54 protein-coding genes (2 of these 54 running past the window's edge) are annotated in these 54,902 nt (G+C 73.5%); 21 read left to right on the forward strand and 33 right to left on the reverse strand.

From position 1 onward, the window contains the following. Positions 1–395, reverse strand: the 5' portion of a protein-coding gene (locus ACFVAJ_RS06570; RefSeq protein WP_376942294.1) for an enoyl-CoA hydratase/isomerase family protein. It extends 712 nt beyond the left edge of the window; 395 of the gene's 1,107 nt are visible here — the first part of the coding sequence; it begins with the start codon at positions 393–395; the stop codon falls past the left edge of the window. A 48-nt stretch (positions 396–443) separates the two neighbouring features. Here ACFVAJ_RS06570 and ACFVAJ_RS06575 point away from each other — a divergent pair, with 48 nt between their 5' ends. Further along, entirely contained in the window at positions 444–1,082 is a 639-nt protein-coding gene (locus ACFVAJ_RS06575; protein ID WP_376942296.1) for a LysE family translocator, read from the forward strand. Between the two features lie 78 nt (positions 1,083–1,160). Here the strand turns inward: ACFVAJ_RS06575 and ACFVAJ_RS06580 are convergent, their stop codons facing one another. From ACFVAJ_RS06580 to ACFVAJ_RS06600, 5 genes are all read right to left on the reverse strand, one after another. After that, a complete protein-coding gene (locus ACFVAJ_RS06580) occupies positions 1,161–2,720 on the reverse strand; it encodes a sodium:solute symporter (protein WP_376942297.1) in 1,560 nt (519 codons plus the stop codon). A 71-nt stretch (positions 2,721–2,791) separates the two neighbouring features. Next, entirely contained in the window at positions 2,792–4,426 is a 1,635-nt protein-coding gene (locus tag ACFVAJ_RS06585) for a thiamine pyrophosphate-binding protein (RefSeq protein ID WP_376942299.1), read from the reverse strand. Next, entirely contained in the window at positions 4,419–5,417 is a 999-nt protein-coding gene (speB, locus tag ACFVAJ_RS06590) for an agmatinase (RefSeq protein ID WP_376942301.1), read from the reverse strand. Before speB ends, ACFVAJ_RS06585 begins: the two co-directional genes overlap by 8 nt. A gap of 211 nt (positions 5,418–5,628) precedes the next feature. Continuing rightward, on the reverse strand, positions 5,629–6,207 hold the full coding sequence (locus ACFVAJ_RS06595; protein WP_376942303.1) for a helix-turn-helix domain-containing protein: 579 nt from the start codon (positions 6,205–6,207) through the stop codon (positions 5,629–5,631). A gap of 42 nt (positions 6,208–6,249) precedes the next feature. Further along, positions 6,250–6,795: a YbhB/YbcL family Raf kinase inhibitor-like protein gene (locus ACFVAJ_RS06600; RefSeq protein ID WP_376942305.1), complete on the reverse strand. Its 546-nt coding sequence runs from the start codon at positions 6,793–6,795 to the stop codon at positions 6,250–6,252. An 81-nt stretch (positions 6,796–6,876) separates the two neighbouring features. Here ACFVAJ_RS06600 and ACFVAJ_RS06605 point away from each other — a divergent pair, with 81 nt between their 5' ends. Beyond that, complete coding sequence (locus ACFVAJ_RS06605; RefSeq protein WP_376942307.1) at positions 6,877–7,779, forward strand: rhodanese-related sulfurtransferase; 903 nt, start codon at positions 6,877–6,879, stop codon at positions 7,777–7,779. 6 nt (positions 7,780–7,785) lie between these two features. On the opposite strand, the gene ACFVAJ_RS06610 is transcribed toward ACFVAJ_RS06605, so the two are convergent. After that, the gene (locus tag ACFVAJ_RS06610) at positions 7,786–8,352 is read right to left on the reverse strand and encodes a TetR/AcrR family transcriptional regulator (RefSeq protein ID WP_376942309.1); all 567 of its coding nucleotides are present in this window, start codon (positions 8,350–8,352) and stop codon (positions 7,786–7,788) included. Positions 8,353–8,459: 107 nt separating this feature from the next. Here ACFVAJ_RS06610 and ACFVAJ_RS06615 point away from each other — a divergent pair, with 107 nt between their 5' ends. Then, entirely contained in the window at positions 8,460–9,716 is a 1,257-nt protein-coding gene (locus tag ACFVAJ_RS06615; RefSeq protein WP_376942311.1) for an FAD-dependent monooxygenase, read from the forward strand. Between the two features lie 18 nt (positions 9,717–9,734). Here ACFVAJ_RS06615 and ACFVAJ_RS06620 read toward each other — a convergent pair whose 3' ends face one another. Both ACFVAJ_RS06620 and ACFVAJ_RS06625 read right to left on the reverse strand, forming a co-directional pair. Continuing rightward, positions 9,735–10,247 (reverse strand): hypothetical protein, encoded by a 513-nt coding sequence (locus ACFVAJ_RS06620; RefSeq protein ID WP_376942313.1) that lies wholly within the window; start codon positions 10,245–10,247, stop codon positions 9,735–9,737. Then, positions 10,244–11,119 carry an LssY C-terminal domain-containing protein gene (locus ACFVAJ_RS06625; protein WP_376942314.1) on the reverse strand — a complete coding sequence of 292 codons (876 nt, stop codon included), beginning with the start codon at positions 11,117–11,119 and terminating at the stop codon, positions 10,244–10,246. The genes ACFVAJ_RS06620 and ACFVAJ_RS06625 overlap by 4 nt, the downstream gene beginning before the upstream one ends. A gap of 142 nt (positions 11,120–11,261) precedes the next feature. Between ACFVAJ_RS06625 and ACFVAJ_RS06630 the strand changes: the two genes are divergently transcribed. Genes ACFVAJ_RS06630 through ACFVAJ_RS06650 form a run of 5 tightly spaced genes read left to right on the forward strand, consistent with a single transcriptional unit; the run spans position 11,262 to position 15,896 of the window. Next, a complete protein-coding gene (locus tag ACFVAJ_RS06630; RefSeq protein ID WP_376942315.1) occupies positions 11,262–12,251 on the forward strand; it encodes a siderophore ABC transporter substrate-binding protein in 990 nt (329 codons plus the stop codon). 7 nt (positions 12,252–12,258) lie between these two features. Further along, positions 12,259–13,269, forward strand: a complete 1,011-nt coding sequence (locus ACFVAJ_RS06635) for an ABC transporter permease (protein WP_376942317.1) — start codon at positions 12,259–12,261, stop codon at positions 13,267–13,269. Further along, positions 13,262–14,278 (forward strand): iron chelate uptake ABC transporter family permease subunit, encoded by a 1,017-nt coding sequence (locus ACFVAJ_RS06640; protein WP_376942320.1) that lies wholly within the window; start codon positions 13,262–13,264, stop codon positions 14,276–14,278. The genes ACFVAJ_RS06635 and ACFVAJ_RS06640 overlap by 8 nt, the downstream gene beginning before the upstream one ends. An 11-nt stretch (positions 14,279–14,289) precedes the next feature. Further along, entirely contained in the window at positions 14,290–15,126 is an 837-nt protein-coding gene (locus ACFVAJ_RS06645; RefSeq protein WP_376942492.1) for an ABC transporter ATP-binding protein, read from the forward strand. Further along, entirely contained in the window at positions 15,123–15,896 is a 774-nt protein-coding gene (locus ACFVAJ_RS06650; protein WP_376942321.1) for a siderophore-interacting protein, read from the forward strand. Before ACFVAJ_RS06645 ends, ACFVAJ_RS06650 begins: the two co-directional genes overlap by 4 nt. 32 nt (positions 15,897–15,928) lie before the next feature. On the opposite strand, the gene ACFVAJ_RS06655 is transcribed toward ACFVAJ_RS06650, so the two are convergent. Together ACFVAJ_RS06655 and ACFVAJ_RS06660 are read right to left on the reverse strand one after the other, a co-directional pair. After that, positions 15,929–16,129 (reverse strand): hypothetical protein, encoded by a 201-nt coding sequence (locus tag ACFVAJ_RS06655; protein ID WP_376942322.1) that lies wholly within the window; start codon positions 16,127–16,129, stop codon positions 15,929–15,931. Positions 16,130–16,247: 118 nt separating this feature from the next. Further along, positions 16,248–16,685 carry an ASCH domain-containing protein gene (locus tag ACFVAJ_RS06660; protein WP_376942323.1) on the reverse strand — a complete coding sequence of 146 codons (438 nt, stop codon included), beginning with the start codon at positions 16,683–16,685 and terminating at the stop codon, positions 16,248–16,250. A 61-nt stretch (positions 16,686–16,746) separates the two neighbouring features. On the opposite strand from ACFVAJ_RS06660, the gene ACFVAJ_RS06665 reads away from it, so the two are divergent. From ACFVAJ_RS06665 to ACFVAJ_RS06680, 4 genes are all read left to right on the forward strand, one after another. Beyond that, positions 16,747–17,517, forward strand: coding sequence for an isocitrate lyase/phosphoenolpyruvate mutase family protein (locus ACFVAJ_RS06665; RefSeq protein ID WP_376942325.1), 771 nt, complete (start codon positions 16,747–16,749; stop codon positions 17,515–17,517). A gap of 168 nt (positions 17,518–17,685) precedes the next feature. Next, positions 17,686–18,714 carry an ATP-binding cassette domain-containing protein gene (locus ACFVAJ_RS06670; RefSeq protein ID WP_376942326.1) on the forward strand — a complete coding sequence of 343 codons (1,029 nt, stop codon included), beginning with the start codon at positions 17,686–17,688 and terminating at the stop codon, positions 18,712–18,714. Beyond that, complete coding sequence (locus ACFVAJ_RS06675; RefSeq protein ID WP_376942327.1) at positions 18,711–19,538, forward strand: ABC transporter permease; 828 nt, start codon at positions 18,711–18,713, stop codon at positions 19,536–19,538. Before ACFVAJ_RS06670 ends, ACFVAJ_RS06675 begins: the two co-directional genes overlap by 4 nt. Further along, the gene (locus tag ACFVAJ_RS06680; protein ID WP_376942328.1) at positions 19,539–20,708 is read left to right on the forward strand and encodes a winged helix DNA-binding domain-containing protein; all 1,170 of its coding nucleotides are present in this window, start codon (positions 19,539–19,541) and stop codon (positions 20,706–20,708) included. It begins immediately after the preceding gene. Between the two features lie 6 nt (positions 20,709–20,714). Here the strand turns inward: ACFVAJ_RS06680 and ACFVAJ_RS06685 are convergent, their stop codons facing one another. The 11 genes from ACFVAJ_RS06685 to hemB all read right to left on the reverse strand — a co-directional run bounded on the left by ACFVAJ_RS06685 (position 20,715) and on the right by hemB (position 38,775). Beyond that, positions 20,715–21,302 (reverse strand): hypothetical protein, encoded by a 588-nt coding sequence (locus ACFVAJ_RS06685; RefSeq protein ID WP_376942330.1) that lies wholly within the window; start codon positions 21,300–21,302, stop codon positions 20,715–20,717. Beyond that, positions 21,299–22,141, reverse strand: a complete 843-nt coding sequence (locus tag ACFVAJ_RS06690) for a PP2C family protein-serine/threonine phosphatase (protein ID WP_376942333.1) — start codon at positions 22,139–22,141, stop codon at positions 21,299–21,301. The genes ACFVAJ_RS06685 and ACFVAJ_RS06690 overlap by 4 nt, the downstream gene beginning before the upstream one ends. Beyond that, positions 22,141–23,604: a DUF5684 domain-containing protein gene (locus ACFVAJ_RS06695; protein ID WP_376942336.1), complete on the reverse strand. Its 1,464-nt coding sequence runs from the start codon at positions 23,602–23,604 to the stop codon at positions 22,141–22,143. The genes ACFVAJ_RS06690 and ACFVAJ_RS06695 overlap by 1 nt, the downstream gene beginning before the upstream one ends. Then, positions 23,601–26,126: a transglutaminase domain-containing protein gene (locus tag ACFVAJ_RS06700; protein WP_376942338.1), complete on the reverse strand. Its 2,526-nt coding sequence runs from the start codon at positions 26,124–26,126 to the stop codon at positions 23,601–23,603. The genes ACFVAJ_RS06695 and ACFVAJ_RS06700 overlap by 4 nt, the downstream gene beginning before the upstream one ends. Beyond that, complete coding sequence (locus tag ACFVAJ_RS06705) at positions 26,123–27,511, reverse strand: DUF58 domain-containing protein (protein ID WP_376942340.1); 1,389 nt, start codon at positions 27,509–27,511, stop codon at positions 26,123–26,125. The genes ACFVAJ_RS06700 and ACFVAJ_RS06705 overlap by 4 nt, the downstream gene beginning before the upstream one ends. Next, a complete protein-coding gene (locus ACFVAJ_RS06710; RefSeq protein ID WP_376942343.1) occupies positions 27,508–28,473 on the reverse strand; it encodes an AAA family ATPase in 966 nt (321 codons plus the stop codon). Before ACFVAJ_RS06710 ends, ACFVAJ_RS06705 begins: the two co-directional genes overlap by 4 nt. Before the next feature lie 57 nt (positions 28,474–28,530). Beyond that, positions 28,531–34,518, reverse strand: coding sequence for an Ig-like domain-containing protein (locus ACFVAJ_RS06715; protein WP_376942345.1), 5,988 nt, complete (start codon positions 34,516–34,518; stop codon positions 28,531–28,533). Then, entirely contained in the window at positions 34,518–35,657 is a 1,140-nt protein-coding gene (locus tag ACFVAJ_RS06720) for a serine/threonine-protein kinase (protein WP_376942347.1), read from the reverse strand. Before ACFVAJ_RS06720 ends, ACFVAJ_RS06715 begins: the two co-directional genes overlap by 1 nt. Positions 35,658–35,847: 190 nt before the next feature. Continuing rightward, positions 35,848–36,228, reverse strand: a complete 381-nt coding sequence (locus ACFVAJ_RS06725; RefSeq protein ID WP_376942349.1) for a hypothetical protein — start codon at positions 36,226–36,228, stop codon at positions 35,848–35,850. Positions 36,229–36,460: 232 nt separating this feature from the next. Then, positions 36,461–37,780: a glutamate-1-semialdehyde 2,1-aminomutase gene (hemL, locus tag ACFVAJ_RS06730; RefSeq protein ID WP_376942351.1), complete on the reverse strand. Its 1,320-nt coding sequence runs from the start codon at positions 37,778–37,780 to the stop codon at positions 36,461–36,463. Beyond that, positions 37,777–38,775, reverse strand: a complete 999-nt coding sequence (hemB, locus tag ACFVAJ_RS06735) for a porphobilinogen synthase (protein WP_376942353.1) — start codon at positions 38,773–38,775, stop codon at positions 37,777–37,779. The genes hemL and hemB overlap by 4 nt, the downstream gene beginning before the upstream one ends. An 87-nt stretch (positions 38,776–38,862) precedes the next feature. On the opposite strand from hemB, the gene ACFVAJ_RS06740 reads away from it, so the two are divergent. Next, entirely contained in the window at positions 38,863–39,843 is a 981-nt protein-coding gene (locus ACFVAJ_RS06740) for a phosphotransferase family protein (RefSeq protein WP_376942355.1), read from the forward strand. A gap of 13 nt (positions 39,844–39,856) precedes the next feature. Here the strand turns inward: ACFVAJ_RS06740 and ACFVAJ_RS06745 are convergent, their stop codons facing one another. The 4 genes from ACFVAJ_RS06745 to hemQ are packed head-to-tail and all read right to left on the reverse strand — an operon-like array spanning position 39,857 to position 43,459. Then, positions 39,857–40,657: a uroporphyrinogen-III synthase gene (locus ACFVAJ_RS06745; RefSeq protein WP_376942494.1), complete on the reverse strand. Its 801-nt coding sequence runs from the start codon at positions 40,655–40,657 to the stop codon at positions 39,857–39,859. 14 nt (positions 40,658–40,671) lie between these two features. Next, entirely contained in the window at positions 40,672–41,622 is a 951-nt protein-coding gene (gene hemC / locus ACFVAJ_RS06750) for a hydroxymethylbilane synthase (RefSeq protein WP_376942357.1), read from the reverse strand. Further along, positions 41,619–42,707 (reverse strand): ferrochelatase, encoded by a 1,089-nt coding sequence (locus tag ACFVAJ_RS06755; protein WP_376942359.1) that lies wholly within the window; start codon positions 42,705–42,707, stop codon positions 41,619–41,621. Before ACFVAJ_RS06755 ends, hemC begins: the two co-directional genes overlap by 4 nt. Beyond that, a complete protein-coding gene (hemQ, locus tag ACFVAJ_RS06760; RefSeq protein ID WP_376942361.1) occupies positions 42,707–43,459 on the reverse strand; it encodes a hydrogen peroxide-dependent heme synthase in 753 nt (250 codons plus the stop codon). The genes ACFVAJ_RS06755 and hemQ overlap by 1 nt, the downstream gene beginning before the upstream one ends. Before the next feature lie 115 nt (positions 43,460–43,574). Here hemQ and ACFVAJ_RS06765 point away from each other — a divergent pair, with 115 nt between their 5' ends. Continuing rightward, entirely contained in the window at positions 43,575–44,018 is a 444-nt protein-coding gene (locus tag ACFVAJ_RS06765) for a pyrimidine dimer DNA glycosylase/endonuclease V (protein WP_376942363.1), read from the forward strand. Positions 44,019–44,039: 21 nt separating this feature from the next. Here ACFVAJ_RS06765 and ACFVAJ_RS06770 read toward each other — a convergent pair whose 3' ends face one another. After that, positions 44,040–44,600, reverse strand: a complete 561-nt coding sequence (locus ACFVAJ_RS06770; protein ID WP_376942365.1) for a MarR family winged helix-turn-helix transcriptional regulator — start codon at positions 44,598–44,600, stop codon at positions 44,040–44,042. 100 nt (positions 44,601–44,700) lie between these two features. Here ACFVAJ_RS06770 and idi point away from each other — a divergent pair, with 100 nt between their 5' ends. Genes idi through ACFVAJ_RS06805 form a run of 7 tightly spaced genes read left to right on the forward strand, consistent with a single transcriptional unit; the run spans position 44,701 to position 50,348 of the window. After that, the gene (idi, locus tag ACFVAJ_RS06775; protein ID WP_376942367.1) at positions 44,701–45,273 is read left to right on the forward strand and encodes an isopentenyl-diphosphate Delta-isomerase; all 573 of its coding nucleotides are present in this window, start codon (positions 44,701–44,703) and stop codon (positions 45,271–45,273) included. Continuing rightward, complete coding sequence (locus ACFVAJ_RS06780) at positions 45,270–46,331, forward strand: polyprenyl synthetase family protein (protein ID WP_376942369.1); 1,062 nt, start codon at positions 45,270–45,272, stop codon at positions 46,329–46,331. The genes idi and ACFVAJ_RS06780 overlap by 4 nt, the downstream gene beginning before the upstream one ends. Further along, a complete protein-coding gene (locus tag ACFVAJ_RS06785; RefSeq protein ID WP_376942371.1) occupies positions 46,328–47,239 on the forward strand; it encodes a phytoene/squalene synthase family protein in 912 nt (303 codons plus the stop codon). Before ACFVAJ_RS06780 ends, ACFVAJ_RS06785 begins: the two co-directional genes overlap by 4 nt. After that, a complete protein-coding gene (gene crtI / locus ACFVAJ_RS06790; RefSeq protein ID WP_376942373.1) occupies positions 47,236–48,801 on the forward strand; it encodes a phytoene desaturase family protein in 1,566 nt (521 codons plus the stop codon). The genes ACFVAJ_RS06785 and crtI overlap by 4 nt, the downstream gene beginning before the upstream one ends. Then, positions 48,798–49,166, forward strand: coding sequence for a lycopene cyclase domain-containing protein (locus ACFVAJ_RS06795; protein ID WP_376942375.1), 369 nt, complete (start codon positions 48,798–48,800; stop codon positions 49,164–49,166). Before crtI ends, ACFVAJ_RS06795 begins: the two co-directional genes overlap by 4 nt. Beyond that, positions 49,163–49,474, forward strand: coding sequence for a lycopene cyclase domain-containing protein (locus tag ACFVAJ_RS06800; RefSeq protein ID WP_376942377.1), 312 nt, complete (start codon positions 49,163–49,165; stop codon positions 49,472–49,474). The genes ACFVAJ_RS06795 and ACFVAJ_RS06800 overlap by 4 nt, the downstream gene beginning before the upstream one ends. Beyond that, positions 49,464–50,348, forward strand: coding sequence for a prenyltransferase (locus ACFVAJ_RS06805; RefSeq protein WP_376942379.1), 885 nt, complete (start codon positions 49,464–49,466; stop codon positions 50,346–50,348). Before ACFVAJ_RS06800 ends, ACFVAJ_RS06805 begins: the two co-directional genes overlap by 11 nt. A 6-nt stretch (positions 50,349–50,354) precedes the next feature. On the opposite strand, the gene ACFVAJ_RS06810 is transcribed toward ACFVAJ_RS06805, so the two are convergent. The 6 genes from ACFVAJ_RS06810 to hemE all read right to left on the reverse strand — a co-directional run. Beyond that, entirely contained in the window at positions 50,355–51,059 is a 705-nt protein-coding gene (locus ACFVAJ_RS06810; protein WP_376942381.1) for a GntR family transcriptional regulator, read from the reverse strand. Positions 51,060–51,085: 26 nt separating this feature from the next. Then, a complete protein-coding gene (locus ACFVAJ_RS06815) occupies positions 51,086–51,394 on the reverse strand; it encodes a hypothetical protein (protein ID WP_376942383.1) in 309 nt (102 codons plus the stop codon). After that, entirely contained in the window at positions 51,378–51,785 is a 408-nt protein-coding gene (locus tag ACFVAJ_RS06820) for a phage holin family protein (protein ID WP_157425514.1), read from the reverse strand. Before ACFVAJ_RS06820 ends, ACFVAJ_RS06815 begins: the two co-directional genes overlap by 17 nt. A gap of 39 nt (positions 51,786–51,824) precedes the next feature. Continuing rightward, entirely contained in the window at positions 51,825–52,280 is a 456-nt protein-coding gene (locus tag ACFVAJ_RS06825; RefSeq protein ID WP_376942385.1) for a hypothetical protein, read from the reverse strand. Positions 52,281–52,383: 103 nt separating this feature from the next. Continuing rightward, positions 52,384–53,892 carry a protoporphyrinogen oxidase gene (gene hemG / locus ACFVAJ_RS06830; RefSeq protein WP_376942387.1) on the reverse strand — a complete coding sequence of 503 codons (1,509 nt, stop codon included), beginning with the start codon at positions 53,890–53,892 and terminating at the stop codon, positions 52,384–52,386. Continuing rightward, positions 53,889–54,902 carry the 3' portion of a uroporphyrinogen decarboxylase gene (gene hemE, locus ACFVAJ_RS06835; RefSeq protein WP_376942389.1) on the reverse strand. 141 nt of this gene lie beyond the right edge of the window, so the window shows 1,014 of its 1,155 coding nt (coding positions 142–1,155); the start codon falls outside the window, past its right edge — the gene reads right to left on this strand; the stop codon is at positions 53,889–53,891. The genes hemG and hemE overlap by 4 nt, the downstream gene beginning before the upstream one ends.

Below are 54,902 nucleotides of genomic sequence, written 5' to 3' on the forward strand. Positions count from 1 at the left end.
CGCGAGCGCTCCGTCACGATGCGCACCGAGGCGTGCCCGGCGAGGCCGATGCCGCCGCCCATGGTGATGCCGTCCATGATCGCGACGACGGGCTTCGGGTAGCGGGCGATCGCCGCGTCGAGTCGGTACTCGGCGCGGAAGAAGTCCCGGGCCTCGGCATGGTCGTCGTTGGTCGCGTACCGGTGCAGCTCGCGCACGTCGCCGCCGGCGCAGAACCCCCGCTCGCCGGCCCCGTCGAGCACGACGAGCGCGACCTCGGAATCGTGCCGCCAGGCCTCGAAGACCTCCGCGAGGGCGCGGATCATCTCGTAGGAGAGCGCGTTGAGCGCCTGCGGTCGGTCGAGCGTGACGTGGCCGACGCCGTCGGCCACGCTCGCGGAGATGTGGTCGCTCACGCCTGCCACCGTATCGCCCGCACCGGCGTGCGGGGTTACGATTCCCGAATGGTCCCCGTCGAGAACCTCTGGGCGTTCGTGCTGGCCTCGGTCGTGCTCATCGTCATCCCCGGCCCGAGCGTGCTCTTCGTCATCGGCCGCTCGCTCGCGCTCGGCCGCCTCGGCGGCATCCTCAGCGTCGTCGGCAACGCCCTCGGCATGGTGCCCCTCGTCGTCGCCGTCGCGCTCGGCGTCGGCGCGATCGTCGCGCAGTCGGTCGTGCTGTTCACCATCATCAAGTTCGCGGGTGCGGCGTACCTCGTGTACCTCGGCGTCCAGGCGATCCGGCATCGCAAGGACGCCGCCCGCGCGGCGAACGGCGAGGTCGCCCCCCGCTCGCACTGGCGTCAGCTCGGCGAGGGCTTCGTCGTCGGGGTCACGAACCCGAAGACGATCGCGTTCTTCGTGGCCGTGCTGCCGCAGTTCGTGTCGTTCGAGGCCGGGGCCATCCCCCTGCAGCTCTTCGAGCTCGGCGTCGTCTTCATCGTGCTCGCCCTCGCCTGCGACTCGGTGTGGGCACTCGCCGCGAGCGCGGCCCGCGACTGGTTCGCCCGTTCGCCGAGGCGCATCGAGCATCTCTCGGCCACGGGCGGCGTCATGATGATCGGCCTGGGCGGGGTGCTCGCGCTCAGCGGCAACAAGCACTGAGGCGCGCCGCGTCGGTTTCTCCGCGAGGCGGTGGATACGTCGCCCCCCAAGCGACGCATCCACCGGTCCGGGAGGCCGCTACTCGGTCGCCGTCGGCGCAGCGGGAGCGGCAGGGGCGGCGGGTGCTGCGGCCACGGCCTGCTCCCCGGCCTCGGCGCCGGCGGGCGCGGCGGGCGTCTCGGTGGTCGTGCCCTCGTCGTCACGGCTCGCGAGCCGGTCGTTCCAGATCTTGAGCACCGACGCGGGCGTCCTCGGGGTGAGGAGGCTCACGACGACGTAGACCAGGAGGCTCGCGCCGAGGCCGAAGTAGATCGGCTCGTTGGCGAGCACGTCGCCCACCACGACCATCGTGCCGAGCGTCACGATCGTGCCGACGGCCATCGACCAGAGCGCGCCGGCGCCGGTCGCCCGCTTCCACACGAAGCCGCCGAGGATCGCCACGAGCAGGCCGCCGACGAGGATGTCGTAGGCGACGGTCAGCGCCGCGACGACGTCGTTGAGCAGCGCAGCGACGATGATGACCACGACACCGAGGACGACCACGTAGAGGCGGTTGGAGCGCACGTCGTGCTCGGGGTTCGACGCCGCGGCGGCCTCGTCCCTGCTGCGGCCGACGAGTCGCTTCAGCAACGGCATCACGTCGGCGCGGGCGACCGTCGCGGTCGCGATGAGCGCGCCCGACGCCGTCGACATCATCGCGGCGACCGCCGCAGCGAGCACGATGCCGCTGAGGCCGACCGGCAGGATCTGCTGGGTGATCGCGGCGTACACGTCGTCGCTCGCCTCGATGCCCGGCAGGAACGCCGCCGCCGACATGCCGATGACGGCTCCGGCGACGCCGTAGAGGAGGCAGTAGACCGCCGCGGCCGTGCCGCCCCACTTCGCGACCTTCGGCGAGCGCGCGGTGAACACGCGCTGCCAGATGTCCTGGCCGATGAGCATGCCGAACGTGTAGATGACGAAGAAGGTGATGATCGTGTCGACGCCGATCGCGCCGAGGTCGAAGGCCGCGGTGCCGAGGCGTTCGACGATGCCCTCGTAGCCGCCGGCGTTGAACCAGGCGAAGGGCAGCAGCAGGAAGAACACGCCGATCGTCTTGAGGACGAACTGGACCATGTCGGTGAGCGTGATCGACCACATGCCGCCGATCGAGGAGTACAGCATGACGATGCCGCCGCCGATGATCACGGAGATCGTGCGGTCGGTGCCGAACAGCACGTTGAAGATCGTCGCGTACGCGATCGTCGACGTCACCGAGAGCATGAGCGTGTACGCCATCATCACGATGCCCGAGGCGCTCGTGGCGTTCACGCCGTATCGGAGCTTCAGCATCTGGGCGACCGTGTACACCTTGAGCTTCTGGATGCGCGAGGCGAACAGGATGCTGAGGAGGAACAGGCCCACGGCGATCGACACGACGAGCCACATGCCCGAGATGCCGTACTTGTAGCCGAGGCCGACGCCGCCGACGGTCGAGGCGCCGCCGAGCACGACGGCCGCCATGGTGCCGGTGTACAGGCCGGGGCCGAGCCGGCGGCCGGCGACGAGGAAGTCGGCCGAGTTCTTGGTGCGGCTCTTGCCCCACCAGCCGAAGAGCAGCATCGCTCCCAGGTAGATGATGATGATCGCGATATCCATCGTTGGATCCTTTGCGTCGGAGGTTCAGTCGGGTGTCGGGTGGGTGGTTCGGATGCCGCGGGCGGGCCGCGTCATCCCAGGTGCGTCGGCGCGAACATGCGCAGCACGGCGGGCACGACCACGACGGCGGGGCCGGGCTCGGCGAAGGTGCGGGCGATGGTCTCGCCCACGTCTTCGAGGGTCGACTCGTAGGCGGGCACGCCGAATGAGCGCGCCAGGGCTGCGAAGTCGGGACGGGCGAGCTCGGTGGCGGTGGCCTGTCCGAACGCGTCCGTCATGTACTCGCGGAGGATGCCGTAGCCTCCGTCGTCGATGATGAGCCAGGTCACGTCGGCGTCGTGCTGGCGAGCGGTGGCGAGCTCGGCGATGGAGTACATCGCACCGCCGTCGCCCGAGACGGCGAGCGTGCGGCGACCCGATCCGATCGCGGCCGCCAGCGCGGCGGGGAACGCGAAGCCGAGGCCGCCCGAGCCCTGCGCCGAGTGGAACTCGCCCTGCTGCGGGTCCCACGCCGACCAGGCCCAGTACCCCGCGATCGTCATGTCCCAGAAGGTGTGCGCGTCGGCGGGCACCGCGGCGCGGAGGCCGGCCATCAGCCCGAGCTCGGGGGCGAGGTCCTGGGCGGCGAGCCGCGCCTCGACGTCGGCGCGGAGGCGGGCGGCGAGCTCGGCGCCGCGCGCGGGCGCGTCGTCCGGGCGTGCCGGCAGCCGGTCGGCGATCGCCGAGAGCGCGAGGGCGGCATCGGCGTGGACGCCGAGCGCCTCGTAGTTCGACTCGAGCACCCGGGCCTCGGCGTCCACCTGGATGAGCCGGCCCTGCGGCGCGAAGGTGAAGTAGTTGCTCGTGACCTCGCCGATCGCGGTGCCGACCACGAGCAGCACGTCGGCCTGCTCGAGGAGCTCGGTGGTGTGCCGGTCCTCGATCCAGGAGGCCGCGGAGAGCGGGTGGTCGAACGCGATCGCGCCCTTGCCGCCGACCGTCGAGACGACCGGGGCGTCGAGGGCCTCCGCCAGACGACGCAGCGCGGCCCGGCCGCCGGGCGAGCGACGGACGCCGCCGCCCGCGAGGATCACGGGATGCTGCGCCGCGGCGAGCAGCCCGGCGGCCTCGTCGACGAGGTCGGGGCGGGGCATCCGCTCGGGGATGGCGGTGACGACCGAGCGCACCGGCGGCACGCGGGTGGCCTCGAGCAGGACGTCCTCGGGGATCTCGACCCAGGTCGGGCCGGCGGGCGCGGCCTGCGCGAGGGACCAGGCGTCGGCGAGCGCCGACGGGATCTGGGAGGCCTCGCGGATCACCGCGGTCGACTTCGTCACGTTGCGCGCGCTCTGCTGCTGGTCGTCGAGCTGGTGCAGCAGGCCCTTGCGGGTGCCGCCGAGTCCGCGGCGCGGCACCTGGCTCGTGATCACGAGGAGCGGCACGCCCGTGGAGTACGCCTCCTGGAGTGCGCCCAGCGCGGTCAGGGCACCGGGGCCGGTCGAGAGGAACAGCACGCCGACCTCGCCCGTGGTGCGGGCGTAGCCGTCGGCCCCGAAGGCCGAGTTGTTCTCGACCCGCGAGCTCACGAACTCGAGGTCGCTGCGCCGGATCGCGTCGAACAGGCCGAGGGCGTGCTGCCCGGGGATGCCGAAGACGTGCGTCACGCCGAGGGTCTCGAGCGTCTCGACGACGACGTCGCCGCCGTTGCGCGGCTGCGCCTCAGACATGGGCGGATGCCTCGGCGCCCGCGCCGACCGCCGCGCGGGCGGGGTGCGAGGCGTGCCGGTCGGCCAGGAGCGACACGAGGTCGTAGGCCACGTGCGAGGCGGCGACGCCGGTGATCTCGGCGTGGTCGTAGGCGGGGGCGACCTCGACGACGTCGGCGCCGATGAGGTTCATCCCGCGGAAGCCGCGCAGGATCTCGAGCAGCTCGCGGCTCGTCATGCCGCCGGCCTCGGGGGTGCCGGTGCCGGGCGCGTGCGCCGGGTCGAGCACGTCGATGTCGATCGAGATGTAGAGGGGCCGGTCGCCGATGCGGTCGCGGAGCTTCGCGGCCACCTCGTCGGCGCCCTGGCGGTACACGTCGGAGCTCGTCACGATGCCGAAGCCGAAGCGGCGGTCGTCCTCGAGGTCCTTCTTGCCGTACAGCGGGCCGCGGGTGCCGACGTGGCTCAGCGCCTCGGTGTCGATGATGCCCTCCTCGAAGGCGCGGCGGAACGGCGTGCCGTGCGTGTACTCCGCGCCGAAGTAGGTGTCCCAGGTGTCGAGGTGCGCATCGAAGTGCAGCAGCGCGACCGGGCCGTGCTGCTTCGCGGCGGCGCGCAGCAGCGGGAGGGCGATGGTGTGGTCGCCGCCGATGGTCACGAGCCGGGTCCCCTCGCGGGTGAGCTCGGTCGCGGCATCCTCGATCGCCTCGATCGCCTCGCCGATGTTGAAGGGGTTCGCGACGATGTCGCCGGCGTCGGCGACTTGGGCCAGCTCGAACGGCGACACGTCGAGAGCCGGGTTGTAGGGGCGGAGGAGGCGGGACGCCTCGCGCACGTGGGCCGGGCCGAAGCGCGCACCCGAGCGGTAGGAGACGCCGGCGTCGAAGGGCACGCCCGCGACGACGATGTCGGCGCGCTCGACCTGGTCGAGGCGGGGCAGGCGGGCGAAGTTCGCGGGGCCGGCGAATCGCGGGGTCTTCGAGCTGTCGACGGGACCGATCGGCTGCGTCATGTCACAACCTCCTTGTTGCATAGTGTGAATCTTTTGTTGCTTGTCAGGCATCTGGCTGGAGACAACATAGCCGTGATGCGAGGAAGCGTCAAGACCCGGGATCAGCCTCAGGGACGAACGGCGCGACGAACCCGCCCAGCGGTCGGACGGCGCCGGGATGCCGCGCACGCGACGACCACCGCCCGAAGGGCGGGAGCCGGCCGGCGAACCGTCACGCGCTCCAGAGCGCGGGCACGAGCACCCAGATGACCTCGGCCGAACCGTCGCCGACGACCCGCCAGCTGTGCGGCTCGTGGCCGTTGAAGGTGAGGCTGTCGCCCGCGCCGAGCTCCCAGTCGCGGTCGGAGAAGCGCACGACGACCTCGCCGCGCAGCACGTGCAGCACGTCGACGTCGGCCGCGACCGCGTAGAGCTCCTGACCGCCGTGGCCGCCGGGCTCGATCACCGAGCGGATCACCTGCACGCGCGACTCCGATCGCGGCGAGAGGAGGCGCTCCTCGGTGTCGACGCCGCCGAGGTTCACGCGCGGACCGGTGCCCGCGCGGACGAGCTGCACGTCGGGCTCCTCGAACAGCGATCCGACCGAGATCGACAGCACCGCGCACAGGGTGATCAGCGACGCCACGCTCGGCGAGGTGATGTCGCGCTCGACCCGCGAGAGGAACCCCTTCGTGAGGCCCGTGATCGTCGCGACCTCCTCGATCGTGAGGTTCTGCGCCTGCCGCGCCGCGCGCAGGCGCGAACCGATCGCGACGCGGCGCGGGTTGGGCTCGAGCGGCATGGGGCGCATGATGTCACACGCTACCCGATGGGCCGCACGCAGCCCGGGAGACTACGCGTCGGCCGGGTTCACCGCCGTGCCCGTGAGCACCGCGCGGCCGATGCCGTGGAAGAAGCACTGGATCGCGAGGTTCGCGGGCGTCGCCTCGGGGTCGATCGACAGCCGCGGCACGTCGAGGGCGTGCACGACGAACATGTACCGGTGCACGCCGGTACCGGGCGGCGGCGCCGAACCGGCGTAGCGCCGCTCGCCGTCCTCGTTGGGCAGCACGAGCGCGCCCGCGGGCAGCTTCAGCGCGCCCGGTTCGCCGGCGTCGGGCTCGAGGCTCGTGACCGAGGCCGGCAGGTTCGCGACGGCCCAGTGCCACCAGCCCGAGGCGGTCGGCGCATCGGGGTCGAGGCACGTGAGCGCGAAGCTCTGCGTGCCCGCAGGGAACCCCGACCAGGACAGTTGCGGCGAGCGATCGCCGGCGCCCTGGCCGGCGGCGCGCAGCGGCAGCGGCAGCTCCGCGCCGTCCTCGAAGTCGGCACTCTCGAGGGTGAAGCGGGCCATCGGCTTCAGCGCCTGCAGTGCGGCGTAGGGGTCGTGATCGAACATCGGCGTTCCTCTCGACGGATGCCTCCAGCCTAGGCCGGGCGCACACGGCGAGCGCGGAGCATCCACTCGTAGACTCTCGTGGTGCCGATCGCCAAGATCCTCCTCTACTACGCCTTCACGCCCCTCGCCGACCCCGACGCGGTGCGGCTCTGGCAGCGCGACCTCGCCTCCTCGCTCGGCCTGCGAGGGCGGATCCTCATCTCGAAGGACGGCCTGAACGGCACGCTCGGCGGCGAGCTCCGCGCCCTCAAGCGGTACGTGCGCGCGACGCGCGACTACCCGGCGTTCAAGCACATCGACTTCAAGTGGAGCGAGGGCACCGGCCTCGACGAGTCGGGGGCGAGCCGCGACTTCCCGAAGCTCAGTGTCAAGGTGCGCGACGAGATCGTCTCGTTCGGGGCACCCGAGGAGCTCGCGGTCGACGGCGAGGGCGTCGTCGGCGGCGGCACGAGGCTCACCCCCGAGGCGCTGCACGAGCTCGTCGCCGAGCGCGGCGACGAGGTCGCCTTCTTCGACGGGCGCAATGCGCTCGAGGCCGCGATCGGGCGCTTCGCCGGCGCGGTCGTGCCCGACGTCGAGACGACGCGCGACTTCGTGAAGCTGCTCGACTCTGGTGAGTACGACGACCTCAAGGGGCGCCCGGTGGTGACCTACTGCACCGGCGGCATCCGCTGCGAGGTGCTCTCGAGCCTCATGGTGAGCCGCGGGTTCGGCGAGGTGTACCAGCTCGACGGCGGCATCGTGCGGTACGGCGAGCGCTTCGGCGACGACGGGCTCTGGCAGGGATCGCTGTACGTCTTCGACGGGCGCGGCTCGATCGACTTCTCCGACCACGCCGCGGTCGTCGGCGAGTGCGCACGCTGCGGCGGCGCGACGAACCGCACCGCCAACTGCACGGATGCCTCGTGCGACGCCGAGTTCGTGCTCTGCGCGTCGTGCGACTCCGCCCGGTGCCCTGCGCACGCGGCGGAGCTCGCGGGCTGACCCGGACTACTCCCCCGCGATCGCCGCGACCGCGAGGGCGAGCTCGTCGCCCGTCGGCACGAGCTCGGGGTCGACGAGCCAGAGGATCCCGAGGCTCTGCGTCAGCGCGAAGTCGAGCTTCGCGATCGCCTCGACCTGCGCGTCGTCGAGCTCGGGGCGGGCGGCGCGGAGGTGCTCGGCGATGCCCCGGCCGGCCTCGTTCGTGGCCGCGGCGAGATCGTGCGCCCCGCCGGGACCGCGCAGCACGCGCACCGTGTTCTCGAGGCTCGCGAGCAGTGCTTCGCGGTTGTCGGCGAACACCCCGGGCATGCGGTTGAAGAGCGCCGCGAACCCCTCGAGCAGCGGCAACGCCGTCGTCTCGCGGATCACCGCCTCCATGCGGTCGCCGATGCCCGAGCCGAGCGACTCGGTGAGGGCCTCGGTGATGAGCTGCTCCTTCGACCCGAAGTGGTAGCCGATCGCCGCGAGGCTGACGCCGGCCTCCGCCGCGATGTCGCGCGCCGTGGCCTTCGCGACGCCCCGCTCGAGGATCACCTTCCGCGCCCCCGCGAGGAGGTCTTCACGATTGCCCATGCCGCCATCGTATCGAACGATTCAGACGCTTGTATTAGACAAGCGTCTGAATGAGGTGTAGAACATCTGTATCAGACAAATGTCTCAATCGATGAAGGAGCACGACGATGAGCACGAACTCCGCACCGCACGTCCTGATCTCCGGAGCCGGCATCGCCGGGCTGGCCCTCGCGCTGCAGCTCGTCCGCAGCGGCATCCGCGCGACCGTCGTCGAGCGCGCCGACGCTCCCCGCCCCGGCGGCCAGGCCGTCGACCTGCGCGGTGCGAGCCGCGATGTCGCCGAGCGCATGGGCCTCATGCCCGGCATCGACGCCCGCCGCGTGCACGAGATCGGCATGTCGTACGTCGACGGCCGGGGCCGGGTGTTCGGCCGCATGTCGATGTCGGACTTCGACGGCGAAGGCGCCGTCGCCGAGATCGAGATCGCTCGCGGCGATCTCGCCGAGGTGCTGCTGGAGGCGCTCGAGGAGGCGGCCGCCGCGGCACCCGGACTCGTCGAGGTGCGCTACGGCGACCGCATCACCGCGCTCGAGCAGCACGCCGACCGGGTCGACGTCGAGTTCGAGCATGCGTCGCCCGCCTCGTTCGATCTCGCCGTGGGCGCCGACGGCGTGCACTCGGCGACCCGGCGCCTCGCCTTCGGGCCCGAGGAGCAGGTCGCGACGCCGCTCGGCGGCTACGCCGCGTTCTTCACCCTCCCGACGCCCGCCGACCTCGAGCCCGGATGGTTCGCGCTGCGCTTCGTGCCCGGCATCGCGTTCGGGCTCCGGCCCGACCGCGACCCCGCGACGTCGAAGGCGATCCTGACGCTGCGCAGCGAGCACGACGCGAGCCTGCGCGGCGACCGCTCCGCACAGGAGGCGCTCATCCGCCGCGCGCTCGAGGGTGCCGGATGGCACGCCGAGACCATCCTGCGGGCGATGCCCGAGGCATCCGACTTCTACTTCGACGAACTGGTGCGCATCGACCTGGACGAGCCGGTGCGCGGGCGGGTGGTGCTGCTCGGCGATGCCGCCTCGTGCGGCTCGCCGCTGACCGGCATGGGCACGGCGACCGCCCTCATCGGTGCGTACTTGCTCGGCGAGCACCTCGCCGCCGGGCACGATGACGTGCCCGCCGCGCTGGCACGCTACGCGCGCGACATCGCACCGTTCGTCGAGGCGGGCAAGAAGATCCCGGGCGGCGGCATCGATCGGATGGTGCCGGCGAACCGGTTCGCCGCGGTGATGGCGCGGGCGGCGACCGGAGTGATGCTGTCGAAGCCGTTCCTGCCGCTCGTGCGGCGCATGTTCGCGGCGGGCGGGCCCGATCTCGCGCTGCCGACCGTGCGGCCGTCGACCCGGCGCGCGCACGCCGAGGTGTGAGCGCTCGGCGTCCCTACCCTACTTCCGAGGGCGGCGGGCGTACGCGCGCGCATTGCGGCTCGAGAGGGCGAGCAGCACGAGGATGTCGAGGGCGAGCGTGACGAGCGTCGTGCGCAACGTGATCTCCGCGTCACCGCCGAAGTAGTCGATGGCCGACCAGGTGATGCTGACGGTCGCGAACAGCATCACGGTGATCCGCGCCCAATTGCTGCCGCGGTAGACGAGCACCGCGAAGACGAGCTCGACCGCGAGCACGATGCCGCCGCCCACGAGGATCACGGCGAGGCCGAAGTCCGACACCGACTGCGCGTCGACGTCGCCGTCGAGCTCGATGCCGAAGTCGCCCTCGAGCACCTGGCGCCACTGCACGGCGAGCGCGATCAGCCAGACGACGCCCGCAAGGACGCGCAGCACGACGAGCACGGCGCCGAAGGCGGTCGCCGCCGGGCGGCGCATCGAGGCGGACCCGGGGTCGAGCGGGCGGGCGAGATCGCCGGGCGACTCGTACGCGGGGCGCTTGCCGCCGCTCACGAGGCCTCCTCCGAGCGGGCCGGCTCGATGGCCCCGAGGGGCACCTCGCGCACGTCGAGCACCGGCAGTCCCCCGTCGGTGCTGATCGAGTCGCCGCCGCCGTTGCGCGAATGGTAGCCGGTGGAGAAGTCGGCGAGCACGTCGACCGTCGCCCGCGGGTTCGCGCCGAGCACGGTCATGACGATGTGGTCGCGTTCGACGTCGATGTCGGCGTCGATCTTGTGGGTGACCTGGAGGGTGAAGAGCGAGAAGCCGACGGCGCGGTCGAAGGTGCCGGCGGCGAGCCAGCCGACCCGGCGCCCGCCCGGCAGCAGCCAGCCGTCGGGGGTGCGCCAGAACCGCACGTGGTGGCGCTTGGCGGGGTTGCCCTCGACCTCCTGCTGGTAGGCGAAGTCCTGTTGGCGGCCGAAGAGGAAGAGCGGGCTGACCGGTGCCTCGTCGTAGCTCTTCCCGGTGAGGGTGGAGGCGACGATCCGCCAGCTCGTGCCCGCGGTCACGTCGTCGGCACGGGACCACCCGGCCGCGCGCATGGCCGCGTGCAGCTGCGGCTCGTCGCCGTCGAGGGCGAGGTTGACGGGGTCGCCGAGCAGTCCGTCGCTCGTGCGCGCGCGTCCGATGAAGTAGTCGGGCACGTAGATCGTCGTGAGGATGCGGTGCAGGCGCGGCAGCACGAGGTAGGCGAGCACGAGCCAGAACGCGACGAAGAAGAGCAGTCCGAACCAGCCCCAGTCGAAGCTCTGCTCGAGGATCAGCCAGGCCAGCCACACCGCGGCGACGCCCGCGTAGATGAAGAAGAAGCCGTCGAGCAGCGCGTTCGCCGAGAATCGGCGCGGCCGTCGCCTCGCGGATGCCCCCTCCGACGTCTCCCCCATGCCGGAATGCTACCCGGGGCCGGTCGAGGAACACTCAGTTGGCCTCTCGCGAGCACTTAAGGTTAGCCTTACCTTGCTTAGGGTTCCCTAAGTCGCTGCAGAGTCGCGGCACGACCACCCTCACGGAAAGCGAGAGTTCACCATGCCCAGACGCCGTTCGGCGCTGACCGTCACCGCCGGTCTCCTCACGATCACCGCCCTCGGACTCGCCGGCTGCGCGAGCGCCGCGGAGGCCGAGCCCGAGCCCGCCGCGGCGAGCGGCACGGTCACGATCGTCGACAACCACGGCGAGGTCGAGGTGCCGGTGAACCCCGAACGGGTCGTCGCGCTCGACAACCACGTCTTCGAGACCCTCTCGGCCTGGGACATCCCCCTCGCGGCCGCACCGAAGCAGATCATGGGCACCGACATCTGGCCCGAGTACACGGGCGACGAGGCGGTGCTCGACGTGGGCGCCCACTTCGAGCCGAACCTCGAGTCGATCGTCGCGGCGCAGCCCGACCTCGTCATCGGCGGCTACCGCTTCGCCGAGTCGTACGACCAGATCGTGAAGCAGAACCCCGATGCCGCGGTCATCGAGATCGCCCCGCGCGACGGCGAGGACCCGAACGCCGAGCTCACCCGCGAGATCGAGATCCTCGGCCAGATCTTCGACCGCGAGGACGAGGCCGCCGAGCTCATCGCCGCGTTCGACGAGGCGACCGCCGCCGCGAAGGATGCCTACGACGGCACGTCGACTGTCGCGACCCTGCTCACCTCGGGCGGCGAGATCTCGTACATCGCGCCGGTGACCGGCCGCAGCCTCGGCGCGCTCTACCCGACCGCGGGCCTCACCCCCGCGATCGAGCAGGCCGCCGAGGACACCTCCCACGGCGACGACATCAGCGTCGAGGCGATCGCCGCGGCGAGCCCCGACTGGATCATCGTGATGGACCGCGAGGGCGCCATGACCGACGCCGAGGGCTACGTGCCCGCGAAGGAGCTCATCGAGGGCTCCGAGGCGCTCGCGAACGTCACCGCCGTGAAGGAGGGTCAGGTCGTCTACGTCGACCCAGCCTTCTACCTCACCGAGGACCTCCAGTCGTACACGGCGCTCTACGAGCAACTCGCGAAGGCGTTCGCCCCCGCGTAGTCATCACGTGTCGCAGCAGTCCGTGGCATCCGCCACTCAGCCTGAGGCGCGCACCCGACCGGGTGCGCGCCTCGGGCGCGCGCGCCGCGCCGCACTCCCCCTCGCGATCCTCGCGACCCTCGGCCTCCTGACGCTCTCGCTTTTCGTCGGCGTCTACGACGTCGTCGGGGCCGAGGGCGGCGCCGAGATGTTCGCCATCACCCGCATCCCCCGCACGATCGCCCTCATGCTCGCGGGCTGCGCGATCGCCGTCAGCGGCCTGGTCATGCAGATGCTCACCCAGAACCGCTTCGTGGACGCGACGACCGCGGGCACGACCGAGTGGGCCGCGCTCGGCCTGCTGCTCACCGTGCTGCTCGTGCCCGGCGCGAATCTCGAGGCGCAGATGGTCGCCGCGAGCCTCGCCGCCTTCGTCGGCACCCTCGCCTTCCTCGCGATCCTCCGCCGCGTCGCGATCCGCACGACCCTCGTGGTGCCGCTCATCGGCATCATGCTCGGCGCCGTCGTGAGCGCCTTCACCACCTACCTCGCGGCCTCGACGAACTCGCTGCAGATGCTCGGCACCTGGTTCATGGGCAGCTTCACGAGCGTCGTGCGCGGGCGTTACGAGGTGCTCTGGGTCGTCGCGCTCGTGACCCTCTTGATCTTCCTCGTCGCCGACCGCCTCACCGTCGCGGGCCTCGGCCGGGACGTCGCCACGACCGTCGGCGTGCGCTACGAGGCCGTGCTCGTCGTCGGCACCTCGCTCGTCGCGATCGCGACGGGCGTCACGACCGTGGTCGTCGGGTTCCTGCCCTTCCTCGGGCTCGTCGTGCCGAACGTCGTCTCGATGATCCGCGGCGACGACCTGCGCGGCAACCTGCCGTGGGTGTGCGTCGGCGGCGTCGCCCTCGTCACCGTGTGCGACCTCATCGGCCGCACGATCCGCATGCCGTTCGAGATCCCCGTGTCGATGGTGCTCGGCATCGTCGGCAGCGCGGTGTTCATCGCCCTCCTCCTGCGGAGGCCGCGTGGCTGAGGTCCTGAGCCGAACGGCCCGGATGCCGCGTGCCGCGTCCCGCACGAGGCATCCCCGCCATCTCGGCGCGATCATCGCGGCCGCTGCGGCGCTCCTCTTCGCCACCGGCATCCTCGTCTGGGACAACCCGGTGCCGGTCGGGCAGCCCGGCTTCTGGATCATCGTCGAGTCGCGCGCGGTCGCCGTCGCGACGATCGCGCTCGTCGCCGTCTGCCAGGCGATGGCGACGGTGCTGTTCCACACGGCGACGGGCAACCGCATCCTGACCCCGTCGATCCTCGGGTTCGACGCGCTCTACACGCTCATGCAGACCGCGCTCGTGTTCGTGTTCGGCATGGCCGCGACGCAGGTCGAGGGCCCCGCGAAGATCATCGTGCAGAGCCTCGCGATGATGCTCTTCGCGACCCTGCTCTACGGGTGGCTGTTCTCGGGGCGGCGCCGGAACCTGCACGTGCTGCTCCTCGTCGGCGTCGTGCTCGGCGTCGGGTTCGGCTCGGTCTCGACGTTCCTGCAGCGCCTCCTCACGCCGAGCGAGTTCGACGTGCTCGCCTCGCGGCTCCACGGCTCGATCGGCAACGCGAACCCCGAGGTGCTGCCCTGGGCGACGCTCGTCGTGGCGGCGATCGCGGTCGCGGTCTGGCGCCGTCGCCACGTGCTCGACGTGCTCGCGCTCGGGCGCGACGCCGCCGTGAACCTCGGCATCGGGTACCGTCGCGAGGTCGTCGGCCTCCTCGTCGTCGTCGCCGCGCTCATCGCGATCTCGACGACGATGATCGGGCCGATGACCTTCTTCGGTTTCCTCGTGGCGACGCTCACCTACCAGTTCGTGCGCACCGACCGACACGCCGCGGTGCTTCCGCTCGCCGTGCTCATCGGGCTCGCCGCGCTCACGGGCGCCTACTTCGTGCTGCAGCACGTGTTCTACGCCGCCGGCCTCGTCACCGTCGTCATCGAGTTCGTCGGCGGACTCGCCTTCCTCGTCGTCATCCTGCGAAAGGGGCTCAGATGAGCACCGCGCCCATGATCACCCTCGATGCCGTCGCGAAGGGCTACGGCGGCACGCGCGCCCTCGGCCCGATCGACCTCGAGATCGCCCGCGGCGGCATCACCGCGCTCGTCGGCCCGAACGGCGCTGGCAAGTCGACGATGCTCACGATCATCGGGCGCCTCCTCGGCGCCGACGCGGGCGTCGTGCGGGTCGGCGGGCTCGACATCGCGACGGCGAAGCCGCGCGAGCTCGCGAAGGTCGTGTCGATCCTCAAGCAGGAGAACCACTTCGTCGCCCGCCTCACCGTGCGCCAGCTCGTCTCGTTCGGGCGGTTCCCCCACTCGCAGGGGCGGCTCGCGGCATCCGATCACGAGGCGATCGATGAGGCGATCGCGTTCCTCGACCTCGCCCACCTCGAGCACCGCTTCATCGACGAGCTGTCGGGCGGACAGCGGCAGCGCGCCTTCGTCGCGATGGTGCTCGCGCAGGACACCGACGTCGTGCTGCTCGACGAGCCGCTCGCGAACCTCGACATGCGGCACGCGGCCTCCATGATGCGGCAGTTGCGCGACGCGGCCGACGTGCTCGGCAAGACGATCGTGCTCGTCGTGCACGACGTGAACTTCGCCTCGGTGTACGCCGACCGCATCGTCGCTCTCGCGGGCGGCGAGATCGTCGCGTCGGGCACGCCGGAGGAGATCATGCGCGGCGAGGTGCTCTCGCACGTGTTCGACACCCCCGTCGACGTCGTCGAGCACGCGGGGCAGCGCCTCGCGGTGTACTACCGGCCCGAGCCGGCGCACCCCCGGTCCGAACCCACCCGATCCGAACCGACCGTTCCCGAACCGACCAGAAATGAGACCCGATGACCGCCTTCACGCTCGCACGCCGCTCGAACGACCTCGTCTTCCGCCCCGCGAGGCTCGCCTCGCGCCGCTTCCTCGTCGCGGACTACGTGCGCGTACGACTCGAGGGCGAGGCGCTCATCGGCTTCGACTCCCCGGGCGCCGACGACCACATCCGCGTGTTCTTCCCCGAGGGCGACGCCGCTTCGCTCGAGATCGACGAGCTGCGCGCCGCGCCGAGCCGCGAGGTCACGCCGCTCGCCTGGGACGCCGCGGCGGGCACCCTCGACCTCGAGCTCCTCGTGCACGGCGACGAGGGCATCGCTGGGCGCTGGGCGGCGGACGCCGCGATCGGCGCCTCGGTGGGCATCGGCGGTCCGCGGGGGTCGCTCGTCATCGAGGGCGAGCCCGAGGGGTGGCTGCTCGCGGGCGACGAGACCTCGCTCCCGGCGATCCGTCGCCTGGCCCGGCGGATGCCTCGCGACGCGCGCGGACTCGTCGTGCTCGAGGCGAACGGGGCCGGCGCGGACTACGCGTTCGAGGCACCCGAGGGCGTGCGGATCGAATGGATCGCACGGGGCGCGGGCTCGCCGTCGTCGGCGCTCATCGCCCGGCTCGACGCGCTGACCGCCGACGACCGCCCCTCGGGCGACGTCTTCGCGTTCGTCGCCGCCGAGCAGTCCGTCGTGAAGCCCGGCCGGGCGCTCCTCGAGCGCTGGGGGCTCGACGCCGACCGTGCGGTCGTCAAGGGGTACTGGCGTCGCGGCGACGCCGAGTACCACGCGCCGCACTGAGGGCGACGGGGCGGCCCGGTCTCATCCCGGCCTCACCTCGACGCGGCGAGCGCCAGCCGCTCCGCGGTGTCGGCCGTCATGGCGCCGGCCGGCACGTCCTGCGCGGCCTCGATCGTCGTGCCGACGACCGGCTCGCCCGTCACGGCCTGCTCCGCCGACGGCCCGTCGGGACCGGCGAACGCGAGTGCGATGAACCCTGCGACGATGACGACCGCCACGATGACCCGATCCATGCCGTCCCCTTCCGCTCGCTCCGAGCGTGGCCGGTCGTCGGGCCCGCGGCATCCGGATCGACCCCTCAGATTCGGGCGGCGTCCCCTCAGATCCGCTGCGCGGACGAGGGAGGACGGGTCAGCTCGAGGGCAGTTCGACGACGCGGAAGCGCTCGAGCACGACGAGGGTGTCGTCGTCGAGCGTCGCGCGGCCGCCGGTGCTCGCGGTGTGCTCCGCCCCGGTCCAGAACCGCTCGTGCGCCTCGCGCCACTCCTCGACGCTCGTGAGCCCCTCGCCCTCGTCGAGGGCGTGCTGGAGGTCGACCTCGGCCAGGCGTGCCGTGCGGACCTCGGTGGTCTCGACGATCGCGATCGCCCGCTCGTCGGAGTCGATGAGGCGGTAGTGCTGCCCGGCACGGGGCAGCTCCTCCCCCGGGTGGTCGTAGTCGGCGAGCAGCGACGTGGTCGAGGTCTTCAGCCCGGCCAGGATCGCGGCGTTGAGCCGCTCTCGGAGCGGCCCGGGGTAGCCGAACTCGGTGACGGGCAGGTGCGCGGCGCGTTCGAGGAAATCGGACATGACCCACAATGCTACGGTCCGATCGCCGGCCGACGGCTCCGACTGGTCATAGTGTGAGGGCATGACCCTCGCCGAGAACGCCGCCGAACTCCGCCGCCTCCACACCGCCCCCGAACTCCTCCAGGTCGTCAACGTGTGGGACGTCGTGAGCGCCCGCGCCGTCGCCGCCCTGCCCGAGACCCGCGCCCTCGCCACGGCCGGCCACTCGATCGCCGCGTCGTTCGGCTACGCCGACGGCGAGATCCCGGTCGATCTCATGCTCGACATGGCGGGTCGCATCGCGCGCGCGGTCGAGGTGCCCGTGAGCGCCGACCTCGACGACGGCTACGGCGACGCCGGCGAGACCGTGCGTCGTGCGATCGGCGAGGGCATCGTCGGGGCGAACATCGAAGACCGCCTGAAGCCGCTCGCCGAATCGGTCGCGGTCGTCGAGGCGGCCGTCGCGGCGGCCGACGCCGAGGGCGTGCCGTTCGCGCTCAACGCCCGCACCGACGCCTGGCTGCGCGGCCACGACCGCCCGCGCGAGGTGTGGCTCGCCGACGCGATCGAGCGCGGTCGCGCCTTCCTCGACGCCGGTGCGACGAGCGTGTTCGTGCCGGGCGTGTTCGGCGAGGCCGAGATCGAAGAACTCGTCGCCGGCATCGGCGAGCAGAGGCTCGCCCTCATCGGGCTGCCGGGCGTGCCGGCGCCCGCCCGGCTCGAAGCCCTCGGGGTGGCCCGCCTCTCGTACGGCCCGACGACCCAGCGCATCGCGCTCGGCGCGCTGCAGGACCTGGCGACCGAGCTCTATGCGGGCGGCGTGCTGCCCGCCGGTATCCGCCCGTTGAACTGATCGTCCGCGGATTCCCCGCGCTGATCTGCGAATCCCCCACGAGACGGATGCCCCGCGCACCCCGTTCTCGCTAGGGTGAGCATGTTCGCGGCCTCGGTCGCGAACACGGGTCGTGCGGGGGCGCGACCCACCTGCGGCTCACGACGGCCCCCGACGTGAGGAGCGCGCATGGCCGACGGCATCCCCATCGAGATCTCGGGGCTCAGCAAGCACTTCGGCGCGGTCACCGCCGTCGACGACCTCAGCTTCACGGTCGAACCGGGGAGGGTCACCGGCTTCCTCGGGCCGAACGGCGCCGGCAAGACGACGACGCTGCGGGTGCTCCTCGGACTCGTCCGCGCGTCGAGCGGCACGGCGACGTTCGGCGGCACGCCCTATCACGCGCTGGCGCGCCCGCTCGAGACGGTCGGCGCGGCGCTCGACGCCAACTTCCACCCGGGCCGCACCGCGCGCAACCACCTGCGGGTGTACGCCACCGCGGCCGGCCTCCCCTCGGCGCGGGTGCCTGTCGTGCTCGAGCAGGTCGGCCTCGCCGAGTTCGCCGACCGCCGGGTCGGCGGGTACTCGCTCGGCATGCGCCAGCGCCTCGCCCTCGCGTACACGCTGATCGGCGACCCGGGGGTGTTCGTGCTCGATGAGCCGATCAACGGCCTCGACCCCGAGGGCATCAGGTGGATCCGCGTGTTCCTCCAGACGCTCGCCCGCGAGGGGCGAACGGTGCTGGTCTCCTCGCACCTCCTCAGCGAGGTGCAGCAGTCGGTCGACGAGGTCGTCATCATCTCGCGCGGACGTCTCGTGAAGCGCGGCACGCTCGCGAGCCTCGAGCTCGACGCCGCTCCGCGCACGATCGTCGACTCACCGGACCGGGCGGCCCTCGCGACCGCTCTCGACTCGGCCGGACTCGCGTACGACGCGGGCCGCAGCGGCTTCATCGTCGACGAGCCCGACCCCGGGCGGGTAGGACACGCGGCGTTCGTCGGCGGCGTCGAGCTCAGCGCACTGCACCGTCTGAAGTCGGGGCTCGAGGACTCGTTCCTCTCGCTCGTCGGCGAGGCGCCGGACGAGGCGCCCGAGCTCGATGCGCCGCACGCCGACGCACCACTCGCCCCGCACGCCGACGCACCACCCGGCGACGCGCCGTCCGGCGACGCGCCGTCCGACGACGACGACCCGGCCGGCGAGGAGGGCGCACGATGAGCTTCTTCCGCGCACTCGGCGCCGAGTTCCAGAAACTCCTGACCACCCGCATGTGGTGGCTGCTCGCGATCCTGCTGGCCGCCTACGTCGCCTTCATGGCGGGCGGCCTCGGCGCCCTGTTCAGCTGGCTCGGCGCGAACCCCGAAGCCGCGGCGCAGTCGGGCGGTGCACCGCTGCCGGCCGACGTCGAGCTCGCGCCCCTGCTCTACAGCTTCGCCTCGAGCATCGGCTACGTGTTCCCGCTGCTCCTCGGGGCGCTCGCGGTGACGAGCGAGTTCCGGCACAAGACGCTCACCCCGACATTCCTCGCCGAACCGCACCGCACCGTGGTCCTGTCGGCGAAGCTCGTCTCGCAGCTCGTCGCGGGCGCCGTGCTCGGCGCGATCGGCTACGCCGTGTCGGTCGGCTCGGCCGCGGCCGCCCTCTCGGGCTTCGGCCTCGACACCGGCCTCGACTCGAGCGACACCTGGGCGCTCATCGGCCGGGGCATCCTCGCGATGGCGCTCTGGGGCGGAATCGGCGTCGGACTCGGCGTGCTCGTGACGAACCAGGTCGCCGCGGTCGTCATCGTCATCGCGTTCACCCAGTTCCTCGAGCCGATCCTGCGGTTCGCGGCGTCGCTCAACGACGTCACGGCGACGGTCGGCCGATACCTGCCGGGTGCGGCGAGCGACGCGCTCGTCGGCGCCTCGTTCTACACGGTCGCCGCATTCGGCGCAGCCGAGACGCTCGACTGGTGGCAGGGCGGACTCGTGCTGCTCGGGATCGCCCTCGTGACGACCGCGATCGGCGGGGCGACCACCTGGCGGAGGGACGTGTCGTAGGTGGACGCCGCCGAGCTGCGATCGCGTCGGCTGTTCGCGCAGGGCCTGCGCGGCACGATTCCGGGCGGCGCGGATGCCACGGGGCCGACGCCGCCCGCGACACCCGCCGAGGTCGTGGCCCGGGCCCTCGCGGTGCAGGCGCAGGAGTACCTGCCCGCCCAGTGGGGACTCGCGCAGCGCCTGCCCGCGCCGACGCGCCCGGTCGCGCCCGCCGTCGCCGCCGGCATCGACGACGGCACGATCCTCCGTACGCACGTGCTGCGGCCCACCTGGCACTTCGTGGTGCCCGCCGACGCGCGATGGCTGCTCGAGCTCTCGGCGCCGCGGGTGCGGCAGCAGATGGCGGGGACGATCCGCAAGGCCGGGTGGGACGGCGACGCGGGCCGGCGCGCCGTCGACGTCGTCGCCCGCGAGCTCGCGGAGGGGCACCGCACCCGCGACGAGCTCGGTGCGGCGCTCGTGGACGCCGGTCTCCCGAGGGAGGGGCTCATGTTCGTGCTCCTCGTCGCCGAGCTCGAGCTCGTCGCGATCTCGGGGGCGAGCGTCGGGAAGCAGCGCAGCTACGCGGCCTTCGACGAACGCGTGCCCGCCGCCCCGCCGCGGCCGAGGGAGGAGGCGCTCGCCGAGCTCGTGGAACGCGCGCTGCTCACGCGGGGGCCGGCGACGACCCGCGATCTCGCGACCTGGTCGGGATTCACGCTGCGCGACGTCCGAGCGGCGCTCGTCGAGGCATCCGACCGCACCGCGGGGCGCATCGCCCAGCTCGACGACGACGAACCCGAGCTCTGGCACGACGCGGCCGTCGCCTCGGCCTGGTCGGCGCGCGACGACGAACGCGCGGCGCGCGACGACGACCCCGCGCGCGTCGACCTGCTCCAGGGGTACGACGAGTACGTCATGGGCTACGCGATGCCCCGCGCCTACCTGCAGCCGCCCGGCATCGCCACGCCGATCATCCCCGAGTTCCCGCTGCACGCGATGCTCATCGGCGGCACCATGGTCGGCCGGTGGGCCCCCGTCGTACAGGGCGCGCGCGCCACGATCAGGGTGGTGCCGTGGCGGGAGTTCTCCTCCGCCGAACGCCGCTCGCTCGAGGAACGGCTCGTCGAGGTCGCCGAATTCCTCGACCTCCCCTCGGAGGTCGTCGTCGAGCCGGTCGCCCCGGTCTGAGGCGGGTCAGCCGAACAGCTCGCCGAGCACCGTCACGGCCAGTGCCACGAGCCCGCCGACGCTGAGGAGGCATGCTCCGGCGAACACGGCGATCGAGGTGATCGCCGTGCGGCGCGAGCGACGCGCGACCGAGGGCAGCACCGTCGTCGTATCGCGGGTCGCCGGCGGCCCCGCGGCGAACCGAGGGGGGCGCGGCAGCGGGGATGCCTCGGGCGCCCGCGCCGGGTAACGGTCGATCACTCCCGGCCCGGCGCCGGGCTCCGCCGTGCGCAGCACCTCCTCGGAGACGGGTGCGGGCGCCGGTCGGCGCCGGTCGCGACGCCGCGGCGAGTGCATGACGGGCGCGCCCTGATGCGTGAGCCTGGTCTTCTGCGAGTCGCCCCGATCGACGACGATCGTGGCCTCATCGGATGCGGCGGCGCGGGGCACGACCACGGTCGCATCGGCTTCGGCAGCGTCGGCGGTATCGCGCACGACCGTGCGGTCGACGACCACCGTCTCCTCGTCGAGCCGGGAGACGACCACGGTGGCGTCGTCGTGGAGGTCGGCGAACTCGAGGTCGTCGAGCATCGAGCCGGACCGGTCGTCGCTCACGGCCGCCTCCGCACGGGGATCGTCGTCTCGTCGTCGACCTCGGGCGGCCCGGCCCCGTCGGGCGTCCTGCGGGGAACGCCGGTCGTGGCATCCGCGTGCTCGTCGAGACCGCCGGAGAGGACGTCGACGACCACGACCGTGATGTTGTCGCGACCGCCCGCCTGACGCGCGCGCTGCACGAGCGCCGCGGCGGCCGACTCGGGGCGGCCGCTCATCGTCAGGGTCGCACGGATGCCCTCGTCGCTCACCTCCGAGGTGAGGCCGTCGCTGCAGATCAGCAGCCGCTCGCCGTTCACGACGGGCAGCAGCCAGCTGTCGGCGGTGCTGTCGGGCGCGCCGATCGCGCGGGTGATGACGTTGCGGCGCTCGAAGGTCGCGAGGTCCTCGGGTCGCATCGCACCGCCGTCGACGAGCTCCTGGCCGAGCGAGTGGTCGACGGTGAGCTGCTCGAGTTCGGTGCCGTGGTGGCGGTAGACGCGCGAGTCGCCGACGTTGAACACGAGCCAGGCGGGCTCGCCCTCGTCGTCGACGAGCGCGACCCCGGCGACCGTGCTGCCCGCACCCCGATCGGTCTCGGCGGCGACCGCGGCGACCCGGGCGCTCGCCCCGGCGAGCGACTCGCGCACGCCGACGACCGTCGCGACGGGCGCGCCGACGACGTGCTCGCGGAACGCCTCGACGACCGCCGCACTGGCCCGGTCGCCCGCCTCGTACCCGCCCATGCCGTCGGCGACGAGATACACCGGCCACTCGGCGAGGGCGGCGTCCTCGTTGGTGCGACGGACGAGGCCCACGTCGCTTGCGGCGGCGGCGGCGAGCTTCACGCGGTGTTCGGGCATCAGCGAGGCGCCTCCTGAGCTCCGTCTCGTTGGAGCGCGACGGCGAGCGTGCCGAGCACGAGGCGACCGGCGACCGGCGTGGGCACGCCCGGATCGATCAGCCGGTCGACGCCGGCGGCGTCGGGAACCATGACGCCGTTCGTCGAGTCGAGGTCGGTGACGCTCCACTGCTCGCCGTCGAGGCGCAGCACCGCGTGCGTCTTCGAGAGCGTGCGGCTGACGTCGGGGACGACGAGCCGCTGCTCTCCCGTGAGCGCGGCGCGCGGGTTTCGCCCGAGCACGACGACCGGCGCGTCGAGCTCGAGCACGCTGCCGTCCTCGAGGGCGAGCCGCCAGCGCACGAGCGGACGGCGCTGCACGACCACGGTTCGGTCGAACGGGTCGTCGTCGCCCTCACCGGTGACGATGGTCGGGGCGTCGGCCGGTTCGAACGGGTCGAACGCGTCGGCGGGGCGCGGGGCGGCGGCGGGCGCTGCCGCGGGCGCGGGAACGTCGAGCGGCGCGGCGAGGGCGGCGTACGCCGCGGCCGCGCCGCCGGGCTGCGGCGGGGCGGCCTCTGCGGCGGACTCGGGTGCCGGCGCAGGCGGAGGCACTGCGGCCGCGGGCGTCTGCGGGAGCGGCGGGAGCGGTTCGATCCGCCCGGGGATCCGCGGGGCCACGACCTCGTGGTCGGCGACGGGCGCCACCGGCGGCTGCGAGCTCGGCGGAGCGAAGAGCGACGCGACGGAGTCGGCCGGCGCAACGGGAGCCGCAGCGGGCGCGGGGGCCTGAACGGGAGCCGGCGCGCCGGCGGGGACGTCGTTCAGCGGAGACGCCCACGCCTGCGCCGCCGCCGACATGTGCGCGGGCGGGGCCGCGGCAGCTGCTGGGGCGATGGGAGCCGCGGGAGCCGCGGGCGGCGTCACGACCGGCGGCGCGACCGGAGCCGCGACCGGAGCCGCGGGCACGAACGGCGCGACGAGCGGCGCGGGCTGCTGCGGTGCCGTGGCGAGCGGTGCCGCAGCGAGCGGCCCGCCGGGAACCCCGGGCGCCACGGGCGGGATCTCGCCGGTGCCCGCCGCGCGCATCGGCATGCGGCCGAGCTCGGGGTCGGGCGAGGGGCCGGTCGCGAGCACGGTCGCCCAGACCGGCGGGAGCAGCACGCCGAGCACCGTGGTGCCGACGCCGCGCCAGCTCTGGACGCTGATGCGGTGCAGTGCGAACACCTTGAACACGAGGCCGACGACCTGCACGAGCGGCACGTACATCAGGAGGGCGAGCCACGGCTGCTGACGGCCGACCTTGAAGAGCTGCATCTCGTTGTACACCGGCACCCACGCCGACCACGCCGGCTGGCCGAAGCGCACGAACACCTTCGCGAGCATCGCCGCGTACCAGACGTACAGTCCGATGCCGATGAGGAGTGAGAATCCGACCGCCATGAACGTGGCGGCCACGAGCTGCTGTGAGTCGGCTGGGGTCATCGTGCGGGCTCCTCGAGTGATGCGCGAGCTGGGCGGAGGGGGCGGGTCAGGGAAGCGAACGAGAGTGCCGCCGCGAGTCGGCGACGGGCTCGGGCACGGGCACGCAGCTCGGCGCGCTCGGCGTCGACGATCGCCCACGCCGCTTCGGCGTCGGCGTCGCTCGGCGGGTCACCCGCGAACACCGCACGGTCGACCCTCGCAGCGAGCTCGACGGCGGCACGGCGGCCTGAGGCCCGCGCGACGGACGCGCGATCCGCGCCCACCGGCGCCGGCACCCCGTGATCGGCGTATAGGTCGACGAGTTCGTCCCATGCTCCGACGATACGCACTTCGGCCACCGGATCGTGCCGGCGGCGGCGCGATCGCGCACCCTTCGCCACGACGACCACGAGGAACGGCAGGAGCACGAGCAGCAGGGCCGCGGCACCGAGGCCGGCCCACTTGAGGATCGCGAGCAGCGAGGCGAGGCCGAGGTCGACCTCCTGGGGCGACGTCGCCGACGTCTCGCTCGACTCGCTCCGCGCCGCGGGCGGGTCGACGGTCGCCGTGTCGGTGCGGTCGGGCGTCGTCGGGTGCTCGGGAAGCTGCTCGCCCTCCTTGATCAGGCTCGGGGCGACCTCGTGCTGGGGTGTCGCGTCGATCGGCGTCCACGCATCGTGCTCGCCCGCGACCTCCGCCCACACCGCCAGCGCACCGCCCGTGCAGACCTCCGTGCAGGCAGGAGCGCCCGGCACCTCCTCGGCACCCGCGAGGCGGAATCCGAGCACGACGCGCGACTCGTAGCCGAGCGCGCGAGCGAGCAGCGCGACGGCGGTCGCGAACTGCTCGTCGTCGCCGACGGCCGCGACGAGGGCCGCGTCGGATGCCTCGGGCCCCGCGAGTCGTTGCTGGTCGACGAGCTGGGTGAAGAGGGCCTCGATGCGCGCCGCGGAGTGCCCCGAGTAGCTCGGCAGGAAGGTATAGCCGGCGTCGAGCCGGGCGATCCACTCGGCGGCGTCGGCCCCGTCGACCGCGGCGTGGCTGAGGTAGCCGCGGCCGCGCAGGCGGTCGACGAGCTCGGTGAAGCCGGCGGCGGTGCCCGGCTGCTCCTGCATCTCGAGCCATTCGGCGAGCGCGGGGTACTGCTCGAGGTCGATGCGCGGCGCCGAGCCCGGTTCGCCGAGCGGGGCGGGGGCGTCGGGTGCCGCGACGAGCGAGTAGGCGTCGCCCGGTCGCAGGCCGCGCTCGACCGCCGAGGCGGACGCCGGGGCATCCGGTACCGCCGCGATGTCGATGGAGGTCGCCCCGTCGTCGGCGCGGTGGAAGCCGTCGGCGAGTGCGGCCCGTCGCGGCCCGTCGAACTCGGGGGCCGCGCGGAGGCCCTGCGGGGCGGGGACCCAGACGCCGGAGTACCCGTCGTCGACGGTGAGCCCGAAGACGACGTCGCCCGGCAGTTGCACGGCCGCGCGGGGAAGCCGGCTGAAGCGCCCCTCCGCCGCGTCGCCGCGCGTGGCCGCGACGTGGAAGGTCTCGCCGTCGTACGTGTCGAGGGTCGCGAGGCGCAAGCGCTCGACGCCGGCCGTGTCGCCCTCGATCACCAGCCAGGGCTCGTCGATCCGGTCGGCACCGAACGCCGCCCGGTAGCTCGCGAGCGGCGTCGCCGTCTGCCGGAGCACGACGGCGGGCTCGACCCGGTCGCGCAGGGCCGAGCGATCCGCGAGCTGGGCGGCGGCGGGGGTGACGACCGCGCCGACGACGAGCGCGATCGCGACGAGCACCGCGGCGAGCCCGCGCCGGCGCACCGCGGGCCAGCCCGACAGTCCGGCGCGCTGCACGGTGCCGGCGGTCGCCCGCCGCAGCGCGACCGCGCGGATGGACCGCGAACGCAGCAGCAGCCAGACGAGCGCGGCGGCGAGCCCGCCGACCGCGACCGCGAGCTCGCGCGGGGCGGGCACCACGATGGGACCGACGACGAGCGACTCGCTCAGCGAGCTCGAGCCGAACGCGAGGCCGAAGCCCGACATCGCGAAGCCGACCACGACCGCGAACGGGGAGCTGCGCCGGTCGGGCACCACGAGGAGCGCGGCGACGAGCGTGCCCACGAGCATCACGACGAAGAACGGCACGAGCACCGCTTGATACTCCCCCAGCGGGAGCGAGAGCGTCAGGAGCTGCTTCCAGCCGACGATGACGCCGACGAAGCCGTCGCGGATGCCGCGCACCCACGTCGGCACGTCGCCGATCGCACTCGGCACCGCGACGGGCACCACGAGCAGCGCGTACACGACGGCCGTCGCCCCGACGACGAACAGTGCAGCGAGCGCCCCGCGCACACGGAGCAACCGGGTGAGGAGCGCGAGCCCGAGCCCGGCGACGATGCCGACCGCGGCGACCAGGACCATGCGCGGAGCGGCGAACACCGGCCAGGCCGCGACGGTCGCGAGCGTCGCCGCGACGACGACGTACCCGATGCCGAGCACGGTGCGCAGCGGATCGAGCTCGGGGGCGGGGCGATCGGCGCGTCCCCGGACGGGTGCGCTCATCGGAGGGCCCCCCTCGCGAGCAGCTGGCCGAGGTCGCCGAGCTCGCCGAGCGTGAGCACCGTGAGCTCCTTCGAGCGCCGGGCGCCGGGCTCGGCGCCCGGCTCGCACCGCACCGCGACGACCGCGATGCCGGGAGGCAGCGTCACGGCCGCACGGCGGAGGCGCTGCAGCGGCACGAGCGACCCGGTGACGAGGTAGGCGATCGAGAGGTCGCCGAACGACCGGGCCACGAGCGCCGCGACCGACTCGAGTCGGATCACCCCGGCGCCCGCGCCGGTGGCGGACGCCCCCTCGAGGCCCGACATGCCGTCGAGGAGCACCCGGGACGTGACGGTCGGCAGCGCCCGCATCGACTGCACCGCCCCGCGGTCGGCGGTGTCGAGCTCGGCGCTCACACCGACGAGCACGTCGCGCCCCTCGCGCACGCCCTGCACGCCGAGCGAGGCGGCGGCGCTCACCGCCTGCTCGAACTCGTCGTCGCTCGAGTAGCCGTCGAGGTCGAGGTCGAGGAGCACGGCGATGCGCGCGTGGCGCGACTCCTCGTACTGGCGCACCATGAGGCGCCCGGTCCGGGCGGTCGACTTCCAGTGCACGTGCCGCTGCGAGTCGCCCACGACGTACTCGCGCACCGCGTGGAACGAGAGGTCGGCGTCGACGAGCCGGCTCGACGGCGCCCCCTCGAGGTCGCGGATGAGTCCGGCGCTCGACGACGGGAGCGCGACGGTCACTGGATGCACGTGCACACGCTGCACCTCGGGCCAGCTCATCTCCCGACGCAGTACCCGCAGCGGGTCGCCGCGCGAGATCGTCATCGGCCCGACGTCGATGATGCCGCGACGCTGCGCGGCGATCAGCAGCTCCTCGCGGTGGTGCGCGCCGGCGCGGAGGAGCGGGACGTGTGCCTCGACGAGGCCGTGCCCCACGGGGATGTCGACGACGCCCGGCAGCGACGGCCGGGCGCCGTCGTTCACGAGGTCGAGGGTGCCGCGGATCTCGGACCCGGCGACCACGCGGTCGCGATCGAGTTCGAGCCGCACACGGTAGTCGTGCGCCCCGAGGAGGAACGGCACGCACACGAGGAGGAGCGCGCCCGCCGTCGCGGCGACCACCCACCCCTCGAACCAGCCGAACGCCGCGCCGCCGGCGGCACCGGCGACCACGAGGCCGACGAGGAGCATCCCCGCCGGCGAGACCGTCTCCCGCACCCACGCGACCGCGCGCGCGAACCCGCCGCCGACCGCCCGCGCGCGGCGGCGCAGCCGGGCCGCGCCTTCGGCGATCGGGCCGCGGCGCGTGCGAGCGAGCCGCGTGACCGTGGCGCCACGGGTCGAGGTGACCGTGTCGGTGGTCGCGGGCTTGCGGAGGAGATCGGTCGGTCCGGTCACGCCACCCCGTTCTCCCGGGGTGCGGGCACGTCGAGGAGGATCTGGTTGACGATCGCGACGGCCGTGACCCCGTCGAACTCGGCCTCGGGCTCGAGCACGAGCCGGTGGGCGAGCGCCGCGACGGCCAGCTCCCGCACGTCGTCGGGCGTCGCGTAGGTGCGTCCCGCGGCCGCGGCCCAGGTCATCGCGAGGCGCGAGAGCGCGATCGCCCCGCGCACGCTCACGCCGAGCCGCACCTCGGTCGCGCGGCGGGTCGCGTCGACGAGGCGCATGACGTAGTCGGAGACGAGCGGGTTCACGTACACGCCGCGCGACAGCTCGGTCATCGCGACGATGGTGTCGGTGCCGACGATGCCCTCGAGCTTCGGCTTGGGGGCGCCGACGGCCTGCAGGATCCGCATGGTCGAGGCCTCGTCGGGGTAGCCGATCGAGGTCTTCACCGTGAAGCGGTCGAGCTGCGCCTCGGGCAGGCGGTACGTGCCGCCCTGCTCGATGGGGTTCTGCGTCGCGATCACGAGGAAGGGGTTGCCGACGGGGCGGGTCACGCCGTCGGTCGTGACGTTGCCCTCCTCCATCACCTCGAGCAGCGCGGACTGCGTCTTGGGGCTGGCGCGGTTGATCTCGTCGGCGAGCACGATGTTCGCGAAGACCGGCCCGGCGTGGAACTCGAAGCGTCCGGCCTTCTGGTCGAAGACCGTGATGCCGGTGACGTCGCCGGGCAGCAGGTCGGGGGTGAACTGGATGCGCGAGCTCGTGCCGTGGATCGTCTGCGCGATGGCGCGAGCGAGCGCGGTCTTGCCCGTGCCCGGGGCGTCCTCGAGCAGCACGTGGCCGCCGCTGATCGCGGTCGCGAGCACGAGCTCGACGACGTGCCGCTTGCCGAGCACGGCCTGCTCGACGTTGTCGGCGATGAGCGAGAACGTCTCGGCGAACCAGGCGGATTGCTCAGGGGCGATCGTCACGGGGCGGTTCCTCTCGAATGGGGCTGGATGTCACGGGCTGGATGTCTCGGGGCGGGGTCACGGCGCCGGCGAGCCTCCGGCGCCGGGCGAGCACGGCACGCCGGTGCGGGTGATCGGCTTCAACGCGGCGAACGCGTCGACGAAGGACACGGTGAACGAGACGTTCCCGGCGGCGTCGGGTGCGGTCACGGCCGAGAGCCGCATCGACCCGGCGGCGGCCGGCGAGACGGTGACGCCGCGGTCGTCGTCGGGCTTCTTCGGCACGACGACGCAGCTGTCGGCGAAGTCGACCGCGACCGTCGTCGGCGCGGCCGTCGGGGTGACCGGGATCTCGTTCGAGCAGTAGGAGCGACCCCAGAAGTCGTGGCACTGCCGAGCGGTGACACCCGACGGCGCGGCATCCGATGAGAGCGCGAAGTCCTGCCGCCACTCCCCGTACAGCCAGTACTCGACGTGGAAGTCCTCCGCGGCCTGCAGCGTCGGGCCCTGCGCGAGGTCGTAGCGGAAGGAGTTGCCGCCGCCCGCCGCATCGACCGCGACCGTGTACGCGGCGCTGCCGGTCGGCGCGTCGACGTCGGTGTACACGCGCACCTCGGCGACGCCAGAGCTCGTCGCGCCGTAGCCGTTCGACCCGCACGCCTTGACGTAGTAGCGCTTGCGCTCGTCGAGCCCGGAGATCGTCGACGAGGTGCTCACCGTCGCCCCGCGCGCATCGTACGCGAGCGCGCCCGACGAGTCGGCCCAGCACTGGGGCTCGCCGCCGTCGCGCCAGGCGAAGTACACGAACTCGGTGCCCTTCGCGCTGTGGTTGCCGGCGAGCGAGACTCCGCTGATGAGGATCGACGAGTTCGTCAACGCCGTCGCGAAGATGCCGTTCGGGCTCAGGAACGGCGCACCCGCGGCGGTCACCGACTTCGACTGCGCCCCGCCCTCGTTGCCGCCGCGCCCGGTGGGCGGTTCGAAGACGCTGATCGGCACCACGGTGAGCAGTTGCGGCCCGGGTGCGAGCGCGAGATCGACCGTCGTGGTCGCGCCCCGGCGGTCGATGACCTGCCCGGTCTCCTCGACGCGGAAGGCCCGTGCGTCGGACGGGGCGGTGATGGCGAGCTCGACGACCGCGACGCCCGAACTCGTCGTGCCCTCGCGGTACACCGGCGTCGCGGTGACCTCGGTGACCCTCGGCGCCTCGTACGACCAGGTCGTCACGGCGTTCGTCGGCGAGGAGGTGCCGACGCTGTTGACCGCGCGTGCGGCGTAGTCGTGCCGTTCGCCCGGTGTGAGCCCGCCGACGGTGCACCACCAGACGCCGGGTGCACCCGGGGCGCAGTCGGCCGGCACGACACGGCCGCCCTCGAGGATCTCGAGTCCGGTGAGCGCGGGGTGGGCGCGCAGCGCCTCGCCGAGCGAGACCTCGAGCGTCACGCTCGTCGCGGTGAAGTCGGCGGTCGAGATCGAGGCGGGCGGTTGCGGGAGCCCCAGGAGGTCGACCGTCAGCCGCCCCTCCCCCGGGCGGCCCTGGGCGTCGGCGACGACGTACGGCACGACGCATTCGCCGCCGAAGGCGTTCTGGCCGGTCGGCCAGGTGACGACGATCGAGCGGTCGTCGACCGCGCGCACGGTCGCGACCTGGCAGCTGTTCGCGCCGGCACCGAGGCCCTCGAGCTTCAGCCCGGCGCCGGTCTTGCCCGCGAACGGGTCGTACTCGCCCACCACGCCGATCACGGTGATCGTGCAGGAGGCGCCGTCGCCGACCGAGCACTGCTGCGTGAACACGGCGCCGCGCGGCGCGTCGGCCGGGGCCTGACCGACCACGAGCGTGATGGCCGACGAGACCCCGCCGAACGCGCTGATCCCGACGGTCGCGGTCTCGCGGGTGCCGGGGCGGGCGTCGGCGCGCGCCTCGAAGCTGACGCGGTCGCCCGAGCGCGCGACGGTGAACGCGCTGCCCGAGTAGTCGACCGTGTAGTCGAGCTTCGTCCGGTCGCCCTCGCGTCCGCCCTCCCAGGTCGTCATCTCGTCGTACAGCTGCACGGACTCGGTCGCTCCGGGCGCCACCGTCCGGCTCACCGCGGAGAGGATCGCCTGCGGGTCCTTCGGCACGATCGCGATCGGAACCCCGACCCACGACCAGGTCTTCTGCCCGTCGAGGCGCACGGGGATGAGGCAGCGGTCGCTCCACGGGGCATCCGCGCCGGCCGAGTACCTCGCGCGACCGCCCGAGGCGGGCGTGCAGCTCGCCGCCGCGCGCTGCACCGTATAAGCGCCGTCGGCGCCGACCTCGACGCGTTCGCCCTTCGGCAGGTCGAGGAGCTCGCGCACCTCGAACTCGAGCTGCGCCTCCTCTTTGACCTCGAGCTGGTCGACGTCGGTGCGCAGCTGCACGCGGAGGTCGTCGGACGCCGGGACGATGAGGAAGCCGAACGCCTCGGCCTCGCGGCCCGAGCGGTCCTCGCCGTGCAGGCGGAACGGCACGAGCGCACCGCCGGCGGGCAGTGGCCCGCTGATGCGGTGCCCGTCGACCCGGTAGTCGCCCGTGTCGGCCTCGTCGCCCCAGAGTTCGAGCTCGAGCCCGCCGAGTTCGCCCGAGGCCCACACGACGTGGCCGGCGACGACGTCGAGCCCCCCGTCCGAGAGCTCGGCCCGCGAGCGCGCGGTGACGACGGTGTCGGTCACGATCGGCGCGTCGGGCGATTCGCCCTCGATCACGTTCACGACGACGAGCCCCTCTGCGGTGCTCGAACTGCGCTGCGACTTCACCGTGTAGCGGTACGAGTTGGCCCCGACCACGTCACCCGGGTGCAGCACGATCCGGCCGTCGTCGAGCGAGGTCGCGTCGTCGACGAGCGCGGCGAGGCGCCGGTACTCGGCGCTGCCCTCGGGCGCGTTCGGCACGAGCTTCACGAGCTCGAGCCGGCCCTGCGCCGGGTCGAGGTCGTTGCCGGCCGGTTCGACCGTCACGGGCGCGTCGGCCGACTGCTGCACGCGCACGTAGTCGCTGAAGGTGACCGGTGCGGCGTCGGTGACGGCGGCCGCGAGCACGCCGACGCGCACCCGCGCGGCGCCCTCGGCGCCCGAGGCGTCGCGCACGGTGTACTCGAAGGCGGGCTGCACGTCGCCCGTCGCGTTCTCGGGGGCGGTGTAGACGATCGCATCGCCCTCCGCCGAGATCGTCGCGATGCCGAGTCCCGCCTTCGGCTGCGTCACCGACGCGAGCACGGTGCGGTCGCCGTCGGGGTCCATGCCGGTCGCGGCGACGGGGATGCGCACGCTCTGGCCGCTGAGCACCCGCGCGACCAGCGGGTGCGGCTCGGGCGCGCGGTTCGCGCCCTCGGGCAGCACCGTGACCGTGACGGTCGAGTGGTCGAGCCGCTCGGGGGCCTGCTCGAGCCCGACGGCGTAGCCGAGCTCGTAGGTGCCGGGCACGGTCGGTGCGAGGTAGCGCACCTCGTCGCCCGATGCGAAGGCGAGCTCGCCCTCGGCGCCCGACGAGGTCACCTCGGGGTGCACGACGAGACGCTCGGCCCGGGGGCTCACGTCGTTGGCCGTCACCGGGATGGAGCTGAGCTCGCCGACCCGCATCGTGACGGTGTCGGGCATCGCGATGGGGCTGAGCCCGGCCGAGGGGGCGACGAGGAAGACGTTGAGGTCGCCCACCGCGGTCGCGCCCGCGCCGTCGGCGATGGTCACCTTCGCGCGGCCGACGAGGCCGGGCCGGCCGTCGCGCGTCACGCCCGTCGCACGCACCTGCGACTGCGCGACCACGCCGACGCCGAGCTCGGGCGTCATCGCGACGGCGTCGGTGACCACGAGCACGCGACCGCTCGTGTTCTGCGCCGCGCCGAGCACGTCGACCATGGCGTCCTCGCCGACGCGCACGAACGCCGTCATCGGGGCGAGGGCGAGCGGCGCGCCGGGCGCGGCGACCGTCACCCGGATCGTCGCCGTCTGCTCGGCGCGCGTCACCACGTCCTGCACGGTGAAGGTCGCGAGGTAGGCGCCGGGCTCGGCGGCCGAGAGCTCGACCTCGCCCGCCGCCGTGTTCGGCACGACCGCGAGCCCGCCGCTCGCCGCGGCAGCCGTCGGCACGGCGTCGAGCAGGCGGACCGAGCCGGACCCGCCGCTGACGTGCTCGACGATCTCGACGATCGCCGTCTCCCCGGCGCCTGCGGTGACGGCGACCGGGGTGACGGCGAGCGAGGGGCTCGAGGTCACCCTGAGGTCGAGCGTCGCCTCGGCCTCGGCGCCGTGCACGTCGGCGACCGTCACCCGCACCTGCACCTTCTCGGCGGCGGCGTTCGGGTCGGTGTGCCTGACCGCGACGCGGCCGTCGGACATCGGCACGACCGAGACCGGTGCGCTCGGGTCGACCGGCTGCGCGTCGGCGAGCACGAAGGCGTCGCCGTCGGGGTCGACCCATCCGGGCAGCACGGGCACGAGCGCCGTGCCGCCGGGCATGAGCTGCGGCTCGGGCCAGCGCTGCGCGCAGTCGGCGACGCCGCACCAGACCGGCGCGCCGTTCACGTCGTCGGGCACGACGGTGAGCGTGACCGTGACCGGCGCCGAGGTCGCCTGCCCGTCGGTCACGGCGTAACTGAACGTCGTCGATCCCGAGCTCGCCCGCACGCGGACCGCCGGCGTCTGGTCGTTCGAGGTCAGTGCGAGCTCGCCGAAGCCGGCGTCGGCGAGGCCGCCCGAGATCGACGCCGGGTCGACGGTGAGCACGTCCTTCGCGTTCGGGTCGTGGTCGTTCAGCAGCACGGGGAGTTCGACCTGCTGCCCGGCGCGCACGCCGAAGCCGTCGGCGACCGCCACGGGCGGCTCCTGCCGGGCCAGGTCCTCGACCTCGCGGGTGCCGACGCGGTCCTCGACCTCGTCGTCGAGCACCCACTGCTCGATCGGCACCATGCGCCCGTCGGGCACCGTCCACACGAGCCCCGAGGTGGTCTCGTTGAGCACCGCGCGGTCGCCGTTGCCGCGCAGCACGGGCGTGATCGCCTGCGGCCCGTCGGCGTCGCGTCCGCCGTCGGGCGTCTCGAGCGGCACCGCCTCGCCCGCCGCGCTCGTCCAGATCTTGCCGCCGTCGACGCCGAGCCAGGCGGCCGCGAGCTCGCCGCCCACGACGATCGGCGCGGCCGGGGTGCCGCTCGCATCGACGACGCGCTCGGCGTCGCCGCCGTCGAACGGCAGTTCGACGAGTCCGGCCGAGTCGGCGATTCGCACGGATGCCCCGGAGGACGAGCCCTGCTGCAGGCGGGCGTCGGCCGCCACGTCGACAGGCACGGCTTCGTCACGACCCGGCACCCACGCCCGCGACTCGGCCGCGTCGAGCATGACCCAGCGTTCGCCGATCACGGTGAGCTCGAGGCGCGCGTCCGCGGCGGGCGGGTCGGCGATCGCGGCGGCGCGGCCGACGAACTCCCCCGTGGCGACGTCGAAGAGCCGCACCGCCTCCTCGCGCGCGGAGTACATCGCCAGCAGCCCGTCGGGCGAGATCCCGACGGCGGCGGCGGCGTAGGTCTTCTCCTCGTCGTCCTCGGCGCGCTCCTCGGCGTACGGGTCGACGGGGAACGCGTCGTCGCCGTCGATGCGCCCGGCGTGCACCGTGCCGGTGTCGGTGCGGTAGGAGATCCAGTCCCCGGCGCTCGCGACGTCGCGCGTGCCCACCGGCGTCGGCATCGATCCGCCGCCGTCCTCGGCGACGAGGTCGACCGGGTCGGCCGGGTCGATGCCCCACCGCTGCCGGAAGCCCTGGCTGTAGAGCGACGTCGTCGAGCCCGACTGCACCACCCCGCTCGGGTCCTCGACGTCGCGCACGAGGTCGATCTCGGCGAGGTCGGTGTTGACCCGGGCGTACTGGCCGCTGTCGCGGGTCACCCACACCGAGGTCTCGAGGCGGGGCACCTCCTGCGCCTCGTAGCCGTTGGCCGTGACCGCGAGGGTGACGACCGTCGCGACGGCGGCGACGCCCGCGACCGAGGCGATGATCGCTCCGCGTCGCCCGTTCGGGCGGCGACCCGGTGCGCGCACAGCGCCCCGCGCCGCCATCAGATCACTCCCGCGACCGCGAGGCCGACGGCGGCGATCGCCAGCACCGCGACGGCGGCGCCCGCGCCGATCAGCACGGGCTTCAGCAGGCCGCCGCTCGCCCGGGCGGGCGCGAGCCCGCCGTCGTCGACCACGGGACCGGCCGGCCTCGCCGCGGCGACCGCCGCCGCGCGGCCCGCACGGCGCGAGTCGGCGTTCACGGTGGTCACGACCGGGCCTCGCGCCGTGGCATCCGCGAAGCCGAGCGGTGCCGCCGCCGCCCACTCGGGCGAGGCGACCTCGAGGCCGGTCGGGGCGATGCCGAGCTCGTACTGCGCCCAGCGCAGCGCCTCGCCGAACTCGGCCATCGACGTGTAGCGGCGGGCGGGATCGCGTTGCATCGCCGTCGAGAGCACGGTGTCGATGCGCGCGGGCATGCCCCTCGCGGCGAGCGGGGTGTACTTCGCGCCGAGCACGCGACGCGAGAGCTGGTCGACGCTGTTGCGGCTGCGTTCGGCGAGCTCGAAGGGAGAGTGCCCGGCGAGCAGGGTGTAGAGGGTCGCGCCGAGCCCCCACACCTCGGTGGCGACGGTGCCGGTGGTGCGTTCGCCGAGCACCTCGGGGGCGCTCCACGGGATGGACATCGCGAAGGTGTCGCTCGCGTCGCCGTCGCCGATCGTGCCGGCGATGCCGAAGTCGGCGAGGACCGGTGCGCCGAGTGAGTTGACGAGCAGGTTGGAGGGCTTGATGTCGCGGTGCAGCAGGCCCGAGCGGTGCGCGGTCTCGAGGGCGCCCGCCATGCGCACGCCGATGTCGAGCACCTCGCCCACGGGCACCGGTCCGCGCTTCGCCCGGGCGCCGAGCGACTCGGGGCAGTACTCCATGACCAGGTAGGGTCGACCATCGGCCGAGATCGACGCCTGGTGGATCGTCACGATCGACGGGTGCGCGCTGAGCCGCGCCATCGCGTCGGCCTCGGCCGTGAACGCCCGCCGCGCCTCGGCGTCGACCACGTCGACGAGCAGCACCTTCACCGCGGTGACGCGTCGCGGCAGGTCCTGTTCGTAGAGGAACACGTCGGCGAAGCCGCCGGTGCCCAGCGGGCGCACGTAGCTGTAGCCGGAGAGCACGGGCGGTGGGGAGGGCAGACGCTTCGCCACGAGCGGGGCCTCCTGCCGGCTGTCGGGTCACCGGCGCGCCGGGAGCTGTTCGGGTCGCGGATGCCTCACCGGGCCCCCGGCGGGGATCGCAGGGCCCCGGCGGCGGCGCGGCCGTGCCACGGCGTCCGGGGGACATCCTAAGCGAGGCGGATGTCGCCGCCGAATCGCCTGTGGAGCGATGCGACGAGCGCTACTCGCCCGCCGGGTCGCCCGATTCGTCGAGCGGGGTCAGCCGCAGCCGGTCGATCAGCTCGGCGGCGTGGTTGGTGCTCAGGATGATGCGGGCGAACTCGCCGTCGGCGAGCTCGAGCACGACCGCCTGCCGCTTGCCCTTGACGATGACGAAGTCGCTGCCGCCGTGGTACTTCCAGACGCCGACGGCCACGACGAGCGGCACCTCGGTGCCGCGACGCCGGATGCCGCGGATCCAGATCCACGGGTCGTCGGTGATCGTCGCCGATCGGATGTCGTCGCGCTGCACCACGAGGTCGTCGGCGCGGAGCGCGAGCGACTTCTCGGCCGCGGTGAGGTGGACCTCGACCCGGTCGCTGTGCACTCGGAGCTTCGCCATGCTCCCATCCTGCCCCATCCGGCCCTGCGCCTCACCCCGCCCCCGGGCCGCACCCCACCCCGCGCAGGGCTGCACCCCGCCCCGCGCAGGCTGTTTCTCAGGACGGGTCGGCGCCGAAGTCCCGTTTCTCAGGAAGACACGCCGGGACAGCCGCCCGCTGTGCCGCGTTCGTCCTGAGAAACAGCACCGGCCGTCTGGGGCGCGGGCGCGGGCGCGGGGCGAGCGGACCCCGTCAGGGGGTCGCTGCGGCAGCGGCCCTCGCGGCGGCCGGCAGGGCGTCGACGATGCGGGCGATCGCGGCATCGTCGTGCGCGGCGGTGACGAACCAGGCCTCGAAGACCGACGGCGGCAGCGAGACGCCCTGGTCGAGCATCGAGTGGAAGAACGGGGCGTACCGCCACGACTCCTGCCGCAGCACGGCCTGGTAGTCGCGCACCTCGCCGGCGGCGACCTCGCCGAAGACGAAGCTGAAGAGGTTGCCGGCGCGCTGCACCCGGTGGGCGACGCCCTCGGCGGCGAGCGCGGCCGAGGTCGCCTCGCTGATCGTCGCAGCGGCAGCGTCGAGCTTCGCGTACACCTCGGCGTCGGCGGCCCGCAGCGTCGCGATGCCCGCGGCGACGGCGACCGGGTTCCCCGAGAGGGTGCCCGCCTGGTAGACGGGGCCGAGGGGCGCGAGCTGCTGCATGACCTCGGCGCGGCCGCCGAGGGCGGCGACGGGCATGCCGCCGCCGATGACCTTGCCGAAGGTCATCAGGTCGGGGGTGTACGCGGATGCCTCGTCGCGGGCCTCGATCCCCCACCAGCCCGCCTCGGAGACGCGGAACCCGGTGAGCACCTCGTCGCTGATGACGAGCGCGCCGTGGGCGTGGGCGAGCTCGACGAGCGCACGGTTGAACCCGGGCGCGGGCGGCACGACGCCCATGTTCGCGGCGGCCGCCTCGACGATGACGGCGGCGATGCGGTCGCCGTGCTCGGCGAACACCGCGGCGAGCGCGTCGAGGTCGTTGTAGGGCACCACGAGCGTGAGCGCGGCGATGTCGGCCGGCACGCCGGCGGAGCCCGGCAGGGCGAAGGTCGCGAGGCCCGAGCCGGCCTCGGCGAGCAGGCCGTCGGAGTGGCCGTGGTAGTGGCCGGCGAACTTCACGAGCAGGTCGCGGCCGGTGAAGCCGCGGGCGAGGCGGATGGCGCTCATCGTCGCCTCGGTGCCGGTCGACACGAGGCGGAGCTGCTCGACGGGCGCGACGCGCGCCTCGACGAGTTCGGCCAGCTCGGTCTCGGCGGGGGTCGACGAGCCGAACGAGAGACCCCGGCCCGCGGCATCCTGCACCGCTTCGACGACGCGCGCATCGGCGTGCCCGAGGATCGCGGGGCCCCATCCGGCGACGAGGTCGACGTAGTCGCGGCCCTCGGCGTCGGTGACGTGCGCGCCCCTCGCGGAGACGAGGAAGCGAGGCGTGCCGCCGACCGAGCGGAACGCGCGCACCGGCGAGTTCACCCCGCCGGGGATCGCGGCCTGCGCGCGGGCGAAGAGTTCGGCGTTCGTGGCGTTCATGCGGTCTCTCCGTTGCGGATCCATTCGGCCAGTTCGACGGCCCAGTAGGTGAGCACGACGTCGGCGCCGGCTCGCTTGATCGAGCGCACCGACTCGATGACGGCCCGCTTGCGGTCGATCCAGCCGTGCGCGGCGGCGGCCTCGATCATCGCGTACTCGCCCGAGACCTGGTACGCCCAGACGGGCACCTCGCTCGCGGCGGCGACGTCGGCGAGCACGTCGAGGTAACTGCCCGCGGGCTTCACCATGACCACGTCGGCGCCTTCGTCGATGTCGATCATCGCCTCGCGGAGGCCCTCGCGGCGGTTGCCGGGGTCGAGCTGGTAGGAGCGGCGGTCGCCCTCGAGGGTCGACTCGACGGCGTCGCGGAACGGCCCGTAGAACGCGCTGGCGTACTTGGCCGAGTACGCGAGAAGGGCGACGTCCTGGTGGCCCGCGTCGTCGAGCGCGTCGCGCACGGCGGCGACCTGGCCGTCCATCATGCCGCTGAGGCCGAGCAGCTCGGAGCCGGCGCGCGCCTGGGCGAGCGCCATCGCGGTGTACCGCTCGAGCGTCGCGTCGTTGTCGACGCGGCCGCGCTCGTCGAGCACGCCGCAGTGGCCGTGGTCGGTGAACTCGTCGAGGCAGAGGTCGGTCTGCACGACCAGGCGGCCCGCGGATGCCTCGACCGCGACCCGGGTCGCGAGGTTGAGGATGCCGTCGGGGTCGGTCGCCCCCGTGCCGCGCGCGTCGCGCACCGCGGGAACGCCGAAGAGCATCACGCCGCCGACGCCCACGGCCACGGCCTCCTCGATCGCCTGCGGCAGGCTCTCGAGCGAGTGCTGCGCGACGCCCGGCATCGACGCGATCGGCAGGGGCGCCGCGGCGCCCTCGCGCACGAAGATCGGCAGCACGAGGTCGGCGGGGTCGAGGCGGGTCTCGGAGACGAGGCGGCGCAGGGCCGGGGTCTCGCGAAGTCGGCGCGGGCGGACGCGGGGCGCAGGCGTGGAACTCACCGAACCAGCCTACGCGTGCGGGGCTGAACGGTCGCCGGACGGCGACGACGTCGCGCCGCGGCCGCGCGGGGTCGATATGGTGTGCGGATGACCGACGCCCGCCCGCTCCTCGACCGGGTCGCCGCACGCTGGGCCGCGGGGTGCGGCGGCACCGTCCGGCTCGTCGAGCCGCTCTCGGGCGGGTTCGCGAACGCGGTCGCCCGGGTGACGCTCGACGACGGGCGCACCGCCGTCGTGAAGCTCGCTCCCCCGCCCGTCGCGGGCCTGACGCACGAGCGCGAGCTCCTGCGCACCGAGGCCTTCGCGCTCGCGGCGCTGGCCGGGGCCGACGCCCCGCAGCCCGAGCTGCTCGGCACGGTCGAGCTCGACGGGCGCGAGGCGATCGTGCTCTCCGAGCTGGACGGAGCACCGCCGAGCGACGAGATCGACCCGGCGGAGTTCGGCGGTCTGCTCGCGGCGCTGCATCGCGCTGGTGCCGACGCCGGCGCCGACGCCGACGCCGACGGGAGCCCGCCCGTGTTCGGCTACCCCTTCCGCACGGAGCTGCAGGCTCCGACCGCCCGCGCCGCCTACCTCGCGCAGCTCGACGCCGTGCTCGCCGACGCGCGCCGCTTCGATGTCGGGCTCCCCGTCGACGCGCGAGTGCTGCGCGAACGCCTGCACGAGGCATCCGACGCCTTCGACGAGGTGGTGGCGCCGACGCTCGTGCACTTCGACCTGTGGGATGGCAACCTGCTCGCCCGCGACGGGCGGATCACCGGGGTCATCGACCACGAACGCGCCATGTGGGCCGACCCGACCGCCGATCTGCCGTCGCGCTACCTCATGCGAGCGGTGCCCGCGGCGGTCGACGCCGACGAGGAGTTCCGCAGGGCGTACGCGGCCGCGAGCGGCGCCGAGCCGATGCCCGGTGCGGCGGCCCGGACGCGCGCACGGCTGTGGACCGCCTACCTCGCGCTCGTCATGACGGTCGAGGCGGCGCCCAGGGCGTACTCGGGCTCCTGGTTCGAGGAACACGACCGGGCGGTGCGGCGCTGGCTCGTCGAGACGGTCGACGAGCTCGGATGACCGAAAGGACGCGCTAGGCGAGCGCCGTCGCGGCCTCGACGACCGCGTCGATGAGCGACTCGGCCGAGCGCTCGCGCGCCACGACGTCGACGCGGAGGCCGACGGCCGCGGCGTCCCGCTTCGTCTGCGGGCCGATGGCGGCGACGAGCGTCGACCCGGGAAGGGGGCCGAGCTGGTCCTGCACCTGCTCGGCGACACTGCCCGAGGTGACGAGCACGGCGTTCACGAGGCCGGCGCGCACGTCGGCGGCGACCTTCTCGGTGACGGGCACGCCGACGGTGCGGTAGGCGACGACGGCCTCGACGTGGTGGCCCATGCGCTCGAGGCCGATCGAGAGCACCTGCTTCGCGATCGCCGAGCGCAGCGCGAGCACCCGCAGGCCGGGGGCGCCGTCGGTGGCCGCCTCCCACTCCTCGAGCATGCCCCGCGCCGAGTTGTCCTCGGCGGGCACGATGTCGGCGTGGTACCCCGCGGCGACGAGCGCGGCAGCGGTGGTCTCGCCGACCGCTGCGACCTTCGTCGTCTCGGGGATCACGGCGCCGTACGAGGAGAGCACGTCGACCGTCGTCGCGCTGGTGACGGTCAGCCAGTCGAACCCGCCCGCGGCGAGCTTCGCGAGGGCGGCCTCGAGCGCCGGCTGGTCGTCGGCGGGGGCGAAGTTGATGAGCGGCGCGATGATCGGGGAGGCACCGCGCGAGCGCAGCGCAGCGGCGACGCCGTCGCCCCAGGGCCCGCCACGGGGCACGAGCACGCGCCAGCCGGCGAGCGGCTTGGCACCGGCGGCCGACGAGGGCAGCCTGATGGCGCCCGTCATCGGTTCGAATTCAGTCACGGCTGCTCCTCAGGGGGAACGAGGTCTGCGGCGCCGTTGCCGAGGAGTTCGTCGACGGCGCGGTCTGCGACGTCGCGTGCCGCATCCGCCAGATCGGCGGCCGAGCGGCTTTCGGGGGTGGCCGCGTGCGAGCTGGTGAGTCGCCGCGTCCCGTCGGCACTGTACACGCTCGCCGTCAGGAACAGAAGTTCGTCCTCGAGGAACGCGGTCGCTCCGACCGGCGCGGCGCAGCCGGCCTCGAGCCCCGCGAGCACGAGGCGCTCGGCCAGGACGGTGGCCCGGGTGACCGCGTGGTCGATCGCCTCGAGGGCCCGTTCGAGGTCGCGGTCGCCGCGTTCGCGACGCACCTCGATCGCGAGGGCCCCCTGGCCCGGCGCGGTCGGCCAGTCGGCGAGCGAGAGGTGGTCGGTCGCGGCATCCAGCCGCCCGAGGCGGCCGAGCCCGGCGGCGGCGAGCAGCACCGCGTCGAGCTCGCCCGACTCGACCTTGCCGAGCCGGGTGTCGATGTTGCCGCGGAGGTCGACCGCGACGACGTCGGGGCGTGCGGCGCCGAGCTGCGCGATGCGTCGCGGCGAACCGGTGCCGACGCGTGCGCCCTCGGGCAGCGTCGCGAGGGTGAGCCCGTCGCGCGCGCACAGCACGTCGCGGGCGTCGACCCGCTTGGGCACGGCACCGAGGCGGAGTCCCTCGTGCTCGGCGGTGGGCAGGTCCTTCAGGGAGTGCACGACGAGGTCGCACTCCCCCGCGAGCAGCGCCTCGCGCAGTGCCGCGGCGAAGACGCCGGTGCCGCCGATCGAGGCGAGGGAGGCGCGCGAGGTGTCGCCCTGGGTGGTGATCGGCACGAGCTCGATCTCGGCACCGGCCGCCTTCGCGATCCGCTCGGAGATCTGGCGCGTCTGCGCCATCGCGAGTGCGCTGCCGCGGGTACCGACCCGGATGACGGTCATCGCGACGTCGCCTCCGCCGATTCGGCCGCCGGCTCGACGACGGCGCCGCCCGCGATGCGCGCGTGGTCGGGCCACGGGCCGAGCGCGGTGAGGTGCGGACGCTCGGCGTCGGGCACGTCGTTCACGCGCTCGAGCACGAGGTCGACGAGACCGGCGACGTAGGCCGGGTGCACGCCGGGCGTCGGCACGCGCCGCGCCTTCAGGCCGTGCTCGCCCGCCGTCTCGATCGCCTCGTTGTCGAGGTCCCACATGACCTCCATGTGGTCGGAGACGAAGCCGAACGGCACGATGACGATCGCGTCGGTCTGCCCGGCGGCCGCCAGCTCTTCGATGGCGTCGTTGATGTCGGGCTCGAGCCACGGGGTGCGCGGGTCGCCCGAACGCGACTGGTAGACGAGCGAGCGCGGCGAGTCGGGCGCGGCCTGCTCGCTGATGACGGCGGCGACGGCGAGGTGCTGGGCGACGTACGCGCCGCCCTCGTCGGTGCCGACCCGGTCTTCGAAGCCGACACCGGAGGCCTTCGCCGCGGTGTTCGGGATCGAGTGGGTGACGTACATGATGTGGGTGCGCTCGGGCGCGACGCCCTCGGCACGCAGTGAGGCGGTCGCCTCCGAGACGCCCTCGACGAAGGGCTGCACGAAGCCGGGGTGATCGAAGTACTCGCGCACCCGGTCGATCGCGACATCCGTGCCGGCCGTGGACTTCTCGAAGTCCTCGCGGTACTGGCCGACGCCCGAGTAGCTCGTGTAGGCGCTCGTGACGAGGCCGAGGAGGCGCGTGTGACCCGCCGCCGACGCCTCGGCGACGACGTCGCCGAAGTAGGGCGCCCAGTTGCGGTTGCCCCAGTAGACGGGCAGGTCGATGCCGCGGCTCGCGAGCTCGGCCTCGAGGGCGGCCTTCAGCTGACGGTTCTGCTCGTTGATCGGACTCACCCCGCCGAAGTGGCGGTAGTGGTGGGCGACCTCTTCGAGGCGCTCGTCGGGGATGCCGCGCCCGGCGGTGACGTTGCGGAGGAAGGGGATCACGTCGTCCTGGCCCTCGGGGCCTCCGAACGACGACAGCAGGATCGCGTCGTAGTGCGCCATTACTGCAGGACCTCCACGAGTTCGGCGGTCGTGATGCGTCGACCGGTGTAGAACGGCACCTCTTCGCGCACGTGCATGCGCGCGTCGGTGGCGCGGAGCTCGCGCATCATGTCGACGAGCTCGGTGAGCTCGTCGGATTCGATCGGCAGCAGCCACTCGTAGTCGCCGAGGGCGAAGGCGCTGACGGTGTTCGCGATCGCGCCGCGGAACGAGGCGCCCTTGCGACCGTGCTCGGCGAGCATGCGGCTGCGCTCGGCGGGGTCGAGCAGGTACCAGTCGTAGCTGCGCACGAAGGGGTAGACCGTCATCCAGGTCTTGGGCTCGAGGCCGCGGAGGAAGCCGGGCACGTGCGCCTTGTTGAACTCGGCGTCGCGGTGCACGCCCATCGCGTTCCACGTCGGCAGGAGCGCCTTCAGGAGGCGGGCGCGACGCAGCTCGCGGAGCGCCCACTGGAGGCCCTCGGCGGTCGGGCCGTGCAGCCACAGCATGACGTCGGCGTCGGCGCGGAGGCCCGAGACGTCGTAGATGCCGCGGAGGGTCACGCCCTCGTTCTCGACGAGCGAGATCACGCCGTCGAGCTCTTCGACGACGCGGCGCACGTCGTGCCCGTCGAAGTCATCGGGGCGGGCGGGGTCGCGACGGAGCACCGCGAAGACCGTGTAGCCCTCTGGTGACTGCTGGCCGTCGGCCCCTGCAGCATCGGAATTGTTCTGGAACGCGTCGGCTGCCGCTTCGGCAGCGGGGGAAGACATGCCTCCAGTCTCCCCCTTTCCGAGCGAACGGCCAAAAGCGATGCGGATGCCCCGCGCCAGCGCCGCTCGTTCGACGCGCCGCGGGTCGCAGGCGGCTCGGCATAGGCTGCCAGCCATGCGGATCTGGTCGGTGCATCCCCGGTACCTCGACCGGCAGGGCCTCACCGCCTGCTGGCGCGAGACGCTGCTCGCGCAGGCGGTGCTCGAGGGCGCGACCCGCGGGTACACGAACCATCCGCAGCTCGAGCGGTTCCGCGAGCTGCCCGACCCGCTCGGCGCGATCGGCGACTACCTCGCCGGCGTCGCCGCCGAGGCCGGCGAGCGCGGGTACCGCTTCGACGGGAGCAAGGTGCATCGACGCAGCGCCGCACCCGTCGCGATCGAGGTCGCGACCGGGCAGCTGGCCCTCGAATGGCGCCACCTCATGACGAAGCTCGAGGTGCGCAGTCCCGAGCTCGCGCTCCGCTGGGCCGGGGTCGGCGCGCCCGAGCCGCACCCGCTGTTCGCGGTGGTCGAGGGGCCCGTCGCCTCGTGGGAGCGCGCTCGTCCGGATGCGTGAGCCGCTCGGAGTCCGTGCGGCTCAGCCCTCGTGCTCGACCTCGAGCTCGGTCGCACTGAGCGCGTCGAGGAAGCGGATGACGACCTCGCGCTCGGCCGGCGCGAGCGCGGCGGCCGCGGCGAACCGCCGCGCATGCAGGCGCCCGACCGATTCGCGGGCGACCGCCCGGGTCTCGTCGGTGACGGTGATGGCGATCGCCCGACGGTCGCTCGGGTGCGGCGCACGGGTGATGTGGTCGCCGCGTTCGAGGCGGTCGAGGAGCTTGGTCGTCGAGGCGCTCGAGATGCCGAGGTAGTCGCTGAGCGCACCGGGCGTCGCGATCTCGCCCTGGTTGCGTGCGGCGATGAGGAAGCGCAGGGCCCGCATGTCGGTCTCGTTGAGCTTCATGTAGCGGCTCGAGGCCTCGCTCATGCGCCGCGCCGCGTCGTGCCAACCGCGCAGGCTCTGCATGACCCGCACGATCTGGTCGATCTCCGCGTCGTCGAGGCCCGTGCGGTCGACGAGCTCTCCGGCGGCGTCGAAGACCCGGGGGTCGTGCATCGCCGCGCGGACGTCGTGGCCCGATTCCCCCGCTGCTGCCATGGAGAGATTCTAGCGAACTCGGCATTATTCTCGCTAAGCTAATTACTAGCCGAAGCAGATAAAGATCGTGTGCGACGCGATCACGAGGGATGGAGCGAGCATGGGTCCCGACGACATCGAAGAGGTCGTGCTGCTCGACGCGCACGATCGCCCGGTCGGCCGCGCGCCGAAGTCGAGCGTGCACGGACTCGACACCGCGAGGCACCTCGCCTTCTCCTGCCACGTCTTCAACGGCCGGGGCGAGGTGCTCGTGACGCGGCGCGCCCTCTCGAAGCAGGCCTGGCCCGGGGTCTGGACGAACTCGTTCTGCGGCCACCCGGCCCCCGCGGAGACGCTGCTGCACGCGGTCCGCCGCCGCGGCGAGTTCGAGCTCGGGCTCGAGCTCGACCGCATCGACCTCGTCCTCCCGACCTTCCACTACCGGGCGACCGACGCCTCGGGGATCGTCGAGAACGAGCTCTGCCCCGTCTACACCGCGACCACCGACTCGACACCCGAGCCTCACCCCGGCGAGGTGATGGATCACCGCTGGGTCGAGCTCGAACAGCTCGCCCTCGCCATCGAGCACGCACCCTGGGCGTTCAGCCCGTGGTTCGTGCTGCAGTCGAGGCTGCTGCCGTTCCTCGGCGGCTCCCGCGCCGACCGCTCAGCCCGTGAGGCGATCGCCTCATGATCGGCACGACGCTCGACCGCCCGGTCGCCGACCGGGCCGCGGTCGACGAGTACCTCGACCGGTGGTTCACCGAACGGCTCGATCGCGCGATCGGGCACGGCCACGACTACGTGCTCCTGTGGCAGGCGGCCCGTGACGGCGCCGCCGGGGGCAAGCGCATCCGCCCCGCGCTCGTGCTCGAGGCGCACACCGCCTTCGCCGGCGTGGGCTCCGTCGAGGCGGTGCGACTGGCCGCCGCGTTCGAGCTGCTGCACACCGCGTTCCTCATGCACGACGACGTCATCGACCATGACCTCGTACGCCGCGGCGAGCCGAACGTCGCCGGGCGCTTCGCGCTCGAGGGCCTCGCCCGCGGGCTCTCGAGCACCCGGGCGAACGAGCTCGGCGAGGCCTCGGCGATCCTCGCGGGCGACCTCCTGCTGAGCGGTGCTCACCGCGTGGTGGCGGGCCTCGACGCGCCGGTCGGGGTGCGCGAGCTGCTGCTCGGCATCCTCGACGAGTGCGTCTTCCTCGCGGCGGCCGGCGAGCACGCCGACGTGGGCCAGTCGGGCGGCGCGCCCGGCGAGGGCGACATCCTCGCGATGATCGAGCACAAGACCGCCTCGTACTCGTTCAGCGCCCCGCTGCAGGCGGGCGCGGTGCTCGGCGGCGCCCCCGCAGGGGCCGTGCTCGAGCTCGGTGAGATCGGCCGCCACCTCGGCGTGGCCTTCCAGCTGCGCGACGACGTGCTCGGGGTGTTCGGCGCCGCCGCCGTCACCGGCAAGTCGGTGATCGGCGACCTCCGCGAGGGCAAGGAGACCCTGCTCATCGCCTATGCCCGCGAGCACAGCACGTGGGGCTCGGTCGCTGCGGACTTCGGCCGCCCCGAACTCGACGAGGCCGGCGCGGCCCGCCTGCGCGGGGTGATCGAGTCGAGCGGGGCGCGGGACCGGGTCGAACGGCTCATCGACGAGCGTTGCGCCGACGCGATCGCCGCCGTCGACCGGGCCCGGCTGCCGCGCCGGCTGACGGCGTCGCTCACCGCGACGGCCCGACGATGCGTGGAGCGTGCGCGATGAGCACCGCAGCGCCGACCGGCCTCGCCCTCTACGACCGCACGGCGCGGCAGAGCGCCGCGCAGGTCATCTCGCGCTACTCGACCTCGTTCGGCCTCGCGAGCCGGCTGTGCTCGCCCGCGATCCGCACCCACCTCGCCGACCTCTACGCCCTCGTGCGCATCGCCGACGAGATCGTCGACGGCCCCGCCGCCGAGGCCGGACTCTCTCCGGTCGAGCGCCGCGAGCTGCTCGACGCGCTCGAGGCCGAGACCGAGCTCGCGATGGCCCGCGGCTACAGTTCGAACCTCGTGGTGCACGCGTTCGCGCAGTCGGCGCGGGCCACGGGGTTCGGCATCGAGCTCACCCGGCCGTTCTTCGCCTCGATGCGCCGCGACCTCGACCCGGTGGAGTTCGACGAGGCGGAACTGCGCGAGTACGTCCACGGCTCGGCCGAGGTCGTCGGGCTCATGTGCCTCCGCGCGTTCAGCGAGGGGCTCTCCGTCGACCCCGAGCGCGACGCGCGCTGGCAGCGCGGCGCCCGCCACCTCGGCGCCGCGTTCCAGAAGGTCAACTTCCTGCGCGACCTCGCCGACGACGTCGAGGCCCTCGACCGCCGGTACTTCCCCGGCGTCGACCCGCGGCACTTCGGGGAGGCCGAAAAGCACCGGCTCCTCGACGACATCGATCGCGACCTCGCGATCGCGGGCGAGGTCGTCGGCGAACTGCCGGGCGGATGCCGCCGGGCCGTCGCCGCGGCCCATGGGCTCTTCTCCGCCCTCGCCGAGCGCCTCCGGCGCACGCCCGCCGACGAGCTGCTGACCACCCGCGTGAGCGTGCCGACGACGCGCAAGCTGCTGCTGCTCGTCCGCGCCGCGGCCTCACGACCGCACGCCGCCGCGACGGCGGCGGCCGAGGGGGTGCCGGCATGACGCGCGTCGCGGTGATCGGCGCCGGCATCGCGGGGCTCGCGACGGCGGCGCTCCTGGCCCGCGACGGCCACGAGGTCACCGTCTACGAGCAGGGCGCCGAGATCGGCGGTCGCGCGGGCCGTTGGGATGCCGCGGGCTTCCGCTTCGACACCGGGCCGTCGTGGTACCTCATGCCCGAGGTGTTCGAGCACTTCTACCGGCTCATGGGCACGACGACCGCCGCCGAGCTCGACCTCGTCCGTCTCGACCCGGGATACCGGGTGTTCTTCGAGGGCCGCCCGGAGCCCGTCGACCTCGGCTCCGACCGGGCGCGCTCGGTCGCGACCTTCGAGGCGATCGAGCCGGGCGCGGGGCGGGCGCTCGAGCGCCACCTCGACTCGGCGGGCGAGACCGCACGGCTCGCGGTCGACCACTTCCTGTACACCGACTTCTCCTCCCCCGGCGCGCTCGTCTCGACGCCGGTGCTCCGCCGGCTCGGCCGCCTGACGCGCCTCCTGCTGCAACCGCTCGACCGCTTCGTCGCGGCGGGGTTCCGCGACGAACGGCTCCGCCAGGTGCTCGGGTATCCGGCGGTGTTCCTCGGCACCTCGCCGCAGGCGGCGCCGAGCATGTACCACCTGATGAGCCACTTCGACCTCGACGACGGCGTGCGCTACCCGATGGGCGGGTTCCGCGAACTCATCGACGGCGTCGCGCGGCTCGCCCGACGGGAGGGGGCGCGCATCGTGACGAAGACGCGCGTGACCGGCATCGTCGTCGAGTCGGGGGCAGCCGTCGGCATCCGCCACCTCGACGCCTCGGGAGCCGAACGGGTGGCCGAGGCCGACCTCGTCGTCTCCGCCGCCGACCTGCATCACACCGAGCAGGCCCTCCTGCCGCCCGAGCACCGCAGCCGGTCGGAGGCCTCGTGGCGACGCGCCGACCCGGGGCCCGGCGCGGTGCTCGTGATGCTCGGCGTGCGCGGGCGGCTCCCCCGGCTGACGCACCACAACCTCCTCTTCACCGAGGACTGGGCGGGCAACTTCGCGAGCATCTTCGGCCGCTCGCCGTCGGTGCCCGACCCGGCGTCGCTCTACGTCTGCATGCCGAGCGCGAGCGACCCGTCGGTCGCTCCCGAGGGCCACGAGAACCTCTTCGTGCTCGTGCCGGTGCCCGCCGACCCCGACCTCGGCCACGGCGGAACCGGCGGCGCCGGCGACCCCGTGGTCGAGCTCGTCGCCGATGCCGCGATCGCGCAGATCGCCGCGTGGACGGGCGAGACCGACCTCGCGGAGCGCGTCGTCGTGCGACGCACGGTCGGCCCGGCCGACTTCGCCGAGGACTTCAACTCGTGGCGGGGCTCGGTGCTCGGGCCCGCCCACGTGCTGCGGCAGAGCGCGTTCTTCCGCGGCCGCACCGCCTCGCCCACGGTCGAGGGACTCTACTTCGCCGGTGCGACGACGGTCCCCGGCATCGGCCTGCCCATGTGCCTCATCAGCGCCGAACTCGTGCTCAAGGCGGTCCGCGGCGAGCGCGGCACCGGCCCGCTGCCCGAGCCGACGGTACGGAGCGTGCCGGCATGAGCTTCGCGTACCTCGCGATCCTGGCGGGCGGTCTCGCCTGCATGGTGCTGCTCGACGTGCGGTTCCGGCTCGTGTTCGCCGCGCCAGGTCGGGCCTGGCGCGCCGCCCTGATCGTCGCGCTGGGGCTCGCGTTCTTCCTCCTCTGGGACCTCGCCGGCATCGGCCTCGGCGTCTTCCACCGGGGTGAGAACCCGGTGAGCACCGGCGTGCTGCTCGCGCCCGAGCTGCCGCTCGAGGAGCTCGTCTTCCTCGCCTTCCTCTGCTACCTCACGCTGGTGCTCTACACGGGCGCACTGCGAGCGATCGCGCCGCGGAGGCGGGAGCGGGAGCGGGAGCCGCGACGGGCACGGGAGGCACGACGATGACCTACGCGCTGCTCTCGATCGCCTTCCTCCCGGTCGCGGTGCTCGTCGCACTGCTCGGGTGGCGCCACGCCCCGCACGGCCATGCCCGCGCCGTGCTCGTGACGGCGATCGCGCTCGTCGCACTGACCGCGGTCTTCGACACGATCATGATCGCGACCGGGCTCTTCGGCTATGCCGATGCGCACATCTGGGGGGTGCGCGTCGGCCTCGCCCCGATCGAGGACTTCGCCTACCCGCTCGCGGGCGTGCTCCTGCTCAGCGGCCTCTGGAGCCTCCTCGCCCCCGCGGAGCCCGACCATGCCGACTGACACCCGGCGCGGCGTCGTCCCCGAACTCCTCACGGCTTCCCGCCCGCTGAGCTGGGTGAACACCGCCTTCCCCTTCGCCGCCGCGTACCTGCTGACGACCCGCGACGTCGACGTCGCGCTGGTGATCGGCACGCTCTTCTTCCTCGTGCCGTACAACCTCGCGATGTACGGCGTCAACGACGTGTTCGACTACGCCAGCGACGCCGCGAACCCGCGCAAGGGCGGCGTCGAGGGCGCGCTGCTCGAGCCCGGTCGGCACCGGCTCACGATCGGCGCCGCGATCGCGCTGTGCGCCCCGTTCGTGCTCGCGCTCGTCCTCCTCGGCGGCCCGGTCTCCTGGGCGGTGCTCGCCGTGAGCCTCTTCGCGGTCGCCGCCTACTCGGTGCCGGGGCTCCGCTTCAAGGAGGTGCCGTTCCTCGACTCGGCGACCTCGAGCGTGCACTTCGTGAGCCCGGCCGTCTACGGGCTCGTGCTCGCGGGCGCGACGTTCACGCCGCAGCTCGTCGCGCTGCTCGCGGCGTTCTTCGCGTGGGGCGTCGCGAGCCACGCCTTCGGCGCCGTGCAGGACATCGTGCCCGACCGGGCCGGCGGCATCGCCTCCATCGCCACGGTGCTCGGCGCACGCCGCACGGTGCGGTTCGCGAGCGCGGCGTGGACGGTCGCCGGGCTGCTCATGCTCGCGACGGACTGGCCCGGGCCGCTCGCGGCGCTCCTCGTCGTGCCCTACCTCGCGGCCGCCGCGCCGTACTCCGCCCTGAGCGATGCCGACTCGGGTCGGGCGAACGCGGGGTGGCGGCGCTTCCTCGCGATCAACTACGTCGTCGGCTTCCTCGTGACGATGCTGCTCATCTGGTACGCCGCGATCACGGCGTAGGGCCGCTCAGCTCTCGAGCAGCAGCTCGGTCGAGTGGGCGAGGTGCTCGCGCATCGCATCGGCCCCGCGTGACTGCACGTCGCCCAGCAGCCCTCGATGCTCGGCGATGAGCCCTTCGAGTGTGTAGTGGGGCCGCACGTGCAGCAGGAACAGCAGCAGCTCGCTGCCGAGCGCGTCGTGCGCCTCGACGATGCGCGGGCTCGACGAGGCGGCCACGATCGCACGATGGAAGTCGGCGTGCAGTCGCTCCACCTCGAGCCAGTCGATCCCGTCGTCGGCGTCCGCGTCTGAACCCGCACCCGGGTCGGCGGCGGGGGGACGCGCGCCCGGGGCGGCCTCGGCGATCTCCTCGAGCCGTTCGAGCACCGCGACGGCCGGGGCGAGCGCTGCCTCGGGCCAGACGGCCCCGTGGCGTTCACCGGCGATTCGCACCGCCTCGCCCTCGAGCGCCGCCCGCAGCTGCTGCAGCGCGACGATCTCATCGGGGTCGAAGCTCACGACCCGCACCCCGCGGTACGCCTCGGCTACGGCGAGCCGCTCGGCGACGAGCCGCTGGAACGCGGAGCGCACCGTGTGCCGCGACACCCCGAACCGCTCGGCCGCGGCCTCCTCGCGCAGCGGCGAGCCGAGCGCGACCGTGCCGCTCAGGATCTCGGCGCGCAGCGCCTCGGCGACCCGTTCGACGGCGGTGTCTGCGGAGTGCGGCGGCACCGAGGCATCCTCTCGTCTCGTGCCGCTCAGTCGCCGAGCTTCGATCGCACGATGAGCCAGACGAGGCCGCCGACCGCTGCGGCGACGCCGACGGCGGCCGCGATCGCGACGCCCGGCTGCTCGTCGTAGAACGCCTTCAGCGACACCTTTGCCCGGTCGACGCGGAGGCCGACCTGCTTGGGCACGTTGAGCTTGTCCTCGAGGGCGTTGAGCGTGCCGGCGAACTCGGCGCGCGCCTTCGCCGACGCTGCGCGGGCCTCGACGCGGGTGAGGTTGCGTTCGCGCGCGGCAGTCTCGCGCTTCGAGGGGCGCTGGGCGTCAGTAGCGGCGGTCATAGTCACCCGTTCCCTTCAGGGCGTCGAGGTCGGCCTTCAGGCTCTCGACCGATTCGAGGGGCTCGGAGCCCCGCTTGAAGTTCACGATGCCGATCCACACGAGCACGGCGATGATGAGCAGCAGCACGCCCGAGACCACGAGCGCGGCCGCCCACGCCGGCATGACGAGCGCGAGCGCGAAGATCGCGGCGGCGAGCAGGGTGAAGATCAGGAACGGCAGGACGACCAGGGCGACGACGAAGAAGCCCGAGCCGATGCCGAAGTGCTTGACCTTGTAGCTGACCTCGGCCTTGATCTGGTCGATCTCGGCGCGCACGAGGTTGGAGATCGTGTCGGGCAGTTCGCCGATCAGTGTGAAGAGCGAGCGTTCGTCGTTGGTCGGTGCGGCCATCGCGCGGTCACCTCGATTCTGTGAGTCGGATGCCGCGGGCTAGGCGCCGCGCGACGTGCTGCCCCGCTTCGGGGCGGCCTTGGTCGGCTTCGCGGCGGTCGGCTTCGCGGCGCGCTCGGCCGCATCGGCGGCCGAGTCGATCGCCTCGCTCAACGTGTCGGCCACGTCGTCCACCGCGGACTTCGTCGCACCGGCGCCCTTCGAGACGCCCTGCTTGGCCTTCGCCGCCGCGTCCGAGACGTCCTGCTTCGTGGCGCCCGAGCCGCGGGTCGCGTTGCCGATGAACGTCTTCACGCCGTCGAGCACGCTGTCGGAGAGGTCGCCGACCTTGTCGGCGGCGAAGCCCTTCACGGAGTCGACGCCCTGCTGCACGGCCGGAGTGTTCCAGACCCCCTCGGCGGCGCGCTTGATCTGCTCGTATCGTTCACGGCCCGCCCGGGTGCCGAGCACGTACCCGACTCCCAGTCCGACGACGAAGAGGATCTTGCCCTTCATGTGCACCCCCGACTTTCCGCACTGCGGCGCATGCAGCGACCTCTCCAGCGTAGACCCCGCGCGGAGCCGCGCAAGGGGGTTGCGACGAAATATTCCGTTTCGGCTATGCAGTGCCGTCGGGCGCCACGCGGCGGTGCCTGACCCGTGCGGCGGCCGCCTTCGCGTGCGGGACGACCGAGGCGAGCCCGGTGCCCGAGACCCAGGAGCCGGTGACCTCGATGCCCGGTTCTGCGGCGATCGCGTCGTCGAGCGCGCGCACCCGATCGAGCTGCCCGAGGGCGGCGTGCGAGACGGCGTCGCGCCATTCGGTGCGGCCGGCGGCACGGAGCATCCCCGCGTCGAGCGGCACGCCGAGCAGGGCGCTCGCGTCGGCGAGCGCGAGCGCCGCGACCTCCGCGTCGCCGCGCCCCTCGAGGGGGTTCTCCTGGCCGGCGCGACCGTACGAGAGGCGCACGACGTGTCGACCGCCCGCGGCCTCGGCGAGCCACGACCACTTCGCGGTCGAGTGGGTGAGCGCCTTCGCGGCGACCCCGGGCGCGTCCGCGGCGACCAGCACGCCGGTTCCGCGGGGCGCGGCGTCGAGTGCGGGCGCCTCGAGCACGAGGGTCACGAGTTCGATGGATGCCCCCTGCGGCCAGTCCGTCGTCGACTCCCACCCCTCGACGGCGGCCTCGAGGAGGCCGAGCGAGGTGTGCGCCGCGGCGGCGAGCACGATGTCGGGGGCCCTGAGCTCGACGCCGACGGCCTGCGGGGCGTCGACGGCGTCGTCGGTGCCGGCCTCGGCATCGATCGCCCGCTCGCCGGTCACCCGCCAGCCCGTGCCGTCGCGCTCGAGGCCGGTCGCCTCGACGCCGGTCAGGACGGTGACGCCGAAGCGCTCGAGCTCGCGGGCGAGTGCGTCGACGAGCGTGTGCATGCCGCCGCGGAGGCCGCGGACGGCACCGCCCGCCTTGCGCTGCTCGACCAGCTGGCCGACGCCGCCCGAGAGGGAGCCGGTGCGGGTCATCGCCTCGTTGAGCCCGGGGGCGACGAGGTCGAGGTCGAGGAGGTCGGGGTCGGCCGAGTACACGCCCGACGAGATCGGAGTCACGAGCCGGTCGAGCACCGCGGTGCCCATGCGCGAGCGCACGAGCTCGCCGAGGCTGTGCGCGCGGCCGATGCGGAGGATCGGCTTGATCCGGTCGAGGTAGGCGCGGGTCGCGCCGCTCCAGCCGATGATGCGGCGCACGTCGTCGCCGAGCGGGTTCGCGGGGATGCCGAGCACCCCGGTCTTCGGCAGCGGAGCGGCGTCGAGGCCGCTGCCGTCGCCCCAGACCAGCCAGGCGCCGGCGCGGTTCGGGTCGACCACCTCGTCGTCGAGGCCGAGCGAGGTGAGGAGCGGGGCGACGCCGTCGCCGCGGGTCGCGAACGACTCGGCGCCCGAGTCGAGGGTGAGTCCGTCGAGCTCGATGCGGCCGACGCAGCCGCCGAGCTCGTCGCGGCGCTCGACGATCGTGACGGCGAGGCCGATCTTCGCGCACTCGAGCGCCGCGACCATGCCCGCGACGCCGCCGCCGATCACGACGACGTCGGCCGGGCTTCGCTCGGCCGCGGCGGGCGTCGCGTCGCTCACGCCGCGCCCGCCTCGTGCACGAGCTCGACGACCCGGGTGAGCACGGTCGGGTCGGTCTCGGGCGGCACGCCGTGGCCGAGGTTGAAGACGTGGGAGGGTGCGGCCTCGGCCTGGCGCAGCACCTCGCGCACGGCGGCCTCGAGCACGGGCTGCGGCGCCGCGAGCAGCGCAGGGTCGAGGTTGCCCTGCAGCGGCACGCCGGGGCCGACCCGTTCGGCCGCGACCGAGAGCGGCACCCGGTAGTCGACGCCGACGACGTCGACCCCGACCTCCTTCATGGCGCCGAGCAGCTCGCCGGTGCCGACGCCGAAGTGCACGACCGGCACCGGCCGCGCGGGCTGCTCCTGCCCCGCGGCATCCGTCGTCGTGTACTCGAGGTCGTGCACGTGGCTGAGCGCCTTCGCCGAGGCGGGGGCGACGTGCGTCTCGTAGTCGGCGAGCGAGAGCGCGCCGGCCCACGAGTCGAACAGCTGCGCGGCGGAGGCCCCCGCGAGCACCTGGGTGCGCAGGAACCGCCCGGTGAGCTCGGCGGTCCACTCCATGAGGGCGCGCCAGGCGCCCGGGTCGGCGTGCATGAGGGTGCGGGCCGCGAGGTGGTCCTTCGAGGGGCCGCCCTCGGTGAGGTACGCCGCGAGCGTGAAGGGGGCGCCGGCGAAGCCGATGAGCGGGGTCGCGGTGCCCGAACCGTTGTCGGTCGTCGCCAGTTCGGCGATCGTGAGCGCGACCGCCTCGGCGATCGGGCCGGATGCCTCGTCGAGACGGGCCGGGTCGATCGCCGTCAGCTCTGCGACGGCCGCGGCATCGGCGTAGCCCTTGCCGAAGACGGGGCCCCGCCCCGGCTGGATCTCGACGTCGACGCCGACGAGCTTCAGCGGCACCACGATGTCGCTGAAGAAGATGCCGGCGTCGACCTTGTGGCGGCGCACCGGCTGCAGCGTGATCTCGCTCGCCATCGCCGGGTCGAGGCAGGCGTCGAGCATGCGCGTGCCGACGCGGAGGTCTCGGTACTC

The sequence above is a fragment of the Agromyces sp. NPDC057679 genome, assembly GCF_042799635.1.
In the GTDB taxonomy this organism is placed as follows: Bacteria; Actinomycetota; Actinomycetes; order Actinomycetales; family Microbacteriaceae; genus Agromyces.

Bases quoted from the DNA above. Each gene is read 5' to 3' on its own strand.
- ACFVAJ_RS06575 (WP_376942296.1), top strand. From the start codon at position 444: ATGGTCCCCGTCGAGAACCTCTGGGCGTTCGTGCTGGCCTCGGTCGTG.
- ACFVAJ_RS06580 (WP_376942297.1), bottom strand. From the start codon at position 2,720: ATGGATATCGCGATCATCATCATCTACCTGGGAGCGATGCTGCTCTTC.
- ACFVAJ_RS06585 (WP_376942299.1), bottom strand. From the start codon at position 4,426: ATGTCTGAGGCGCAGCCGCGCAACGGCGGCGACGTCGTCGTCGAGACG.
- speB (WP_376942301.1), bottom strand. From the start codon at position 5,417: ATGACGCAGCCGATCGGTCCCGTCGACAGCTCGAAGACCCCGCGATTC.
- ACFVAJ_RS06595 (WP_376942303.1), bottom strand. From the start codon at position 6,207: ATGCGCCCCATGCCGCTCGAGCCCAACCCGCGCCGCGTCGCGATCGGT.
- ACFVAJ_RS06600 (WP_376942305.1), bottom strand. From the start codon at position 6,795: ATGTTCGATCACGACCCCTACGCCGCACTGCAGGCGCTGAAGCCGATG.
- ACFVAJ_RS06610 (WP_376942309.1), bottom strand. From the start codon at position 8,352: ATGGGCAATCGTGAAGACCTCCTCGCGGGGGCGCGGAAGGTGATCCTC.
- ACFVAJ_RS06615 (WP_376942311.1), top strand. From the start codon at position 8,460: ATGAGCACGAACTCCGCACCGCACGTCCTGATCTCCGGAGCCGGCATC.
- ACFVAJ_RS06625 (WP_376942314.1), bottom strand. From the start codon at position 11,119: ATGGGGGAGACGTCGGAGGGGGCATCCGCGAGGCGACGGCCGCGCCGA.
- ACFVAJ_RS06630 (WP_376942315.1), top strand. From the start codon at position 11,262: ATGCCCAGACGCCGTTCGGCGCTGACCGTCACCGCCGGTCTCCTCACG.
- ACFVAJ_RS06645 (WP_376942492.1), top strand. From the start codon at position 14,290: ATGATCACCCTCGATGCCGTCGCGAAGGGCTACGGCGGCACGCGCGCC.
- ACFVAJ_RS06650 (WP_376942321.1), top strand. From the start codon at position 15,123: ATGACCGCCTTCACGCTCGCACGCCGCTCGAACGACCTCGTCTTCCGC.
- ACFVAJ_RS06655 (WP_376942322.1), bottom strand. From the start codon at position 16,129: ATGGATCGGGTCATCGTGGCGGTCGTCATCGTCGCAGGGTTCATCGCA.
- ACFVAJ_RS06660 (WP_376942323.1), bottom strand. From the start codon at position 16,685: ATGTCCGATTTCCTCGAACGCGCCGCGCACCTGCCCGTCACCGAGTTC.
- ACFVAJ_RS06665 (WP_376942325.1), top strand. From the start codon at position 16,747: ATGACCCTCGCCGAGAACGCCGCCGAACTCCGCCGCCTCCACACCGCC.
- ACFVAJ_RS06670 (WP_376942326.1), top strand. From the start codon at position 17,686: ATGGCCGACGGCATCCCCATCGAGATCTCGGGGCTCAGCAAGCACTTC.
- ACFVAJ_RS06675 (WP_376942327.1), top strand. From the start codon at position 18,711: ATGAGCTTCTTCCGCGCACTCGGCGCCGAGTTCCAGAAACTCCTGACC.
- ACFVAJ_RS06690 (WP_376942333.1), bottom strand. From the start codon at position 22,141: ATGCCCGAACACCGCGTGAAGCTCGCCGCCGCCGCCGCAAGCGACGTG.
- ACFVAJ_RS06695 (WP_376942336.1), bottom strand. From the start codon at position 23,604: ATGACCCCAGCCGACTCACAGCAGCTCGTGGCCGCCACGTTCATGGCG.
- ACFVAJ_RS06700 (WP_376942338.1), bottom strand. From the start codon at position 26,126: ATGAGCGCACCCGTCCGGGGACGCGCCGATCGCCCCGCCCCCGAGCTC.
- ACFVAJ_RS06715 (WP_376942345.1), bottom strand. From the start codon at position 34,518: ATGGCGGCGCGGGGCGCTGTGCGCGCACCGGGTCGCCGCCCGAACGGG.
- ACFVAJ_RS06725 (WP_376942349.1), bottom strand. From the start codon at position 36,228: ATGGCGAAGCTCCGAGTGCACAGCGACCGGGTCGAGGTCCACCTCACC.
- hemL (WP_376942351.1), bottom strand. From the start codon at position 37,780: ATGAACGCCACGAACGCCGAACTCTTCGCCCGCGCGCAGGCCGCGATC.
- ACFVAJ_RS06740 (WP_376942355.1), top strand. From the start codon at position 38,863: ATGACCGACGCCCGCCCGCTCCTCGACCGGGTCGCCGCACGCTGGGCC.
- ACFVAJ_RS06745 (WP_376942494.1), bottom strand. From the start codon at position 40,657: ATGACGGGCGCCATCAGGCTGCCCTCGTCGGCCGCCGGTGCCAAGCCG.
- hemC (WP_376942357.1), bottom strand. From the start codon at position 41,622: ATGACCGTCATCCGGGTCGGTACCCGCGGCAGCGCACTCGCGATGGCG.
- ACFVAJ_RS06755 (WP_376942359.1), bottom strand. From the start codon at position 42,707: ATGGCGCACTACGACGCGATCCTGCTGTCGTCGTTCGGAGGCCCCGAG.
- hemQ (WP_376942361.1), bottom strand. From the start codon at position 43,459: ATGTCTTCCCCCGCTGCCGAAGCGGCAGCCGACGCGTTCCAGAACAAT.
- ACFVAJ_RS06765 (WP_376942363.1), top strand. From the start codon at position 43,575: ATGCGGATCTGGTCGGTGCATCCCCGGTACCTCGACCGGCAGGGCCTC.
- ACFVAJ_RS06770 (WP_376942365.1), bottom strand. From the start codon at position 44,600: ATGGCAGCAGCGGGGGAATCGGGCCACGACGTCCGCGCGGCGATGCAC.
- idi (WP_376942367.1), top strand. From the start codon at position 44,701: ATGGGTCCCGACGACATCGAAGAGGTCGTGCTGCTCGACGCGCACGAT.
- ACFVAJ_RS06780 (WP_376942369.1), top strand. From the start codon at position 45,270: ATGATCGGCACGACGCTCGACCGCCCGGTCGCCGACCGGGCCGCGGTC.
- ACFVAJ_RS06785 (WP_376942371.1), top strand. From the start codon at position 46,328: ATGAGCACCGCAGCGCCGACCGGCCTCGCCCTCTACGACCGCACGGCG.
- crtI (WP_376942373.1), top strand. From the start codon at position 47,236: ATGACGCGCGTCGCGGTGATCGGCGCCGGCATCGCGGGGCTCGCGACG.
- ACFVAJ_RS06795 (WP_376942375.1), top strand. From the start codon at position 48,798: ATGAGCTTCGCGTACCTCGCGATCCTGGCGGGCGGTCTCGCCTGCATG.
- ACFVAJ_RS06800 (WP_376942377.1), top strand. From the start codon at position 49,163: ATGACCTACGCGCTGCTCTCGATCGCCTTCCTCCCGGTCGCGGTGCTC.
- ACFVAJ_RS06805 (WP_376942379.1), top strand. From the start codon at position 49,464: ATGCCGACTGACACCCGGCGCGGCGTCGTCCCCGAACTCCTCACGGCT.
- ACFVAJ_RS06815 (WP_376942383.1), bottom strand. From the start codon at position 51,394: ATGACCGCCGCTACTGACGCCCAGCGCCCCTCGAAGCGCGAGACTGCC.
- ACFVAJ_RS06820 (WP_157425514.1), bottom strand. From the start codon at position 51,785: ATGGCCGCACCGACCAACGACGAACGCTCGCTCTTCACACTGATCGGC.
- ACFVAJ_RS06825 (WP_376942385.1), bottom strand. From the start codon at position 52,280: ATGAAGGGCAAGATCCTCTTCGTCGTCGGACTGGGAGTCGGGTACGTG.